51 protein-coding genes (2 of these 51 only partly in view) are annotated in these 56,923 nt (G+C 62.8%); 28 read left to right on the top strand and 23 right to left on the bottom strand.

Annotated elements, in window-relative coordinates:
* The 4 genes from F8N82_RS15830 to gloB form a co-directional block, all read right to left on the bottom strand.
* Window positions 1–1,079, bottom strand: the 5' portion of a protein-coding gene (locus F8N82_RS15830; protein ID WP_095162000.1) for an extracellular solute-binding protein. The gene continues 766 nt to the left of window position 1, outside the view; the window shows 1,079 of its 1,845 coding nt (coding positions 1–1,079); it begins with the start codon at window positions 1,077–1,079; its stop codon lies beyond the left edge, outside the window.
* Entirely contained in the window at window positions 1,076–2,905 is a 1,830-nt protein-coding gene (locus tag F8N82_RS15825) for an extracellular solute-binding protein (protein WP_052251661.1), read from the bottom strand. Before F8N82_RS15825 ends, F8N82_RS15830 begins: the two co-directional genes overlap by 4 nt.
* A gap of 126 nt (window positions 2,906–3,031) precedes the next feature.
* Window positions 3,032–4,453, bottom strand: coding sequence for a transglycosylase SLT domain-containing protein (locus tag F8N82_RS15820; RefSeq protein ID WP_038996159.1), 1,422 nt, complete (start codon window positions 4,451–4,453; stop codon window positions 3,032–3,034).
* A gap of 99 nt (window positions 4,454–4,552) precedes the next feature.
* Window positions 4,553–5,332, bottom strand: a complete 780-nt coding sequence (gene gloB / locus F8N82_RS15815) for a hydroxyacylglutathione hydrolase (RefSeq protein ID WP_038996158.1) — start codon at window positions 5,330–5,332, stop codon at window positions 4,553–4,555.
* Window positions 5,333–5,411: 79 nt separating this feature from the next.
* On the opposite strand from gloB, the gene F8N82_RS15810 reads away from it, so the two are divergent.
* From F8N82_RS15810 to F8N82_RS15795, 4 genes are all read left to right on the top strand, one after another.
* Window positions 5,412–6,170, top strand: coding sequence for a methyltransferase domain-containing protein (locus F8N82_RS15810; RefSeq protein ID WP_038996157.1), 759 nt, complete (start codon window positions 5,412–5,414; stop codon window positions 6,168–6,170).
* 48 nt (window positions 6,171–6,218) lie between these two features.
* Entirely contained in the window at window positions 6,219–6,665 is a 447-nt protein-coding gene (gene rnhA, locus F8N82_RS15805) for a ribonuclease HI (protein ID WP_038996156.1), read from the top strand.
* An 88-nt stretch (window positions 6,666–6,753) separates the two neighbouring features.
* Window positions 6,754–7,500: a DNA polymerase III subunit epsilon gene (dnaQ, locus tag F8N82_RS15800; protein WP_038999500.1), complete on the top strand. Its 747-nt coding sequence runs from the start codon at window positions 6,754–6,756 to the stop codon at window positions 7,498–7,500.
* Window positions 7,501–7,578: 78 nt separating this feature from the next.
* Window positions 7,579–9,834: an Orn/Lys/Arg decarboxylase N-terminal domain-containing protein gene (locus tag F8N82_RS15795; RefSeq protein ID WP_038996155.1), complete on the top strand. Its 2,256-nt coding sequence runs from the start codon at window positions 7,579–7,581 to the stop codon at window positions 9,832–9,834.
* 6 nt (window positions 9,835–9,840) lie between these two features.
* On the opposite strand, the gene F8N82_RS15790 is transcribed toward F8N82_RS15795, so the two are convergent.
* Window positions 9,841–10,059 (bottom strand): hypothetical protein, encoded by a 219-nt coding sequence (locus tag F8N82_RS15790; RefSeq protein ID WP_038996154.1) that lies wholly within the window; start codon window positions 10,057–10,059, stop codon window positions 9,841–9,843.
* A 150-nt stretch (window positions 10,060–10,209) separates the two neighbouring features.
* Between F8N82_RS15790 and F8N82_RS15785 the strand changes: the two genes are divergently transcribed.
* The gene (locus F8N82_RS15785) at window positions 10,210–10,764 is read left to right on the top strand and encodes an NADPH-dependent FMN reductase (RefSeq protein ID WP_038996153.1); all 555 of its coding nucleotides are present in this window, start codon (window positions 10,210–10,212) and stop codon (window positions 10,762–10,764) included.
* 54 nt (window positions 10,765–10,818) lie between these two features.
* Here the strand turns inward: F8N82_RS15785 and phnX are convergent, their stop codons facing one another.
* Both phnX and F8N82_RS15775 read right to left on the bottom strand, forming a co-directional pair.
* Entirely contained in the window at window positions 10,819–11,646 is an 828-nt protein-coding gene (gene phnX, locus F8N82_RS15780) for a phosphonoacetaldehyde hydrolase (RefSeq protein WP_038996152.1), read from the bottom strand.
* Between the two features lie 56 nt (window positions 11,647–11,702).
* Window positions 11,703–12,809: a 2-aminoethylphosphonate--pyruvate transaminase gene (locus F8N82_RS15775; protein ID WP_038996151.1), complete on the bottom strand. Its 1,107-nt coding sequence runs from the start codon at window positions 12,807–12,809 to the stop codon at window positions 11,703–11,705.
* Window positions 12,810–12,921: 112 nt separating this feature from the next.
* Here F8N82_RS15775 and F8N82_RS15770 point away from each other — a divergent pair, with 112 nt between their 5' ends.
* From F8N82_RS15770 to F8N82_RS15735, 8 genes are all read left to right on the top strand, one after another.
* Window positions 12,922–13,785, top strand: coding sequence for a LysR substrate-binding domain-containing protein (locus F8N82_RS15770; RefSeq protein WP_038996150.1), 864 nt, complete (start codon window positions 12,922–12,924; stop codon window positions 13,783–13,785).
* A 73-nt stretch (window positions 13,786–13,858) separates the two neighbouring features.
* Window positions 13,859–14,896, top strand: coding sequence for an AraC family transcriptional regulator (locus F8N82_RS15765; protein WP_038999499.1), 1,038 nt, complete (start codon window positions 13,859–13,861; stop codon window positions 14,894–14,896).
* 45 nt (window positions 14,897–14,941) lie between these two features.
* A complete protein-coding gene (locus F8N82_RS15760; protein ID WP_141231042.1) occupies window positions 14,942–19,465 on the top strand; it encodes an NEL-type E3 ubiquitin ligase domain-containing protein in 4,524 nt (1,507 codons plus the stop codon).
* A 124-nt stretch (window positions 19,466–19,589) separates the two neighbouring features.
* Entirely contained in the window at window positions 19,590–21,242 is a 1,653-nt protein-coding gene (locus F8N82_RS15755) for an AMP-binding protein (RefSeq protein WP_038996149.1), read from the top strand.
* Between the two features lie 12 nt (window positions 21,243–21,254).
* A complete protein-coding gene (locus F8N82_RS15750; protein ID WP_038996148.1) occupies window positions 21,255–22,022 on the top strand; it encodes an SDR family NAD(P)-dependent oxidoreductase in 768 nt (255 codons plus the stop codon).
* Window positions 22,023–22,039: 17 nt separating this feature from the next.
* The gene (locus F8N82_RS15745; protein WP_038996147.1) at window positions 22,040–23,233 is read left to right on the top strand and encodes an acetyl-CoA C-acyltransferase; all 1,194 of its coding nucleotides are present in this window, start codon (window positions 22,040–22,042) and stop codon (window positions 23,231–23,233) included.
* Between the two features lie 8 nt (window positions 23,234–23,241).
* Window positions 23,242–24,369, top strand: a complete 1,128-nt coding sequence (locus F8N82_RS15740) for an acyl-CoA dehydrogenase (RefSeq protein ID WP_038996146.1) — start codon at window positions 23,242–23,244, stop codon at window positions 24,367–24,369.
* Between the two features lie 14 nt (window positions 24,370–24,383).
* Window positions 24,384–25,157, top strand: a complete 774-nt coding sequence (locus tag F8N82_RS15735; RefSeq protein ID WP_038996145.1) for an enoyl-CoA hydratase — start codon at window positions 24,384–24,386, stop codon at window positions 25,155–25,157.
* A 39-nt stretch (window positions 25,158–25,196) separates the two neighbouring features.
* Here the strand turns inward: F8N82_RS15735 and F8N82_RS15730 are convergent, their stop codons facing one another.
* Window positions 25,197–29,792 carry a dermonecrotic toxin domain-containing protein gene (locus F8N82_RS15730; RefSeq protein ID WP_150776982.1) on the bottom strand — a complete coding sequence of 1,532 codons (4,596 nt, stop codon included), beginning with the start codon at window positions 29,790–29,792 and terminating at the stop codon, window positions 25,197–25,199.
* Between the two features lie 201 nt (window positions 29,793–29,993).
* Here F8N82_RS15730 and exaC point away from each other — a divergent pair, with 201 nt between their 5' ends.
* The 7 genes from exaC to F8N82_RS15695 all read left to right on the top strand — a co-directional run bounded on the left by exaC (window position 29,994) and on the right by F8N82_RS15695 (window position 37,412).
* Window positions 29,994–31,514 (top strand): acetaldehyde dehydrogenase ExaC, encoded by a 1,521-nt coding sequence (exaC, locus tag F8N82_RS15725; RefSeq protein WP_038996143.1) that lies wholly within the window; start codon window positions 29,994–29,996, stop codon window positions 31,512–31,514.
* Between the two features lie 104 nt (window positions 31,515–31,618).
* Window positions 31,619–31,690: a pyrroloquinoline quinone precursor peptide PqqA gene (gene pqqA / locus F8N82_RS15720; RefSeq protein WP_009394664.1), complete on the top strand. Its 72-nt coding sequence runs from the start codon at window positions 31,619–31,621 to the stop codon at window positions 31,688–31,690.
* Window positions 31,691–31,814: 124 nt separating this feature from the next.
* Window positions 31,815–32,978, top strand: a complete 1,164-nt coding sequence (gene ercA, locus F8N82_RS15715; RefSeq protein ID WP_038996142.1) for an alcohol dehydrogenase-like regulatory protein ErcA — start codon at window positions 31,815–31,817, stop codon at window positions 32,976–32,978.
* Window positions 32,962–34,629 (top strand): PAS domain-containing hybrid sensor histidine kinase/response regulator, encoded by a 1,668-nt coding sequence (locus F8N82_RS15710; protein ID WP_038996141.1) that lies wholly within the window; start codon window positions 32,962–32,964, stop codon window positions 34,627–34,629. Before ercA ends, F8N82_RS15710 begins: the two co-directional genes overlap by 17 nt.
* 283 nt (window positions 34,630–34,912) lie before the next feature.
* Window positions 34,913–35,317, top strand: a complete 405-nt coding sequence (locus F8N82_RS15705) for a TraR/DksA family transcriptional regulator (protein WP_038996140.1) — start codon at window positions 34,913–34,915, stop codon at window positions 35,315–35,317.
* Between the two features lie 126 nt (window positions 35,318–35,443).
* Window positions 35,444–37,081 (top strand): methyl-accepting chemotaxis protein, encoded by a 1,638-nt coding sequence (locus F8N82_RS15700; RefSeq protein WP_414602467.1) that lies wholly within the window; start codon window positions 35,444–35,446, stop codon window positions 37,079–37,081.
* A gap of 115 nt (window positions 37,082–37,196) precedes the next feature.
* A complete protein-coding gene (locus tag F8N82_RS15695; protein ID WP_038996138.1) occupies window positions 37,197–37,412 on the top strand; it encodes a hypothetical protein in 216 nt (71 codons plus the stop codon).
* Between the two features lie 7 nt (window positions 37,413–37,419).
* On the opposite strand, the gene F8N82_RS15690 is transcribed toward F8N82_RS15695, so the two are convergent.
* Window positions 37,420–37,629 (bottom strand): hypothetical protein, encoded by a 210-nt coding sequence (locus tag F8N82_RS15690; RefSeq protein WP_038996137.1) that lies wholly within the window; start codon window positions 37,627–37,629, stop codon window positions 37,420–37,422.
* A 319-nt stretch (window positions 37,630–37,948) separates the two neighbouring features.
* Between F8N82_RS15690 and F8N82_RS15685 the strand changes: the two genes are divergently transcribed.
* Together F8N82_RS15685 and F8N82_RS15680 are read left to right on the top strand one after the other, a co-directional pair.
* Window positions 37,949–38,419 (top strand): hypothetical protein, encoded by a 471-nt coding sequence (locus F8N82_RS15685; protein WP_038996136.1) that lies wholly within the window; start codon window positions 37,949–37,951, stop codon window positions 38,417–38,419.
* Window positions 38,416–38,622 carry a hypothetical protein gene (locus tag F8N82_RS15680; RefSeq protein ID WP_038996134.1) on the top strand — a complete coding sequence of 69 codons (207 nt, stop codon included), beginning with the start codon at window positions 38,416–38,418 and terminating at the stop codon, window positions 38,620–38,622. The genes F8N82_RS15685 and F8N82_RS15680 overlap by 4 nt, the downstream gene beginning before the upstream one ends.
* A 2-nt stretch (window positions 38,623–38,624) precedes the next feature.
* Here the strand turns inward: F8N82_RS15680 and F8N82_RS15675 are convergent, their stop codons facing one another.
* The 7 genes from F8N82_RS15675 to F8N82_RS15645 form a co-directional block, all read right to left on the bottom strand.
* Window positions 38,625–38,990 (bottom strand): Na+/H+ antiporter subunit G, encoded by a 366-nt coding sequence (locus F8N82_RS15675; RefSeq protein ID WP_038996133.1) that lies wholly within the window; start codon window positions 38,988–38,990, stop codon window positions 38,625–38,627.
* Window positions 38,987–39,265 (bottom strand): K+/H+ antiporter subunit F, encoded by a 279-nt coding sequence (locus F8N82_RS15670; protein ID WP_038996132.1) that lies wholly within the window; start codon window positions 39,263–39,265, stop codon window positions 38,987–38,989. The genes F8N82_RS15675 and F8N82_RS15670 overlap by 4 nt, the downstream gene beginning before the upstream one ends.
* Complete coding sequence (locus F8N82_RS15665) at window positions 39,262–39,750, bottom strand: Na+/H+ antiporter subunit E (RefSeq protein ID WP_038996131.1); 489 nt, start codon at window positions 39,748–39,750, stop codon at window positions 39,262–39,264. Before F8N82_RS15665 ends, F8N82_RS15670 begins: the two co-directional genes overlap by 4 nt.
* Window positions 39,747–41,432: a monovalent cation/H+ antiporter subunit D gene (locus tag F8N82_RS15660; RefSeq protein ID WP_038996130.1), complete on the bottom strand. Its 1,686-nt coding sequence runs from the start codon at window positions 41,430–41,432 to the stop codon at window positions 39,747–39,749. The genes F8N82_RS15665 and F8N82_RS15660 overlap by 4 nt, the downstream gene beginning before the upstream one ends.
* Window positions 41,429–41,773: a Na+/H+ antiporter subunit C gene (locus F8N82_RS15655; protein WP_010224297.1), complete on the bottom strand. Its 345-nt coding sequence runs from the start codon at window positions 41,771–41,773 to the stop codon at window positions 41,429–41,431. The genes F8N82_RS15660 and F8N82_RS15655 overlap by 4 nt, the downstream gene beginning before the upstream one ends.
* Window positions 41,773–44,688, bottom strand: coding sequence for a monovalent cation/H+ antiporter subunit A (locus F8N82_RS15650; protein WP_038996127.1), 2,916 nt, complete (start codon window positions 44,686–44,688; stop codon window positions 41,773–41,775). The genes F8N82_RS15655 and F8N82_RS15650 overlap by 1 nt, the downstream gene beginning before the upstream one ends.
* A 149-nt stretch (window positions 44,689–44,837) precedes the next feature.
* The gene (locus F8N82_RS15645; RefSeq protein WP_038996126.1) at window positions 44,838–45,782 is read right to left on the bottom strand and encodes a DMT family transporter; all 945 of its coding nucleotides are present in this window, start codon (window positions 45,780–45,782) and stop codon (window positions 44,838–44,840) included.
* 84 nt (window positions 45,783–45,866) lie between these two features.
* Here F8N82_RS15645 and F8N82_RS15640 point away from each other — a divergent pair, with 84 nt between their 5' ends.
* Entirely contained in the window at window positions 45,867–46,430 is a 564-nt protein-coding gene (locus tag F8N82_RS15640) for a helix-turn-helix domain-containing protein (RefSeq protein ID WP_038996125.1), read from the top strand.
* Between the two features lie 21 nt (window positions 46,431–46,451).
* On the opposite strand, the gene F8N82_RS15635 is transcribed toward F8N82_RS15640, so the two are convergent.
* The gene (locus F8N82_RS15635; protein ID WP_038996124.1) at window positions 46,452–47,009 is read right to left on the bottom strand and encodes a cysteine hydrolase family protein; all 558 of its coding nucleotides are present in this window, start codon (window positions 47,007–47,009) and stop codon (window positions 46,452–46,454) included.
* A gap of 107 nt (window positions 47,010–47,116) precedes the next feature.
* On the opposite strand from F8N82_RS15635, the gene F8N82_RS15630 reads away from it, so the two are divergent.
* Window positions 47,117–48,097 carry a GlxA family transcriptional regulator gene (locus F8N82_RS15630; protein ID WP_038996123.1) on the top strand — a complete coding sequence of 327 codons (981 nt, stop codon included), beginning with the start codon at window positions 47,117–47,119 and terminating at the stop codon, window positions 48,095–48,097.
* Between the two features lie 78 nt (window positions 48,098–48,175).
* Window positions 48,176–49,600 carry an FAD/NAD(P)-binding protein gene (locus F8N82_RS15625; RefSeq protein ID WP_038996122.1) on the top strand — a complete coding sequence of 475 codons (1,425 nt, stop codon included), beginning with the start codon at window positions 48,176–48,178 and terminating at the stop codon, window positions 49,598–49,600.
* On the opposite strand, the gene soxR is transcribed toward F8N82_RS15625, so the two are convergent.
* The gene (gene soxR, locus F8N82_RS15620) at window positions 49,597–50,061 is read right to left on the bottom strand and encodes a redox-sensitive transcriptional activator SoxR (RefSeq protein ID WP_038996121.1); all 465 of its coding nucleotides are present in this window, start codon (window positions 50,059–50,061) and stop codon (window positions 49,597–49,599) included. The genes F8N82_RS15625 and soxR overlap by 4 nt on opposite strands.
* An 89-nt stretch (window positions 50,062–50,150) precedes the next feature.
* Between soxR and F8N82_RS15615 the strand changes: the two genes are divergently transcribed.
* Window positions 50,151–50,528 carry an antibiotic biosynthesis monooxygenase gene (locus tag F8N82_RS15615; RefSeq protein ID WP_038996119.1) on the top strand — a complete coding sequence of 126 codons (378 nt, stop codon included), beginning with the start codon at window positions 50,151–50,153 and terminating at the stop codon, window positions 50,526–50,528.
* On the opposite strand, the gene F8N82_RS15610 is transcribed toward F8N82_RS15615, so the two are convergent.
* Genes F8N82_RS15610 through F8N82_RS15600 form a run of 3 tightly spaced genes read right to left on the bottom strand, consistent with a single transcriptional unit; the run spans window position 50,511 to window position 52,529 of the window.
* Window positions 50,511–51,281 carry an alpha/beta hydrolase family protein gene (locus tag F8N82_RS15610; RefSeq protein ID WP_038996118.1) on the bottom strand — a complete coding sequence of 257 codons (771 nt, stop codon included), beginning with the start codon at window positions 51,279–51,281 and terminating at the stop codon, window positions 50,511–50,513. The two genes, F8N82_RS15615 and F8N82_RS15610, sit on opposite strands and share 18 nt — an antisense overlap.
* Entirely contained in the window at window positions 51,268–52,377 is a 1,110-nt protein-coding gene (locus tag F8N82_RS15605) for a DUF3182 family protein (RefSeq protein ID WP_080764777.1), read from the bottom strand. The genes F8N82_RS15610 and F8N82_RS15605 overlap by 14 nt, the downstream gene beginning before the upstream one ends.
* 20 nt (window positions 52,378–52,397) lie before the next feature.
* The gene (locus F8N82_RS15600; protein WP_256584484.1) at window positions 52,398–52,529 is read right to left on the bottom strand and encodes a hypothetical protein; all 132 of its coding nucleotides are present in this window, start codon (window positions 52,527–52,529) and stop codon (window positions 52,398–52,400) included.
* A gap of 218 nt (window positions 52,530–52,747) precedes the next feature.
* On the opposite strand from F8N82_RS15600, the gene F8N82_RS15595 reads away from it, so the two are divergent.
* Window positions 52,748–53,908, top strand: a complete 1,161-nt coding sequence (locus F8N82_RS15595; protein ID WP_038996117.1) for an aminotransferase class V-fold PLP-dependent enzyme — start codon at window positions 52,748–52,750, stop codon at window positions 53,906–53,908.
* 56 nt (window positions 53,909–53,964) lie between these two features.
* Window positions 53,965–55,776, top strand: coding sequence for an aminopeptidase P family protein (locus F8N82_RS15590; protein WP_095162020.1), 1,812 nt, complete (start codon window positions 53,965–53,967; stop codon window positions 55,774–55,776).
* 64 nt (window positions 55,777–55,840) lie between these two features.
* Here F8N82_RS15590 and F8N82_RS15585 read toward each other — a convergent pair whose 3' ends face one another.
* Both F8N82_RS15585 and rhtA read right to left on the bottom strand, forming a co-directional pair.
* Entirely contained in the window at window positions 55,841–56,122 is a 282-nt protein-coding gene (locus tag F8N82_RS15585) for a hypothetical protein (protein WP_095162022.1), read from the bottom strand.
* Window positions 56,123–56,307: 185 nt separating this feature from the next.
* Window positions 56,308–56,923, bottom strand: the 3' portion of a protein-coding gene (rhtA, locus tag F8N82_RS15580; RefSeq protein WP_095162024.1) for a threonine/homoserine exporter RhtA. The gene runs 272 nt beyond the window's last position; only the last 616 of its 888 coding nucleotides appear in the window; the start codon falls outside the window, past its right edge — the gene reads right to left on this strand; the stop codon is at window positions 56,308–56,310.

Here is a 56,923-nt window from a genome sequence, read left to right as displayed (position 1 = left end):
TCGAAGTAGCTGCGCGTGCGGGTGTAGGCGCCGTTGAACAGCTGCTTGTTGGTCCATTCGAAGTCCAGCAGCAGGCTCAGCGCTTCACGGACACGCACATCCTGAAACAGCGGGCGGCGGATGTTGTAGACAAAGCCCTGCATGCCGGTTGGGTTGCCGTTGGGCAGCTCTTCGAGGATCAGGCGTTTTTGCCGCACGGCCGGCACGTTATAGGCGGTGGCCCAGCTCTTGGCCGCGGTTTCCAGGCGGTAGTCGAACTGGCCGGCCTTGAGCGCTTCCAGGGTGACGGCGCTGTCGCGGTAGTAGTCGGTGGTCATTTCGTCGAAGTTGTAGAAGCCCCGGTTGACCGCCAGGTCCTTGCCCCAGTAGTCCTTGACCCGCTCGTAGCGGATCGAGCGCCCCGGCTTGACCTCGGCGACCTTGTACGGGCCGCTGCCCAGGGGGATTTCCAGGTTGCCCTTGGTGAACTCGCGGTTTTCCCAGAAGTGCTTGGGCAATACCGGCAACTGGCCGAGGATCAGTGGCAGCTCCCGGTTGTTGCTGTGCTTGAACTTGAACAGCACCCGCTGCGGGTCTTCGGCGATCACCTCGGCAACATCGGCGTAGTACCCGCGGTACAGCGGTGCGCCGTGCTTGATCAGGGTATTGAAGGTGAACACCACGTCTTCGGCCTGCATCGGGTGACCGTCATGAAAACGTGCTTCGGGGCGCAGGTAGAAGCGCACCCAGCTGTTGTCCGGGGCTTTCTCGATCTTGCCGGCGACCAGGCCGTACTCGGTGAAAGGTTCGTCCAGGCTCTGGGTCATCAGGGTGTCGTAGATCAGGCCGATGTCGTCGGCGGAAACGCCCTTGTTGATGAACGGGTTGAGGCTGTCAAAACCGCCGAAGCCGGCCTGGCGGAAAGTGCCGCCCTTGGGCGCATCGGGGTTGACGTAGTCGAAGTGCTTGAAGCCTGTCGGATATTTCGGCGCTTCATCGTAGAGGGTCAGGGCGTGTTGCGGTGCAGCCAGTGCCTGGCCGCCGAGGCAGGCCAGCAGCAGTGCGCAGGCCTTCAGGCGCAGGCGGGACATTGGCATCATTGGGCTTTCTCCGAAGGCTTGATCCACCAGCTGTTGAGCCCCAGGGTGTAGGGCGGCGTGGCCACAAAGGCAAAGCGATTGCGGTAGGCCAGGCGGTGGTTGTCGAGATACCAGTTGGGAATCATGTAGTACTGCCACAGCAGCACCCGGTCCAGGGCGCGGGCCGCGGCCACTTGGTCTTCACGGCTCTGGGCGGCCAGCAGGGTGTCGAGCAGGTGATCGACCACCGGGTCTTTCACGCCAGCATAGTTCTTGCTGCCCTTGGTCGAGGCCTGGCTTGAGTGAAAGTACAGCCATTGTTCAAGGCCCGGGCTCAGGGTCTGGTTCAGGGTCATCAGAATCATGTCGAAATCGAACTGGTCCAGACGTTGTTTGTACTGGGCCCGGTCTACCGTGCGCAAGCGTGCTTCGATGCCAATGCTGGCGAGATTTTCGACATAAGGTTGCAGGATCCGTTCAAGGTTCGGATTGACCAGCAGCAGTTCCAGCTTCAAGGGTCGCCCGGCGCTGTTGAGCAGGCGCTGGCCGTTGAGCTTCCAGCCGGCCTGGCTGAGCAGGTCGAGGGCCTGGCGCAGGGTCTGGCGGTTGATGCCACGGCCATCGGTGTGGCTGACCTTGTAGGGCTCGCTGAACAGCGCCGCAGGCAGTTGCTTGCGGTAGGGGGCCAGCAACAGCCACTCCTTGCCCACTGGCAGGCCGCTGGCAGCGAACTCGCTGTTGGGGTAGTAGCTGCTGGCACGCTGGTAGGCGCTGCTGAACAGGGCGCGGTTGGTCCATTCGAAGTCGAACATCAACCCCAGTGCCTGACGCACCCGCGCATCGTTGAAGGTAGCGCGGCGGCTGTTCATGAACAGGCCCTGGGTCTGGGTCGGGATCTTGTGCGGGATCTGCGCCTTGATCACATCGCCGCGGTGCACCGCCGGGAAGTTGTAGCCGTTTGCCCAGTTCTTCGCCTGGTGCTCGATGTAGATGTCGAATTCGCCGGCCTTGAAGGCTTCGAAGGCCACCGCGCTGTCGCGATAGAACTCGTACTCGACGCGGTCGACGTTGTACTTGCCGCGGTTGACCGCCAGGTCCTTGCCCCAGTAGTTCTTCACCCGCTCGAACACCAGGCGTCGCCCAGGCTGAACCTGGGTGATGCGGTACGGGCCGCTGCCCAGCGGCGGCTCGAAGGTGGTGGCCTTGAAGTCGCGGCCTTTCCAGTAGTGTGCCGGCAGCACCGGCATTTCGCCCAGGCGCAGGATCAGCAGTGGATTGCCGGCGCGCTTGAAGACGAAGCGGATACGTCGCGGGTTGAGGATATCGACGCGCTTCACTTCCTGCAGGTTGGTCCGGTAGATCGGATGGCCTTCCTTGAGCAGGGTGCGATAGGAGAACGCCACGTCGCTGGCGGTGATCGGCTTGCCGTCGTGAAAGCGCGCCTCGGGCCGCAGATTGAACACCACCCAGCTGCGGTCGTCGCTGTACTCGACCGAACCTGCGATCAGGCCGTAGCTGGAGGTGGGCTCATCACCGGACGGGTCGTACTGGCCGGTGCCGACCATCAGGGTTTCATTGAGCTCGCTCACCCCGTACTGCAAGAAGTTCGGTGTGGTAACCGGGCTTGAACCCTTGAAGGTATAGGGGTTGAGGGTGTCGAAGGTGCCAAATGCCATGGCGCGCAAGGTACCGCCCTTGGGCGCTTGCGGATTGACCCAGTCGAAGTGGGTGAATTTGGCTGGATACTTGAGCGTGCCGAACTGGGCGTAACCGTGGCTTTCGCTGATTGTCGCGCCCGCGGGAAAGCTCAAGGCCAGGCTGAGTGACAGCAACAGGAGGGGACGTATCAAGTCGAGATCCGATCCAGGCGGCTTGGGCTTTATTCCAGCTACAGTAACAGCTTGTATCGACTGGAAAAAGAGTGCCGCATGGGGCGGGGCAGGCGGCTCCGGTCAGTGACCGGAGCGCGGACCTCAATGGTTGAGGTAGACGGTCAGGGTCTGGCCCGGCTTGAGGGCGTGGCCGCTACGTGGATTCCAGCGCTTGAGGTGCTGCATCTCGACGTTGAAGCGCTTGGCCACCAGGTACAGCGAGTCGCCTTTGCGGACCTTGTACTGGGTGGATTTCTTCTGGTTTTTCGCGCCAGCCGCCTGGGTGCTTTGCATCACCAGGGTCTGGCCGGCCTTCAGGTTTTTGCCCGAGAGTTTGTTCCAGCGTTGCAGGTCCTTGACGCTGACCTTGTTGGCCTTGGCAATGCTTGCCAGGTTGTCGCCACGCTTGACCCGGTAACGGCTGTTGCGGGTCGTGGTGGTGCGCGGTGCGGCTTCGGCCAGGGCGGCTTCGAATACGGCTTTTTTCGGCTGCAGGGTCAGCAGCTCTTCAGGTTTCATGTTCGACAGCGAAGCGGTCAGCAGTTGCGCCTTGGCGGTCGGCACCAGCAGTTGCTGCGGGCCGTCGACGGTCATGCGCTTTTTGAATGCCGGGTTGAGCTGGAACAGTTCGTCTTCGTCGATCTCGGCCAGGGCGGCGACTCGCGACAGGTCGAGGCGATCCTTGATCGCCACGGCCTCGAAGTAGGGTTCGTTGGCAATCGGGTTGAGGTTGACGCCATAGGCCTGCGGCGTCATTACCACCTGCGACAGGGCCAGCAACTTGGGTACGTAGTCGCGGGTCTCCTTCGGCAGCGGCAGGTTCCAGTAGTCGGTTGGCAGGCCGAGCTTCTCGTTGCGCTCGATGGCGCGGCTGACGGTGCCTTCACCGGCGTTGTAGGCCGCCAGGGCCAGCAGCCAGTCACCGTTGAACATGTCGTGCAGGCGGTTCAGGTAGTCCAGCGCGGCGTTGGTCGAGGCGGTGATGTCCCGACGGCCATCGTAGAAGCGGGTCTGGCGCAGGTTGAAGTAACGCCCGGTGGAGGGGATGAACTGCCACAGCCCGACCGCATGGGCCCGGGAATAGGCCATGGGGTTGTAGGCGCTCTCGATCGCCGGCAGCAAGGCCAGCTCCAGCGGCATGTTGCGCTCTTCAAGGCGTTCGACGATGTAATGAATGTACAGACTGCCGCGGTCGCCGGCGTTCTCGAGGAACGAGGGATTGCTGGCGAACCACAGGCGCTGCTGCTCGATACGCGGGTTGACCGCAACACCGTCCTGCAGCACGAAGCCTTGGCGCATGCGTTCCCAGACGTCCTGGGGTGCCTGCTCGACCGGCTTGACCGGTACGATAAGCGGCTTCTGCTTGGCCCGAGCCTGGTAGTTGTGCGCGCGAACGCTGTCGGATTCGTCGACTTGACGGGTGCTCTGGCAGCCCACGAGAGTGGCGGCCAGGGCCAGCGCACTGGCTTGGGCCAGGCGCGTCAGGGCGACGGAATTGAAGGTTCTGCGGCTAGTGGACGACATTGGCTGGGACGAAGTTCCGGGCAAAAATGTCGGGCGATTCTAGAAAGCAGCCCCCCAACGGTCAACCTTTCAGAACTTTCCGTCACCAGCAGCGGCCGTTTAGAACCGATCTTTCCAAGCCCGTAACCCAGCAAAAACAGCACTTGGCGTGGGGTTTATCGGGCCATTCCGTTCGTCTAGTTTTTCTTTAACGGATGTTTCGGTGGTGCGCAAAAAGGGGTTGGTGAGCTTCTCCAGAGCCAGGGTTGATGGCAACGTGATGCGATCTTGCGCCCTTAGCTGGGTAACGTCGGCGAAGCGTTGGGCAATGTGCGGGTTCTCAGGCTCGACGGCCTGGGCGAAGCGCAGGTTGCTCAAGGTGTATTCGTGGGTGCAATACACCAGGGTCGCGGCGGGCAGGGCGACCAGGCGCTGCAGGGAGTGGTGCATCTGCTCCGGCGTGCCTTCGAACAGACGCCCACAACCGGCGGCGAACAGGGTGTCGCCACAGAACAGGATGGGGGTGGCCGTCTGCTGGCAGTAATAGGCAATGTGTCCCAGGGTGTGTCCGGGCACGGCGATGATCTGGAAATCCAGGCCTAGAACGCGCACGCTGGCGTTGTCGTCCAGACCCAGGTCGCGGCCGGGGATGCGCTCGTGGGCGGGGCCGTAAACGGTCGCGCCGGTGCGCGCCTTGAGCTGCTCGACGCCACCGACATGGTCGTGATGGTGATGGGTAATGAGGATGTCGCTCAATTGCCAGCCAGGGTGGCGTTCAAGCCAGGCCAGTACCGGTGCGGCATCGCCCGGATCGACCACCGCGCAACGCTGGTTGGCAGAATCTTGTAACAACCAGATGTAGTTATCGTTGAAAGCGGGCAGGGCATCGATCTGTATCATGGTGCGATTCGCCAAACGGTGGACATGGGTGCATCTTAGTAGCTATGCGCGCTGTCGAGAACCTTCAAGGGAGACTGCAATGACCGATCAAGCCTTCGCCCAGGCCGATCCGCAGTGGCTGGAGCTGATCAGCCTGGCCCGCGACTGGTTCGCCGGCCCCCTTGGGCAATTGATGCTCAAGGAGGAACAACGCCTGCTCGAAGAAGAGCTGGGGCGTTACTTCGGTGGTTACCTGGTGCACTACGGCCCCTGCGCCGAAGCACCGCCCAAGGCCCCGCAGGTACAACGCAACGTGCGCCTCGGGGCGCCGCTGCCCGGGGTCGAGATCGTCTGTGAAGAACAGGCCTGGCCTCTGAGCGAGCACGCGGCCGACGTCGTCGTGCTGCAACATGGCCTGGACTTCAGCCTGTCGCCCCATGGCCTGCTGCGCGAGGCCGCCAGCAGTGTGCGTCCGGGCGGCCATCTGTTGATTATCGGCATCAACCCCTGGAGCAGTTGGGGCGTGCGCCGGGTGTTTGCCCACGATGCCCTGCGCAAGGCGCGCTGCATTTCCCCTTCAAGGGTCGGCGACTGGCTCAACCTGCTGGGCTTTGCGCTGGAGAAACGCCGCTTCGGGTGCTATCGTCCGCCGCTCGCATCCCCCGCCTGGCAACAGCGCCTGGCCGGCTGGGAGCGGGTTGCCGGTGGCTGGCAGAGCGCCGGTGGCGGCGTCTACCTGCTGGTGGCGCGCAAGATGGTGGTGGGTTTGCGCCCCCTGCGTCTGGAGCGCCGCGAGCCAATGGGCAAGCTGCTGCCGCTGCCGATGGCCAAGGTCAACCGGCGCCATTCCGAACCTTAAGTTCCGGGCCCAAGGGTGCGGGGCAAATCATTGATGAAAAGGCTGTAAATGAGCGATAGCGTCGAGATCTTTACCGATGGCGCCTGCAAGGGTAACCCTGGCCCGGGTGGCTGGGGTGTGCTGATGGTGTGCAAGGGCGTCGAGAAGGAGCTGTGGGGCGGCGAGCGCGACACCACCAACAACCGCATGGAACTGATGGCTGCGATCAAGGGCCTGGAAGCGCTCAAGCGTGAATGTGAAGTGCTGCTGGTGACCGACTCCCAGTACGTGATGAAAGGCATCACCGAGTGGATGGTCAACTGGAAAAAGCGTGGCTGGAAGACCGCCGCCAAGGAGCCGGTAAAGAACGCCGACCTCTGGCAATTGCTCGATGAGCAGGTGGGCCGGCACAAGGTCACCTGGAAGTGGGTACGCGGGCATATTGGCCATGACGGCAACGAGCGTGCCGACCAGTTGGCCAACCGCGGGGTTGATGAGGTCCGCGGCCTGCGTTGAGCACGGCGGCCGCCACTCGTCCCTGAGCTGAGGTAGAATGGCCGACTTTTCACCAGACTGTACGTAGCAGGAGCCCCTCGGCGTGGAGATGCAGAACAACAGGTCGGTCGTCCTCGACACCGAAACCACCGGTATGCCGGTCACCGACGGCCACCGTATCATCGAGATCGGGGGTGTCGAGTTGATGGGCCGACGTCTGACCGGGCGGCACTTCCACGTCTACCTGCAACCTGATCGCGAGAGCGATGAAGGCGCCATCGGCGTTCACGGCATCACTGATTCCTTCCTGCTCGACAAGCCACGTTTTGCCGAGGTTGCCGATGAGTTCTTCGAATTCATCCAGGGCGCCCAGCTGATCATCCATAACGCGGCGTTCGACGTTGGCTTCATCAACAACGAGTTCGCCTTGCTCGGTCAACACGACCGCGCCGATATCGCCCAGCACTGCACCATTCTCGATACCCTGATGCTGGCCCGCTCCCGGCACCCGGGCCAGCGCAATAGCCTCGACGCCCTGTGCAAGCGCTACGGGGTCGACAACTCCGGCCGTGAGCTGCACGGCGCGTTGCTCGACTCGGAGCTGCTGGCCGACGTCTACCTGAACATGACCGGTGGCCAGACCAGCCTGTCGTTGGCCGGTCACGGTGCTGATGGCGAAGATAAGGATAGCGACAACCGCGGCAGCGAGATCCGCCGCCTGCCCGCCAGCCGTCAGCCAGGGCGGATCATCCGCGCCACCGAGCAAGAGCTTGAGCTGCACATGGCCCGCCTGGAGGCGATTGCCAAATCCGCCGGTGGCCCGGCGTTGTGGCAGCAACTGGCCGAAGCAAACTGAGGCAATTTGCCGCGCAGGGGCGCTGGCAACCTTCTACCCTGAGTGGACAGAGCTGTCTCTCGGAGGAAGCGCCCGCCCATGTACAAGGACCTGAAGTTTCCCGTCCTGATCGTGCATCGCGACATCAAGGCCGATACGGTCGCCGGCGAGCGTGTTCGCGGTATTGCCCAGGAGCTGGCCCAGGACGGACTCACTATCCTGCCGGCTACCGATTACGCTGAAGGCCGCCTGGTCGCCGCGACCCATCATGGCCTGGCCTGCATGCTGATTGCCGCCGAAGGCGCTGGTGAAAACACCCATCTGCTACAGAACATGGTCGAGCTGATTCGCCTGGCCAGGGTGCGTGCACCGCACCTGCCGATCTTCGCCCTGGGCGAGCAGGTGACCCTGGAAAACGCCCCCGCCGATGTCATGAGCGAGCTGAACCAGCTGCGCGGCATTCTTTACCTGTTCGAAGACACTGTGCCGTTTCTCGCTCGCCAGATCGCGCGGGCAGCGCACAGTTACCTGGATGGCTTGCTGCCACCGTTCTTCAAGGCGCTGGTGCAGCACACCGCGCAATCGAACTATTCGTGGCACACCCCAGGCCACGGCGGTGGCGTGGCCTATCGAAAAAGCCCGGTTGGTCAGGCCTTTCATCAATTTTTTGGGGAAAACACCCTGCGCTCGGACTTGTCGGTGTCAGTGCCCGAGCTCGGTTCGCTGCTCGACCACACCGGGCCCCTGGCCGCCGCCGAGGCGCGGGCAGCAAAGAATTTCGGCGCCGACCATACCTTTTTCGTGATCAACGGCACGTCGACGGCCAACAAGATCGTCTGGCACTCGATGGTCGGCCGTGATGACCTGGTGCTGGTCGACCGCAACTGCCACAAGTCGGTAGTCCACGCGATCATCATGACCGGTGCGATACCCTTGTACCTGTGCCCGGAGCGCAATGAGCTGGGCATCATCGGGCCGATTCCGCTGAGCGAGTTCAGCCCGGCGTCGATCCAGGCCAAGATCCAGGCCAACCCCCTGACCCAGGGGCGCCCGGCCAAGGTCAAGCTGGCGGTGGTGACCAACTCCACCTACGACGGGCTGTGCTACAACGCCGAGCTGATCAAGCAGGAGCTGGGCAGTAGCGTCGAGGTGCTGCATTTTGACGAGGCCTGGTACGCCTATGCGGCCTTTCATGAGTTCTTCCGCGGGCGCTACGCCATGGGCACTTCGCGCAGCGCCGACAGCCCGCTGGTGTTCAGCACCCACTCGACCCACAAGCTGCTGGCGGCCTTCAGCCAGGCGTCGATGATTCATGTGCAGGACGGCGGCGCCCGCCAGCTGGATCGTGATCGCTTCAACGAAGCCTTCATGATGCATATTTCCACCTCGCCGCAGTACAGCATCCTCGCCTCGCTGGATGTGTCCTCGGCGATGATGGAAGGCCCGGCCGGGTGCTCCCTGCTGCAGGAAATGTTCGATGAGGCGCTGAGCTTTCGCCGGGCCATGGCCAATCTGCGCGAGCACATGGCCGCAGACGACTGGTGGTTCAGTATCTGGCAGCCGCCGCTGGGAGAGGGCGTACGCCGGGTTGCCACTGAAGACTGGCTGCTGCAGCCTGAGGATGACTGGCACGGCTTTGGTCATGTCAGCGACGATTACGTATTGCTCGACCCGATCAAGGTTACCCTGGTGATGCCGGGCCTGAGCGCCGGCGGCGCCTTGAGCGAACACGGGATTCCCGCGGCGGTAGTCAGCAAGTTTCTCTGGGAGCGTGGCCTGGTGGTAGAAAAGACCGGGCTGTACACCTTCCTGGTGCTGTTCTCGATGGGCATCACCAAGGGCAAATGGAGTACGCTGTTGACCGAGCTGCTCGAGTTCAAACGCAACTATGACGCCAACACCCGCCTGCTCGAATGCCTGCCCTGTGTCGCCCAGATCGATCCGCTGCGCTATCAGGGCCTGGGCTTGCGGGACTTGTGTGACCAACTGCACGCCTGTTACCGCAGCAATGCCACCGCCAAGCAACTCAAGCGCCTGTTCACGCGCTTGCCGGAAGTGGTGATGAAACCCGCCGATGCCTATGACCGGATGGTGCGCGGGGAAGTCGAGGCGGTACCGATCGAGCAGTTGCTCGGGCGTATCGCTGCGGTAATGCTGGTGCCCTATCCGCCGGGAATCGCGTTGATCATGCCGGGGGAACGCTTTACCGAGTCGACCCGTTCGATCATCGACTACCTGGCCTTTGCCGCCGCCTTCGACAGCGGTTTTCCCGGATTTGTCGCCGATGTCCATGGGCTGCAGCACGAAACCACAGCGCAGGGGCGGGTGTATACCGTCGATTGCATCAAGGTGTGAGCCGGGTCAGGGGATGCGGATGATTTCCACGCCACTCTGGACCAGCTCGAAGCGGTCTTCACCCAGATGGTTGACCCGGTCACCGATTGCCAGCTTGTAGGTAGTGATTGGCAGGGATGCGGCACTACCGTCGGCCTGCAGGGTGGCTTCCTGGAACTCATGAACGGGATAGATGCGGCCTTCTGCGTCCCGTGCATGAAACTGTCCGACCAGTACTGCTGTCATTTACCGTGCAACCTCTGAAGAAATAAGTATCTGTCAGGCATAGACCACTGTTTTGCCTGGTAAGTTTTGCCCGGATGGAAAAAAACTTCAGACCCGTACGCGATCATCTATACCTACAACTCCCTTAGTTCTCCACGTCAGGAAATTGCCATGAGCCAGGTGTATTCAGTCGCCGTCGTCGTCGGCAGCTTGCGCAAGGAATCCCTCAATCGCAAGGTTGCCCGCGCGCTGGCCGAGCTTGCGCCGTCCAACCTCAAGCTGCACATCGTCGAAATCGGCGAGCTGGCCTTGTACAACGAGGATATCGACGCCAACCCACCGCCAACCTACAAGACCTTCCGTGAGCAGATTCGCAGCAGTGATGCCGTGCTGTTCGTCACCCCGGAATACAACCGCTCGGTACCGGGGGTATTGAAGAACGCGATTGACGTGGGTTCCCGGCCCTATGGCCAGAGTGCCTGGAATGGCAAGCCGGGGGCGGTGATCAGTGTTTCGCCGGGGGCGGTGGGCGGCTTTGGCGCCAACCATCACCTGCGCCAGTCGCTGGTGTTCCTGGATGTGCCGTGTATGCAGCAGCCGGAGGCCTATATCGGTGGGGCGGGAACCTTGTTCGATGGCAACGGCAGATTGTCGGAGAAGACCCGACCGTTCCTGCAGACCTTCATCGACAAGTTTGCCGTGTGGGTCGAGCGCCATCAAAAATGAGCTCGCGGGGCAAGCCCGTTCCTGTAGGAGCGGGCTTGCCCCGCGATGGCGGCCTCAGAACGCCTGCGGCATCTCCCCTCGCGCCAGACGCTTGTTGATATCGGCAATCACTTGCGGCAGTTCATTGATGGTGTCGATCAGGTAGTGTGGGCGCGAGCCTTCGAACAGCGCATGAATGCGCTTGCGCTCGCTGTCGAGCGTATCCGAGGCCAGGGCGCGATAGCCTTCGTAGGTCAGGCCCAGGGCGTTGCCCGAGCACACCAGGGCAACGGTCCACATGCCGGCACGGCGGCCTTCGAGGATGCCTGGTACGGTGTCATCGACCTTGACGCAGGCGGCGACATCATCGATCCCCAGGGCAATCACGTTGGCCAGAGCCTGGGCCGGCCATGGGCGGCCGTTCGGGGTTTCGTCGGTGGCCACCACATGATCGGCGACGTAGCCGTTCTGCGCCGCCAGCGCCACCACCTTGTCCATCACCACTTTCGGATAGCCCGAGCACGAGCCGATCTTCAGGCCTTCCTCGCGCAGCCCGGTCAGGGTGTCGAGGGCGCCGGGGATCAGCGCCGAGTGCACGGCGATCTTCTCGATCTGCAGCGGCATGAAGCGCTCGTAGATGGCGGTGACGTCGGCATCGGTCGGGGTGCGACCGAATACCTTGCGATAGCGCTCGGCGATCTGCGGCTGGTCACACAGGGTACGGATGTGGTCCCACTTGCCCATGCCCATCGGGCCGCGGGCTTCTTCGATGGACACCTCGACGTCGAATTCGGCGAAGGCCTCGACGAAGATCTGGGTCGGAGCGAAGGAGCCAAAGTCGACCACGGTGCCGGCCCAGTCGAGGATCGCGGCTTGCAAGTGCGTCGGGTTGCTGTAGTTCATGTTCAGGGTTCCTTGAGCGGGTGGTAGCGCTGATCAGGTAAAAAGAGTTCGGGGTGTCAGATGTCCAGGACTTCCATTTCCCGCAGAACTTCGGCCACGGCATTGACCGCGGCCTGCATGCCGTCCGGGCCGACGCAGCCGATGCAGCCGACGCGGAAGGTTTCGACCTGGGTCAACTTGCCCGGGTAAAGGATGAAACCCTTGGCCTTGACCCGCTCGTAGAAGTCCTTGAACTGGTAGCGTGGATCGTTCGGCGCGTGGAAGGTGACGATGATCGGTGCCTGGATCTCGGCGGGCAGGAAGCTGCGCAGGCCAATGGCGGCCATGCCGTCGAGCAGAGTCTTGCAGTTGCTGGCGTAGCGCTGATGGCGGGCAGGCAGGCCGCCTTCTTCGTTGTACTGCAGCAGTGCTTCATGCAGCGCCGCGACCACGTGGGTCGGCGGGGTGAAGCGCCACTGGCCGGTCTTGGCCATGTAGGCGTGCTGGTCCTGCAGGTCCATGGCCAGCGAGGGCGAATTGCCTTCGGCGGCGGCCAGCGACTGTTTATTGGCAAAGACGAAGCCCATGCCGGGCACACCTTCCAGGCATTTGCCGGAGGCGGCGATGAGGGCATCGAACGGTACCTTGCGGGCATCTATCGGCAAGGCGCCGAACGAGCTCATGGCATCGATGATCAGGCGCTTGCCGTGGTTGGCAATAACCTCGGCGATCTCGGCCAGCGGGTTGAGAATGCCGGTACTGGTTTCGCAGTGAATCAGCGCCACGTGGCTGATGCTGCTGTCGGCGGCCAGCAGGCGGTCGACGTCGGCGGCGGTGGTGGGTTGGTCTTCAGCGGTTTCGAAGGTGCTGTAGGCGCGGCCCAGCACCTTGCAGATCTTCGCCAGGCGCTGGCCGTAGGCGCCATTGATCAGTACCAGGACCTTGCCGTCACGAGGCACCAGGGTGCCGATGGCGGCTTCCACGGCAAACGTACCGCTGCCTTGCAGGGGCACGCAGTGGTGGCTGTCGGCACCGTTGACGATGGCCAGCAGTTGTTCGCAGAGGCTGGCGGTCAGCTGGTTGAAGTCGCGGTCCCACGAGCCCCAGTCGATCATCATCGCTTGGCGGGTACGGGCTGAGGTGGTCAGGGGGCCGGGGGTCAGCAGGATAGGGGCGTTACTCATTCCGGTAATCCTCACAAGCGGTGGGCTGAATCTACGGGGCCTAAGTTGCAATTCCGCGCGTCATCAATCAAATTGTTTGTTGTTATGCCAGCCATAAGTCAGGCCGATAGATATGAACCTGTTCCAGCTCCGCGCCTTCGATGCCGTGGCCCGTGAGGGCAGCTTTACCCGCGCCGCCAATCGCCTGTTCATCAGCCAGCCGGCGGTGACCGGGCATATCAAGGCGCTGGAGGAGCACTACCAGATCACCTTGCTGCGTCGCACCGCCCGGCGGGTCGAGCTGACCGAGGAGGGCATTCGCCTGGCGGCGATCACCCGCGCGATGTTCGGCCTGGCCGAAGAAGCCCAGGTCATGCTCGAAGCCAACCGGCAGTTGCTCACCGGGCGCCTGGAAGTGGCCGCTGATGGTCCGCACCGGGTCATGCCGATGCTGGCGCAGTTGCGCGCGCGTTACCCGGGCATCACCGTCAATCTGCGCCTGGGCAATGCTCAGGAAACCCTCGCAGCGCTGCTTTCCGAGCATGCTGATGTAGCGGTGCTGACCGAGGTCGAACCGCGCAAGGGCCTGCACCTGCAGGGCCTGGGGGATTCACGAATCTGCGCTTTGCTGCCGGCCGGGCATGCCTGGACCGGCTGTGCCGATGAGCTGCAGCTCGCTGAGCTGGACCGGCAGATCATGGTGCTGCGTGAGCCCAGCTCGATCACCCGGCGCACCTTCGATCAGGCGTGCCGGGATGCCGGGGTGCAGCCGCGGGTATTGCTGGAACTCGACAGCCGCGAAGCGGTGACCGAAGCGGTGGCGGCGGAGCTGGGCATCGGCATCGTGTCTTCGGTGGAAGTCAGCCATGACCCACGGGTGGTAGCGCGGCCCATTGCCGGAGCCGGGCTGATCAACCAGCACATGATTGGCTGTCTGGAGCGGCGTCGCGAATTGCGCCTGATCCAGGCCTTTCTCAGCCTGGCGCCGGTAGTATGAAGCAGGGCTGGATTTTTCCGGGCAGGCCCCTAAGATGGCCGTCAAACCACACAGGCAAGGCGAACGACTGCTGATGGCGGAGAAAGACACCATCTCCATGCAACTGGTGCGCGAGGCGCTGATGCAGAGCTGTGCTCCGGGCGCACCGAGCCAGGCCATGCTCAGCCGTGTGGGGATCGACCCCGGGCAGTTGCAGCAAGCCGATGCGCGGGTGGCCGCCAGCGCCTACGCGCAGCTCTGGCGCTTGCTCGCTCGCCGCTGCCACGATGAGTTCTTCTGCATGGATCCGCGTGGCCTGCGCACCGGCAGCCTGGCCTTCGTCTGCCGCTCGTCCATGGTCCAGCCAACCTTGGGCGCGGCGCTGGAGAGTGCCCTGGCGTTCCTCGGGTTGATGCTCGAACACCTGCAACCGGTTTTGGTGCGCCAGCAGAGCCTGGCTGAAATCGTCATTGGCGAGCCCCAGGACGAGCCGCGCCGGGCCTTCACCTACTTCACCTTCTGGATGATCGTGCATGGTGTCGCCTGCTGGCTGGCCGGGCGGCGCATACCGATCCTGGCTATCGAGCTGCGCTGTGCCGAGCCGCCGTTCTGCGACGACTACCGGGTGATGTTCTCGGAGAACCTGCAGTTCGACCGCCCGCGCACGCGGATGATCTTTGCCGCCGATTGCCTGGACCTGCCGCTCAAACGCACGCCGCAAGAGCTGCAACGCTTTCTGGCCGAGGCGCCGGCCAACATCCTGGTCAAGTACCGGGATCCAGCGAGCCTGGCCCGGCGGATCAAGGAATCGCTGCGCCAGTTGCCGGCAGGCGAGTGGCCGGAAACCGAGGCCCAGGCCCAGCAATTGTGCATTTCCGCCTCGACCTTGCGCCGACGCCTGGCCGAGGAGGGCACAACCTATCAGGGGCTCAAGGACAGCGTGCGCAAAGAGCTGGCGATCGCCTGGCTGACAGAGGCACAGGTGAGTTTCGCCGAGATTGCCGAGCGCCTGGGGTTTGCTGACAGCAGTTCGTTCTACAAGGCATTTCGCAAATGGTATGGCTGCAACCCGGGCCATTACCGGGCACTGATTGGCCAGGGTGAAAGCGATCCCGCTGCAGCGGGAGTTTGAGCATTTTTATCCTGGGGGGGTTGCCATTTCCTCAGGATCCCAAGCGTGTCTATCCCAACCTCTCCCCCGCAAACGCCTTTACCTGCCATTACCCAGCCCGGGGTGACTGATGAGTTCATCGGCCATATTCTCCCGCGTTGGCTCAAGACCGCTTCCGTTGCGCAGATCAACGCCCTGCGTGAGGACTTCTCCCGCCACCGACAAAGCCTGCAGGCGGTTCATGCAACCCTGGATGAACTGAGCGCAATCGACGGGTTTGCCAAGCACTTGTTTGCCCAGGCCTTGCAGGACAGGTTTCAGTTCGCGGCGTCCATTGACCATAGCCTGTGGCGCGAGCTGCGGCGCGACTTCAAGCCGAGCCAGGGCATCGGCCTGCCCGATGACGAACCGATTGTTGTCAGGCAACCGCTGTTGCAACGTCTGCTCCAGGGTTTTAGCGCGCGCGAAGCAACGGCGGGCAGTTTTTATCTGGGTACCGGCATTATCGCCGACACTCAGCCAGAGACGCTGCTCATCGACGCGCCGGACCAGGTCGCCAGCGTGTGCCGGACGCTGGATGTGGGCAAGCAGTTCCAGGATCATCTCGATCAGGTATTCACTCCAGCCCAGGAGGATCTGGCTGAGGAAAAGCGCCAGGGCCTGATGCTGGCGGCGCGGCTTGCGCTGTTGCAGGCACAGATCGATTCAGCCACCTACGACATGTTCGCTCAATTGGCATCGTCTGCTTCACAGGTAACCCTCGATGGCCTTGAGGTGCGTCCGTGCCATCTGTTTGCACTGGGCTGCCAGGTCGACACTGCAGTGGTCTTCGAACTGCGTGGCAAGCCACCGGAAGGTGCGCTGCGCTGGACCGATGCCAGCCTGATTCGGGCACTGATCGTCTACTTGCCCAACGATCCGTTGCAAGCGTTGCGGCGTTACAGCTCCTGGTTCGCCTTCAATCGGGCGCTGGTGCAGTTGCTCAAGGACGAACCTGGCTACCAGCGCTATTTCAGCAAGCTGATCGGCTTGCAGCAGCGCCCGGATTTTGCCTCGTTGCTGACGACCCGCCTTGCCGACAGCAGTGTTGACCTGGTCTTGCACGGCACGATATTGCGGGGCGAGCTGTTCAGCGCCTTGTGCCAGTTGCAACTGGTACGCATCAAGGCCGACGCGCGGTTACTGGCGGTACCGACTGCCGATGTCGACAGCGCTGCTGTATTAGCCTGGCGAGCCGGGCTGAGGTCGACCGCTTGGGCGGGACTCAACCTGGTAGGCTTGTTTGTTCCCGCTGTGGGTGGTTTGTTGTTGGGGCATCTGCTGGTGCAGGCGCTGGGTGAGGTGTTCGAAGGGGCTGAGGACTGGCTGCGCGGGCATCAGGGCGAAGCACTTGAGCATATGCTCGGGGTCGCCGAAACCGTCGCTGTGACCGTGGCCCTGGGGGCAGGTATTCACGTGCTGGCTAGAGGCTTCAGGCGCAGTGATTTTATCCAGTCGCTGCTGCCGGTAACCCTCGCCAATGGCCAACCACGACTGTGGCAAAACGAGCTGCGCCCGTATCGACTGCCCCAAATCCCCGACGCTGCCGGGCTTGCTGATAATGGCTTGCAAGTAGCCGGAGAACACCGTTACCTGGCGCTGCGAAACAAGGTCTACGAAGTGCGCCAGGAACCGAAACAGGGCGGTTGGCGCCTGGTGCATCAGCGCCGGCCGCACGCCTATGGGCCGGCGGTCGAATTCAATGGCGAGCGTGCCTGGCGTTTACGCGATGAACGCCCCCTGGAATGGCAAGGTGAGCCGCACCTGCTGGAGCGCTTGTGGCCAGCGGCCAGGCTGTTTGACACCAACGAGGTCAGCGCCATTCTCCATGTCGCGGCAATCGATGAAGCTGAACTGCGTGGCTTGCTGGTAGAAAACCGTCGGATGCCGGTAGGCCTGCGCGATACCCTGGAGCGCTTTGCCGAGGATCGGCGGATTACTCGATTTATCGAGCAGTTGAATGGCACCGCGCCGCTGGCTCAGCTGGATGCCGAGCTGTACCAGTACGCGCTGACGCACCTGGGCCTGGCAGGACCTGCCGACGCCCGAGCGCAATTGCAGGTGTCGGCCCCCTGGCTGCGGGTGGCGTTGTTCGAGCATTTTTCTACCCGTTACTTACCTTCCGAACCTCTGGTGGCGGTTATCCAGCGTGATTTCCCCAGCCTGCCGACGGCCTATTGCCTGGCCTTGCTCGAACAGGCTGACGATGACCAGCGGGCGCTGCTGGCGAACGAGGCGCGTATGCCCCTGGCTCTGGCTGAGCAGGCTCGAGCGCTGACCAGGGCTGCGCGCCTGATTCGTGCCCGTGAGGGACTGTATCTGGGCAGTGCGGGCTCACTGGACAGTGCTCACCTGGTGTTTTATGCACTGAGGCATCTACCCACCTGGCCACAGGAATTGAATCTGGCGCTGCACGATGGTTTGCCCTATAGCCGCCTGGTCGATCATTTGCAGGCGCAGGACAGTCCCGCCGAGCTTCGCACCCTCGTTCATCAGCAAGGTGTTTACCGTTTGTACGGCAACCAGGGTGGAGCACTTGGGCACGTGCAATTCAGTGGCAACTTGCTGGAGGCCATTGCCGAAGCACTGAGTCAGGCCCAGCGCGAGCGCTTGGGCTGGTACGGACTGGCGGGGGCCATGCGCATGGGCGCGGATGTGCGCGCGCAGCTGTCGGCCAGTAACCGCGATCTGGAAAGCATCATTGGTCTGGCACCCACCAAGCCGTGGTTCAACCCGGGCTATCGGCTGTCCGATGGACGTGTGGGCTATCTGCTCAGTGGACGTGAGGCAGGGCAGGCGCTGGCGCAGAATGTCACCGACCGTCTGTGCGCCTTATTCCCAGGCTTTGATGCCCAGCAGCGCAGTGATTTTGTTGCGAGCCTGCGTGCCAGCGGCGTGCCGGTGCTGTTCGAACTGCTCAGGCTAGAGCAGGAGTACCAAGTGCTGGATCAGGCCCTGCAAGACTGGGAGGCCGGGGCGCCTGCCCAGGCAAGTAGCAGCGGCGTCACCCTGTACTCGGCGCATAATCGTGTGGCCAATGCCTTGCGACGTTGCTGGCGGCGTCAGAGTGAACTGCTCCTGGATGCCCATGGAGCATTTCGCGGCTACCGCCTGAGTCTTGTTGGCCTGCATATCCCGACCTTTCCCAACCTGCCCAATGAGGTCAGCTTCAGCCATGTGGTTGATGTGGTGATGGTCGGCATGCGCATGAGGAGGCTCCCTGCCTCGTTCTTTCGCGCCTTTGCCGCCACCCGCTGGTTGAATTTGAGTAACAACCTGTTCGACGAATTGCCGTCGGGCCTTGGACAGATGTCGGGGCTGCGGATCCTGCGGCTTGGGCACAATTACATTCGCCTCCAGCCCGCGGATGTCGACGCGCTCGGCACGCTCAACCAACTGCGCATGCTGGTACTGGACGAAAATCCGCTACGGCGCAACCTGAACCTGCGCCCCTTGCATCGCCTACGCGAAGTGAGCCTGCGTAATACCGGCCTGCAAGCCTTGCCGCACGGTTTGTTGAGCCGTGCGTTCCTGGAGCAGGCCGACCTGCGCAACAATCGAATCAGCACCTTGCCCGAGCGCTTTTTCAGTGCTCCGGGTGCCCTGCGTGATTGCATTTACTTGCAGGGCAATCCTCTGCCGCAGGCCACCTGGCAGCGCTTGACCGAACTTGAAGGGGTGCAGGCTGCAGGGCAGGTGCTGGGTGAGCACGTCGATGCCCGTGCGCTCTGGCTGGCCGGCTGGGATGAGCGCGAATATGAAACGCGGGCCGCGCAGTGGGACGCCCTCTTGCAAGAAACCGACAGCGCAGGCTTCTTTCTACTGCTGCGGGACCTGACTGGCACCGCCGATTATCGCTTGACCCGCGAGGATCTGAACCTGCGAGTGTGGCAACTGCTTGAGGCGGCGCAAGGCGATACGGCATTGCGCGAGGAGTTGTTCGCTTTCGCTTCGGCACCCAGGACCTGCGTCGACAGTGTCGCCGATTGCTTCAGTGCCCTGGAGGTTCGCTACCTGCTGTGGCATGCCCGACATCAGCAAAGCGAGTTGCCCGAAGCCAGTCGCTTGCTGGCCATGGCCAGACGATTGTTTCGCCTTGAGCGCGTCGAGCAGATCGCCCGGCAAGACATGCGCGCCCGCGACGACCTGGGTGTGGATGAAGTGGAAGTCAGTCTGGCCTACCGCGTCGGCCTTGCCCTGGAGCTGGAACTACCCGGACAACCCCGCGCCCTGCAGTTCGCTGAGGTGGCACAGGTAAGTCGCCAGCAGCTCGAGGCCGCGGCCAGAGCGGTGCGTGTTGCCGAAGCCAGCGAGCAGTTGCTTGACTTCGTTGTGACCCGGGACTTCTGGCTTGGCTATCTGCGCGATACGCATTCCCAGGCGTTTGCCGATGTAGAGGAGCCGTTCGTTGACCAGGTGCAAGCCCTGGCTGATCTGCCACAAGTCAATGAAGACGCGCTGGATGCCCTGGCCGTCGAGCGTGCGATCAAGGTGCGGGAGCTGGTGCTGGAGTTAACCGGTCCTTTGCTGGCTGCACTGCCTGGCGAGTAACCGCTGCAGCGGCCAAACCAGTCATCCAGATTGACAGCTTTGGCCATTGTCCCGCGGCGGCTCTGGCGCGACTATCTTCAGATCAATCGTTTTATTCCAACAATAAAAAACGAGGAGTCTGGCGATGCGTGATTACCGTGCCGCGGCGCAGGGATTCAACTACCGACAAACCGCTGACAGCGTTCTGCAGGGCAGCCTGGAGGCGCTCAATGCCTGTGTCGAATGCTGTGACCGGCATGTCGGCGGCAACCGTATTGCCCTGAACTGGGAAGGCCGCGACGGCAGCAGCGCGCAGTACAGTTTCGAGCAACTGCAGCATGCTGCCGGACGCCTGGCCAATGTGCTCAAGGCCCAGGGGGTAGGCGTTGGCGACCGGGTGGCCGGTTTGATGCCGCGTACCGCCGAATTGCTCATCACCGTGCTGGCCACCTGGCGCCTGGGGGCGGTGTATCAACCACTGTTTACCGCTTTCGGGCCCAAAGCCATTGAGCACCGCCTGGAGCAGTCCGGGGCCAAGGTGATAGTCACCGAACCGCTCAATCGCAGCAAGCTCGACGAGGTCCATGACTGCCCGACGATCATCTGCGTCGGCGCTGCGCACGACTCAAGCGATATCGACTTTCACACCGCGCTGACGGCGGCCAGTGAACATTGCGAGCCGGTGCTGCTGGATGCCGAGGCACCGTTCCTGTTGATGTTCACCTCCGGCACCACCGGCCCTGCCAAGCCGCTGGAAGTGCCGTTGCGGGCCATCGTCGCCTTCCAGGGCTACATGCGTGACGCTATCGATCTGCGCCCTGAAGACAACTTCTGGAACCTTGCCGACCCTGGCTGGGCCTACGGGCTTTACTACGCCGTGACCGGGCCACTGGCCCTGGGCCATGCCACGACTTTTTTCGATGGGCCGTTCAGTGTCCAAAGCACCTGCCAGGTCATCAACAAGTATGCCATCACCAACCTGGCCGGCTCGCCAACCGCCTACCGCCTGCTCATCGCCGCCGGCAGCGAATTCAGCGCGCCGATCAAGGGGCGCCTGCGGGTGGTCAGCAGTGCTGGCGAGCCACTCAACCCAGAAGTGATCCGCTGGTTTGCCGACGAGCTGGATGTGACCATCCACGATCACTACGGGCAGACCGAACTGGGCATGGTGTTGTGCAACCATCATGGCCTGCAGCACCCGGTACACCTGGGCTCGGCCGGTTTCGCCATTCCCGGCCACCGCATCGTCGTGCTCGATGAGCAGCACAATGAGCTGCCGGCCGGGCAGCCAGGCATTCTCGCCGTCGATCGCGAGCAGTCGCCGCTGTGCTGGTTTGCCGGCTATCACGGTTTGCCAACCAAGTCTTTCGTTGGCAAGTACTACCTCAGTGGTGACACCGTCGAGCTCAACGACGACGGCAGCATCAGCTTCGTCGGACGCAGCGACGACGTGATCACCACCTCCGGCTACCGGGTCGGCCCGTTCGATGTCGAGAGCGCGCTGATCGAGCACCCGGCGGTGATCGAAGCGGCAGTGGTCGGCAAGCCGGACCCGGAGCGCACCGAGCTGATCAAGGCGTTCGTGGTACTGGCCAGTGGTCAGCAAGCCAGCGAGGAGCTGGCCGAAGCCTTGAAACAGCACGTGCGCCAACGCCTTTACGCCCATGCCTACCCACGGGAAATCGAATTTGTCAGTGAGTTGCCGAAAACGCCGAGCGGCAAGCTCCAGCGCTTCATCCTGCGCAACCAGGAAATAGCCAAACAACAAGCCGCGCTGGCATCCACCGCCAGCGCCTGAGGAACGACCATCATGCAGATTGCCAACAAGAACTTTATCGTCAGCGGCGCAGCTTCGGGCTTGGGCGCCGCCACCGCACAGATGCTCATCGAGGCCGGAGCCCAGGTAATGCTGGTCGACCTCAATGCCGAGGCGGTCGCCGCCAAAGCCCGGGAGCTGGGGGGCAAGGCGCACTTTGCAGTGGCCGATATCAGCCAGGAAGCCGCCGCCAAGGCCGCAGTCGATGCTGCCGTTGCTGCTTTTGGCAGCCTCCACGGCCTGATCAATTGCGCCGGTATCGTCGGCGCCGAAAAGGTCCTGGGCAAGAACGGCCCACATGGCCTGGAAAGTTTCAGCCGGGTGATCAACGTCAACCTGATCGGCAGTTTCAACCTGCTGCGCCTGGCTGCAGCGGCCATGGCCGAAGGCGAGGCGGGCGCTGACGGTGAGCGCGGGGTGATCATCAATACGGCCTCGATCGCCGCCTACGACGGCCAGATCGGCCAGGCCGCCTACGCCGCTTCCAAGGGCGCGATCGCCAGCCTGACCTTGCCGGCGGCCCGTGAACTGGCGCGCTTCGGCATCCGTGTGATGACCATCGCCCCAGGCATTTTTGAAACCCCGATGATGGCCGGCATGACCCAGGAAGTGCGTGACTCGCTGGCCGCCGGCGTACCGTTTCCACCTCGCCTGGGCCGCCCGCAGGAATACGCCGCGCTGGCCCGCCACATCATTGAAAACAGCATGCTCAACGGTGAGGTGATCCGTCTCGACGGTGCCTTGCGCATGGCTGCCAAGTAATTTTCGGAGTACAGAACATGACCCTCGCCAATGATCCGATCGTAATCGTCAGCGCCGTGCGCACGCCCATGGGCGGCCTGCAGGGCGACCTGAAAAGCCTGACCGCACCACAACTGGGCGCTGCTGCCATCCGTGCGGCAGTCGAGCGTGCCGGTGTTGCCCCGGACAGCGTCGAACAAGTGCTGTTCGGCTGCGTATTGCCCGCGGGCCTCGGCCAGGCGCCAGCGCGCCAGGCGGCCCTGGGTGCCGGCCTGAACAAGGGCACCACCTGCACCACCCTGAACAAGATGTGCGGCTCAGGGATGCAGGCGGCGATCATGGCCCATGACCTGCTGCTGGCCGGCAGCGCCGATGTGGTGGTGGCCGGCGGCATGGAGAGCATGTCCAACGCCCCATACCTGCTGGACAAGGCCCGCAGCGGCTATCGCATGGGCCACGGCAAGATTATCGACCACATGTTCTTCGACGGCCTGGAAGACGCCTACGACAAGGGCCGCCTGATGGGCACCTTTGCCGAAGACTGCGCCGAGCACAACGGTTTTACTCGCCAGCAGCAGGACGACTTCGCCATTGCTTCGCTGACCCGCGCCCAGCAGGCGATCAAGGATGGCAGCTTTGCCAGCGAGATCGTTCCGGTCGAAGTCACCGAAGGCAAGACCCAGCGCCTGATCAGCGACGACGAGCAGCCGCCCAAGGCGCGCCTGGACAAGATTGCGCAGCTCAAGCCGGCGTTCCGCGATGGCGGTACGGTGACCGCAGCCAACTCCAGCTCGATTTCCGATGGCGCTGCAGCGCTGGTGCTGATGCGTCGCTCGCAGGCCGAAAAGCAAGGCCTGAAGCCGTTGGCGGTGATTCATGGCCATGCCGCGTTCGCCGATACCCCGGCGCTGTTCCCCAGCGCGCCGATCGGCGCCATCGACAAGCTGATCAAACGCACCGGCTGGAACCTGGCCGAAGTCGATCTGTTCGAGATCAACGAAGCCTTTGCCGTGGTCACCCTGGCGGCGATGAAGCACCTGGACCTGCCGCACGACAAGGTCAACGTGCATGGCGGCGCCTGCGCCCTGGGCCACCCGATCGGTGCGTCGGGCGCGCGGATCCTGGTCACCTTGCTCGCGGCCCTGCGCCAGAAAGGCTTGCATCGCGGTATTGCGGCCATCTGCATCGGCGGCGGTGAAGCCACGGCCATGGCCGTCGAGTGTCTGTACTGAGGTGCACCATGCTAATCAATGACGAACAACAGCAAATCAGCGACGCCGTCCGCCAGTTCGCCCAGGAGCGCCTGCGCCCGTTTGCCGAGCAGTGGGACCGTGAACACCGCTTCCCCAAGGAGGCCATCCAGGAGATGGCCGAACTGGGCCTGTTCGGTATGCTGGTGCCGGAGCAGTGGGGCGGCAGCGATACCGGTTATGTCGCCTACGCCATGGCCCTGGAAGAAATCGCCGCCGGCGATGGCGCCTGCTCGACCATCATGAGTGTGCACAACTCGGTAGGCTGCGTACCGATCCTCAAGTTCGGCACCGAGCAACAAAAGCAGCAATTTCTCACGCCCCTGGCCAGCGGCGCGATGCTCGGCGCCTTTGCCCTGACCGAGCCACAGGCTGGCTCCGATGCCAGCAGCCTGAAGACCCGCGCCCGGCGTGATGGTGATCACTACGTGCTCAATGGTTGCAAACAGTTCATTACTTCCGGGCAGAACGCCGGCGTGGTGATCGTGTTTGCCGTGACCGACCCCGAGGCTGGCAAGCGTGGCATCAGTGCCTTTATCGTGCCGACCGACTCACCGGGATATCAGGTGGCGCGGGTCGAGGACAAGCTCGGCCAGCACGCCTCCGACACCTGCCAGATCGTCTTCGAAAATGTTCGCGTTCCGGTAGCCAACCGCCTGGGCGAGGAGGGCGAAGGCTACAAGATCGCCTTGGCCAACCTCGAAGGCGGGCGCATCGGCATCGCCTCGCAATCGGTGGGTATGGCTCGCGCCGCCTTTGAGGTAGCACGCGACTATGCCCGCGAGCGCGAAAGCTTTGGTAAACCGCTGATCGAACACCAGGCCGTGGCCTTCCGCCTGGCCGACATGGCCACCCGCGTTGCCGTGGCCCGGCAGATGGTGCTGCATGCCGCGGCGCTGCGCGATGCCGGGCGTCCGGCGTTGGTCGAAGCATCGATGGCCAAGCTTTTTGCCTCGGAAATGGCCGAAAAGGTCTGTTCGGATGCCTTGCAGACCCTCGGCGGTTATGGCTATCTGAGCGACTTTCCGCTGGAGCGCATCTATCGCGATGTGCGGGTCTGCCAGATCTACGAAGGCACCAGCGATATTCAGCGCATGGTCATTGCGCGCAATCTTTGAAGGGAGCAGCTTGCATGTCATTTGAAACCATCCTGTTGGACATCCACGGCAAGGTCGGCCTGATCACCCTCAACCGCCCCCAGGCGCTCAACGCGCTTAACGCGCAGATCGTCGGCGAGATCAACCAGGCCCTGGACCAGCTCGAAGCCGACCCGAACATCGGTTGCGTGGTGCTGACAGGTTCGGCCAAGGCCTTCGCCGCCGGTGCCGACATCAAGGAAATGGCTGACCTGCGCTACCCGCAGATCTACGTCGACGACCTGTTCAGCGACGCCGATCGCATTGCCAATCGACGCAAGCCGATCATCGCCGCAGTCTCGGGCTTTGCCTTGGGCGGTGGTTGCGAGCTGGCAATGATGTGCGACTTCATCCTCGCCGCCGACAACGCCAAGTTCGGCCAGCCGGAAATCAACCTCGGCGTGCTGCCGGGCATGGGCGGCACCCAGCGCCTGACCCGCGCCGTGGGCAAGGCCAAGGCCATGGAACTGTGCCTTAGCGGCCGCCTGATGGGTGCCGAGGAGGCCGAACGCTCTGGCCTGGTGGCACGGGTGGTACCGCAGGCCGAGCTGATTGAAGAAGCGTTGAAAGTAGCTGCGACCATCGCCAGCAAATCGATCCCGATGACCATGATGGTCAAGGAGAGCGTCAACCGCGCCTTCGAGGTCAACCTGGCCGAAGGCGTGCGTTTCGAACGCCGGGTGTTCCACGCCGCCTTCGCCACCGAAGACCAGAAGGAGGGCATGGCGGCGTTCATCGCCAAGCGCGAGGCGCAGTTCAAGAACCGCTGAGAGTTGCCGGGCGCAGCGTGCTGCGCCCGGACGCGGCATTTACAACGTCAGGAACCAGCACCGTGCCTGGGCCAGGGTGATAGGCCCGCGCTGAACGACGGTGCGTGAGCCGTTCGCCTCGACACGGTAGGGGCCGCGCTCGTAGCGTTGGCTGGCCAGCTTCAGGTGCCCGGCAGTGAAACTGTCCTTGGGCGTATCGGCAGCACTGTAGTGAAAGTGGGCATACCACAGTGGCCGGTTGTCATGCAGGATGACGTACTCGTCAAGGTAATCCCGGGGCCATTTGCGATTTTTCGCCAACAGTTTGCGCCGACCCAGGGCCTGGATCCTGACCTGTTGTTTGCCTAGCAGGTAGATCAGTTCATCCATGCTTGGCGACTGTACCAGTGCCGCCTGGGTCCGCAGCTTCGCCGCCGCCTGGTCAAGGTCGCCGGCCAGTTCATCCAGCTGACGAATCTGCAGCGCTGCATCGGCACCGTCCTCGGCCTGGTCCGTCAGGTTCAGACGGCTTAGCGCCTGCTCGATGGCTTGACCTTGAGCCTCGACAGGTCGCTTGCGCCGTTGCAGGATTTCCTCGAACTCGATCGGCAGATAGGTATCGGTGCGCAGCGCGCTCAACCGGCTGATTTCTTCCCTGGCCTGGGCCGCCAGACGGGCACCGTGGCTGATCAATGTACCCAACGATGCGGTCGTCGGCGCACTCTCGGCTACGGGCTGTGCGGGCAGTCCCGGTTCCACCGGTAACCAGGCGTCGCTGTTGGCATCTCTCTGGTAGGACGCCGACGTGGTTTGATCTTGCGGGTTGCGCACATCGACGATGTCGGCGTTGTCGGCCCGCGGCGTGCCGAGGACCAGCCCCTGATCCGCCGTCTCGATCAGGCCGGGTACCTGGTTGTGCAATTGGCGCACACTACTGTGTTCGAGCAGTGATTGTGGATACTCGTCAAGATCGGACTGGGTTTCGCGCAGCAACAATGCGGCATCGGAATTCAGCCGCTCCAGCACGCCTTGCGCTGCGGCTTCGGTCAGCAATGGCTTGAGGTTGCCAAGCTGGCGCAGGGCGGCACGGAAATGGTTGGCGATGGTGTCGAGCAGGCGTGCGCGTACTTCCGCCGGAGGCTCGGCGAGGTGATGCAGGCTCATGCGTTGAACCAGACCGTGTTCCAGGTTGCCCCAGCTGCGTTCGAGCCAGTAGTCGGCATCTTCGCTGGTGTCATCGTCCAGGCTCAGCCGCAGGCGGTTGTTCAGCAGTTCGCAGCGCAGGGTATGCCAGTAAAGCTTTGACCAGGGTTGGGGTTCGAACTGCTTGACCGAAAGCTCCAGCAGTTGAATCTCCGGATGCTGGGCGCTGGCCAGTTTGTGCAGCTCAAGCTGCACGCTGCTGAGTGTCAGGGTGTTGTCGATCATCTTGGCGATCAACGGTTCCATCTCGTCCATCAGGCGAATGTGTTCAGGTGGCGCACTCGCTTCCTGCTCTGGCGGGAGCTTGCCGTGGGTGCTGCGGACCAGCGCCTTGAAACGCTGGCGCAGTGGTTTGTGCAGGTTGTTGACCGTGGCAAGGATCGATTGAACGCAGCGTGCCCGGCCGCGCAACGCCTTGGCCCGAGCCAGCTTGTAACCCTTGAGTACGCGAATCTCATTGCGCTGCTCGAGCGTGTTCAGATGGTCCTCCCAGAATGTGGCGAACTGCTCCAGCTTGGTTACGTAGGCGTACAGGGTGAGGGCTGGAGTCTGGTCGTTGATGTGGTTGGTGACGAAGGTCTGGAAGTTGCGTTCCCGGGTTATCGCGCTGGCTTGCTGCTCCCGGAGGTTGTTGTCCAGTTCGAGGACCCTTTGCGGATCGTTGACCGACTTGAGCCGCTGGCGCAGAGGCATGCCTCCTTGCAGGCGCAAGCGCAGGTCGAGCGTCCAGCGCCCCGCCTCGTCCTTGCGCAGCCACGGGCCAAAACGCTCCGTACCGTCTGCGGCGACGATACGCGGCTGCTCCGTGAGTGGGTCGAGTACAACCTTGAATACCTGGCCAGTGGTCACGAACCACAGTGATTCATTGTGCAGGTGCAGCCCCATGAGCGCGCCATGAGGAATGGCACTCCCCAGGGTCGAGGCGTTCAGCGTTGAGGCCAACCCTTGCAAGTCGGCTTTCTGGGCGCTGGACAGGTGAAGACCTGGGCGCGACCAAGTGAAATCCAGATCGATATCCGCCAGTGGCGTAAATGGGGCAAGTGGCGTTGCTTGACCGGGCGACTGGGCCGGTTGGAGGGGCAGGCCCTTGCCCAACTGCGTGGTGATATCGTCGCGGCGCACGACATGTACCAGGATGATCATGGCGATGGTCAGGAGCAAATCGACAAATGCCAGTTGATGGTCCAGAGGGTCCTTGCCAGCATCGGTGGCGAGCAGATGCTGGGTACTTTCGACGGTCTGGATCAACCAGCCGATCCTGGCCACATTGCCCTGGAACAGTGGCAGTACGGTATTGAACAACAGCCAGCCGAGGGTCTTCCAACGGTTCCAGCGGGTTTGCGAGGTTGTCGTTGATTGACGCTGCGCCTGTTCGATCAGCTCACGGGCGCAGGCCTGGTAGATCAACGTGCCAGGTGCCTCTGCGGCCAGGGTGAAGGCCAGTGTGGCCGGCGCCGGGATCGTCTGGGGAGCGAAATCGGAACCCTGTCCAAAGCGCTGGATATGTGGCTGTAGGAAGCCACCCTTGGCATAGAGCGGGCGAACTTCCGGTGCCAGGCGATCGAGAATATCGTCTTGCAACGGCCCTTCGCTGCAGATCGCGTCGAACAGCGCAGTACGATTGTCAAACTCCTGCAGCGTCTGCGGGTGCAGTGGACGGTAGAGCATGCAGGGCCCTTGCCAGGGCTCGCGGGGTTCGATCAGCCAGGCATTGAGTACCGGGTCGGCAATAGCGCCGGGGCTGCGTATCAGCGCCAGCGGCCTGAGGACAGCGGCGTTGTGGTTGTCGGGGCTAAGGTCGGCATGATTGGCAAACACCCATTCCACGGCCTTGTAGCCGGCTTCGCTGATGGCCTTGTCCTGCAGCAGCAACTCCAGCGCGTGCATCGGCAATTGCACTTGCAACTGCGCAGTGAACAGGGCCTGGCGCCGCTGCTGCTGCCCGGGCTCGAGCAGCAGCTGGCGCAGTGTTTGCGGATAGCGGCTGCCAATGTCCAGTTCGCCTACCAGCGTGCGAATGTAGGTTTCGTTCATCCATTCAGGCAATCTGGCGCCACCGCTGTGCTCAACCATTACCCGACCCGGGGCTAGCAGACCAAGGTTGTCGATGGCCAGCTGCGCCAGTGAAAAGTGCACTACCGTGACAGTGCCATCGGTAATCACCGTGCCCTGGTTGCCGATGGCGGTTGCATCCACCCGATGGTTGATGATTTCAATTTCGCCAGCCTTGAAATCGACGTCTGCATGGTCGAGCGCCAATCGCTGGTCCAGCAGGCGGCACGCGTAAACCTCAACCGCTTCGATCCCTTCGCGCCAGGAAGTGCCCCGGCCGTCCAGGTTCAATTCAGCCAGCTTGCTCAGCAGCAGGCTGTAGCGCAGGGCGAGGTCCGAGCCGAGCAACCAGTCGGGCAACAAGGCTTTGATTTTTGCCTGGCGTACCAGCTCCTGGGCCGTGCACAGGTCGAGCATCGAGGTGACCTGGTCCAGCACGGTGCTCAGCGCCGTGGCATGTTGCTCTGTCCGGGCGTTGGCTGCGATGGTATCGATCAACCGCAATTGCTGTTGCAGGTAGCCGCGGGCCTGGGCTGCAAAAGCGCAACCGGGCGAGGGGCTGATGATCACCCGGGCGGGTGTGTGTTGCAGGTGTGCTGGCCAGTTCTGGCCAAGAAAGTCGAGAAACTGCCCATGGGATTTGAACGGCACCAGCGCACCGACCAGGGTGAAGAGGATCGCGGCGGTTTGTTGCGGGTCATTGTTGTACTGATCTTCGATCAGCAGGGCACTGGACAGGTCGGCATCCAGGACCAACACGCAGGACAGGTCGACCGCCACGCTCTGCACGCGTAGATGCGACAGGTTGCCGAAAGCAGCGCGGTCCTGCTGACAGGGGAATGCATCGACGATCCTGCTAGTGGCCGCCTGGCGGGTATCCAGGGTACCGGCCCGCAGGCCGAGATCGATCGAGTCTTTCATCAGTTTGTGCAGGTAGTTGCCATACCACTGCCAGGGTGTCTCACCGTGGGCGTTGCTTTCGCCCCAGAACGCAACCAGTGCTTGTTGGTACTGATCGAGGATCCACGGAGCGCATTCGTTGATCAGTTGCTCGACTGTGTGCAGGTCCAGGTCGAGTTGGCTGCTGCGATCCGCAAGAGGCAGGGGGCTGAGGTAGTCCTCGCCTTCGGTCAGGTTCAAGGTACGGCGCAGGCAGAACCGCTCGATCAGCACCTGCGGCACGCTGCGAATGTGTGCGTGGCGGCTCGTAGCCGGGCTGATCAGGTAGAGGCGCAGCGGGCTGTGGGCGATATCAAGGCCCCGGGCAACCCATTGCTCTATCAGCACTTCGCTGACGATTTCCAGCAGCGAGGGGCGACTGACAAAGCGTTTGGCGACGGCGCAACTCAAGGGGGCGCGGGAGGCTATCTGTTGATGCAGGGTCGGTGTGGTGTGGGTCATGGGAAGCGGCCAGCGAGTGAGAAACCGCCATCTAACGCTGCCGTGAACGATTCATGGCACTAATCGGATACCACCTGTTCGGGCTTGTACCAAAAGATGAGAACGCACCTGCCAAGGACGGATTCGCGCAACCGCCATGGCTGGCTAGCATCGCGCCATCTGTCTGTCGCTCCGACAGCTGTACAGCCACAAGAGGTCGCCATGATCTATTCACCCCCAGGCTCCGCGGATGCCCTGATCAGTTTCAAATCCCGCTACGGCAACTTTATCGGCGGCGAGTTTGTCGCCCCTGAGCAAGGCCAGTACTTCAGCAATAGCTCGCCGGTCAACGGTCAGCTGATTGCCGAGTTTCCGCGCTCCACGGCGCTGGACATCGACCGGGCCCTGGATGCGGCCCATGCCGCTGCCGACGCCTGGGGCCGCACTTCGGTACAGGCGCGTGCCTTGATCCTGTTGAAAATTGCCGATCGTATCGAACACAACCTCGAACGGCTGGCCATCAGCGAAACCTGGGACAACGGCAAGGCCATCCGCGAAACCCTCAACGCCGACGTGCCCCTGGCGGCCGACCACTTTCGTTACTTCGCCGGCTGCATCCGCGCCCAGGAAGGCAGCACCGCAGAGATCGACGAGAACACTGCCGCTTATCACTTTCATGAGCCGCTGGGCGTGGTCGGGCAGATCATTCCGTGGAATTTCCCGTTGTTGATGGCCGCGTGGAAGTTGGCCCCGGCACTGGCCGCAGGCAACTGCGTGGTGCTCAAACCGGCGGAGCAGACCCCGCTGTCGATTACCATCTTCGCCGAGCTGGTCGCAGACTTGCTGCCACCTGGCGTGCTGAACATCGTCCACGGTTTTGGCCGCGAAGCCGGTGAGGCCCTGGCCACCAGCAAGCGCATCGCCAAGATCGCCTTCACCGGCTCCACGCCGGTGGGTTCGCATATCATGAAATGCGCCGCCGAGAACATCATCCCGTCCACCGTGGAACTGGGCGGCAAGTCGCCGAACATCTTCTTCGAAGACATCATGCAGGCTGAGCCCGCCTTCATCGAAAAAGCTGCCGAAGGCCTGGTGCTGGCGTTCTTCAACCAAGGCGAGGTGTGCACCTGCCCGTCGCGGGCATTGATCCAGGAGTCGATCTACGAGCCGTTCATGGCCCAGGTCATGAAAAAGATCGCCCAGATCAAGCGTGGCAATCCGCTGGACACCGAGACCATGGTCGGTGCCCAGGCCTCTGAGCAGCAATTCGACAAGATCCTTTCCTACCTGCAGATCGCTCGCGAAGAGGGCGCCCAGGTGCTGGCCGGCGGTGACTGTGAGCGTCTGGGCGGGGACCTTGCCAGTGGCTATTACATCCAGCCGACCCTGCTCAAGGGCCATAACCAGATGCGTGTGTTCCAGGAAGAAATCTTCGGCCCGGTGGTCGGCGTGACCACCTTCAAGGACGAAGCCGAGGCCCTGGCGATTGCCAACGACACCGAGTTTGGCCTTGGTGCCGGGGTCTGGACCCGTGACATCAACCGCGCCTACCGCATGGGCCGTGGCATCAAGGCCGGGCGTGTGTGGACCAACTGCTATCACCTGTACCCGGCCCATGCCGCGTTCGGTGGCTACAAGAAATCCGGGGTCGGCCGCGAGACCCACAAGATGATGCTCGACCACTACCAGCAGACCAAGAACCTGCTGGTGAGTTACGACGTCAACCCGCTGGGGTTCTTCTGACGGCCTGCTGCAAGAACCGCTCCCAAAGTAGCATTCGAACCGCACCGGCAACGGTGTATTAATAGAGGCACCGCAATCCTGTGGTGCCAGAAGAGGATGGACCTATGTGGAAAAAGCCTGCGTTCACTGATCTGCGTATCGGTTTTGAAGTGACCATGTACTTCGCCAACCGCTGATCCCTCTTGCGCCGGTCGCTGCTTGCAGCGCTCGGCGCTTGTGTTTCTGCCCGCCGATGGTCTGATTGCAATCGAAGCGGGATGCTTTAGGCTGGCGCTATTACAACAAGAACAGAGGCGTCCCATGAGCCCGAAGTTGAGCCAGTTGCGCAAGTTCGTCTCCCCGGAAATCATCTTTGGCGCCGGTTGCCGCCACCATGTCGCCAACTACGCCAAGACCTTTGGTGCGCGCAAGGTGCTGCTGGTCAGCGACCCCGGCGTGATCGCTGCCGGCTGGGTCGGCGACATCGAAGCGAGCCTGCAAGGCCAGGGTATCGATTACTGCCTGTACACCGAGGTGTCGCCCAACCCTCGGGTTGAAGAGGTCATGGCCGGCGCCGAGCGCTACCGCAGCGAACAGTGCGATGTGATCGTCGCCGTTGGCGGTGGCAGCCCCATGGATTGCGCCAAGGGTATCGGCATCGTGGTTGCCCATGGCCGGCACATTCTCGAGTTCGAAGGGGTCGATACCATCCGCGTGCCGAGCCCGCCGCTGATCCTGATCCCGACTACCGCCGGCACCTCCGCCGACGTGTCCCAGTTCGTGATCATCTCCAACCAGCAGGAGCGCATGAAATTTTCCATCGTCAGCAAGGCGGTAGTGCCGGATGTGTCGCTGATCGACCCGCAAACCACCCTGAGCATGGACCCGTTCCTCTCCGCCTGTACCGGCATCGATGCCCTGGTGCATGCCATCGAGGCGTTCGTCTCCACCGGCCATGGGCCGCTGACCGATCCCCATGCGCTGGAGGCCATGCGCCTGATCAATGGCAACCTGGTGCAGATGATCGCCAACCCGGCCGACATCGTCCTGCGCGAGAAGATCATGCTCGGCAGCATGCAGGCAGGCCTGGCGTTCTCCAACGCGATTCTCGGTGCCGTGCACGCCATGTCCCACAGCCTCGGGGGCTTTCTCGACTTGCCCCACGGGCTGTGCAACGCAGTGCTGGTCGAGCATGTCGTGGCGTTCAATTACAGCGCCGCGCCCGAGCGCTTCAAGATGATTGCGCAAACCCTGGGTATCGATTGCCGGGGCCTGAGCCACAAACAGATCAGCCAGCGCCTGGTCGAGCACCTGATCGACCTCAAGCGTGCCGTGGGCTTTCACGAAACCCTCGGCCTGCATGGCGTCGGCATGACCGACATCCCGTTTTTGTCCCAGCACGCCATGGATGACCCGTGCATCCTGACCAACCCGCGCAGCTCCAGCCAGCGCGACGTCGAGGTGGTGTATGGCGAGGCCCTCTGAGCCGGCGGGTGACGCCCTGGCCGGGTTGCTGGGGCTGAGCAACCACACCGTACGCAAGAGTCATTACCCGGAACTGGCGGTGCGCCTCGAAGAGCTGGAGGCCGAGCGCAATCGTTACAAGTGGCTGTTCGAGCATGCGGTACATGGCATCTTTCAGGCCAGCCTCGAGGATGGCATGCGTGCGGCCAACCCGGCACTGGCGCGCATGCTGGGTTACCCGGACGCCCAGGCTCTGGTGTTGTCGCGCAACGACCTGGCCAGCCATCTGTTCGCCGGCGGCCAGGACGAGCTGCTGGCCATCGCCCAGGTGCTGCAGCGCGAGCAGGCGCTGATCGGCTACGAGACCCAGTTGCGCCGGCGTGACGGCAGCCATATCGACGTGCTGATGAACCTGTTGCTGCGTCCCGACGAAGAAGGCGTTGTCGAGGGTTTTGTCGCCGATATCACCGAACGCAAGCTGGCCCAGGCGCGTCTGCAGCAACTCAACGATCAGCTCGAACAGCGGGTTGCCGAACGCACCAATGAGCTGATCGAAGCGCGCGACGCCGCCCAGGCGGCCAACCGCAGCAAGGACAAGTACCTGGCAGCGGCCAGCCATGATCTGTTGCAGCCGCTCAACGCTGCGCGACTGCTGATCTCGACCCTGCGCGAGCGGCAATTGCCCGCGGGTGAGCAGCAACTGGTCGAGCGCGCGCACCAGGCCCTGGAGGGCGCCGAGGATCTGCTCACCGACCTGCTGGATATTTCGCGGCTGGATCAGGCTGCGATCAAGCCAGACCTTGACCTGTACCGCCTGGATGAGGTGCTGGCGCCGTTGGCCTCGGAATTCCAGCCGGTAGCCGAAGCGGCCGGGCTGAGCCTGCGGGTGCGCAGCGGTCGCCTGGCGGTACGCACCGACCTGCGCCTGCTTACGCGAATTCTGCGTAACTTCCTCAGCAATGCCTGCCGCTACACCGGGCACGGGCGCATTTTACTCGGCGCGCGGCGCCGTGGTGACAGTGTGCGCCTGGAAGTCTGGGACAGCGGCCGGGGGATTGCCGAAGACCGTCTTGAGTCGATCTTTCTTGAATTCAACCAGTTGGACGTTGGCCGCGCCGCTGACCGCAAAGGCGTCGGGCTGGGGTTGGCGATTGTCGAGCGGATTGCCCGCATCCTTGATTACCCGGTGCAGGTCCGCTCATGGCCGGGGCGCGGCTCGGTGTTCAGCATCGACGTGCCGCTGTCGAATGAGCGGCCCAGTGAGATGCCGCTGTCGACGCTGGCGCTGCCCAGTGTCGGTGATCCGTTGCCCGGGCGCCGCTTGTTGGTGCTGGACAATGAACTGAGCATCCAGCACAGCATGGCGGCGTTGCTGCAGCAGTGGGGCTGTGAAGTGCTGACCGCCTGTGACTATGCCGACGCCCTGGTGGTGCTTGAGGGGCAGGCGCCGGAGCTGATTCTTGCCGACTACCACCTTGATCATGGGGTAACTGGTTGTGAGGTGGTGCGGGATTTACGCCGGCATTTCGCCCAGAGCATCTTTGCCGTGATGATCACTGCCGATCGCAGCGACCAGAGCCGCCGGGCCATGCAGCGCCTGGGCGCACCCTTGCTGAACAAACCGGTGAAGCCCGGAAAGTTGCGCGCGGTGTTGAGCCAATTGCTCGGTTGAGAGGATCTTTGTTACAAGGTTTTTGTCGGAGAATGACCGTTTGTCCCCGGGAAAGCGCCTGCGCCGTGGTTTTTTTGTTATAAACCAGCGCCGGGGGAGGGCCTGTAGGGCCTTTTCGGTCAATTCCACCGTCATTTCTGTTGCCCAGTGTGAATCTCGGCCGTAGACTGCCGCCCCCTGTAAATTGAGTGCCGGATGGTGCTTGAAGAATTCCGCTGCTGGCGAGCTGTTCGCCAGGAGCACCCGATTCGCCTTAATGCACGTATTTTTTATAGAGAAATCAATGACAAAGGAAAAGTTGCTGGCCATGCCGGCCGATGACTACATGAACGCTGAGCAATTGGCTTTCTTCACCGAGCTGCTGCAGTCGATGAAGGTCGAGATCCATGAGCGCATCGAGCAAAGCCGTGTAACCATCGAAAGCCTGGACACGCCTGCCGATCCTGCCGACGCCGCCTCGGTCGAAGAAGAGCGCCACTGGTTGGTCAACACCATCGACCGTGATCAGCGTCTGCTGCCTCAGCTGGAAATGGCCCTGGGCCGGATTGCAGACGAAAGCTTCGGCTGGTGCGACGACAGCGGCGAGCCGATCGGCCTCAAGCGTCTGCTGATCAGCCCGACCACCAAGTACTGCATCGAAGCCCAAGAGCGTCACGAGCAGATCGACAAGCACCAGCGCCAGGCTTAACCCGCGCAGGTGTCACAGCAACCCCCCGAAGAGCGATCTTCGGGGGTTTTGTTTTTCTTGCCCTGTATCAAAGGCACCGGTCTTACACCCAAGGAAGCATGGCTAATGGCCTAATAGTGGCGTTTAATGGCCGCACAACAAGACGTGCTGCGATGGAGCCAAAACATGATGCGAGAAGGATCTCTGCCTGGCGCCGTGGTCGAAGGGCAAGCTACGCCGTTCGCCGTTGCGCCGTGGTCAGACACGGTTTTGCAGAGCCTGGTACTGGCAGGGTTGCTGGCGGCCATGGCGTTTGCCGGGCTGTCGTTTTACCTCGGCCTGCCGCTGGCCCTGCTGGCGTTGTGGTTGCCGCGCCTGCGCAAGGTCGCGGTTGCCGCGCAGGAAACCCGTGAGCCGCTGGCCGAGCTGACTCGCGACCTGTCGCGCACCACCAGCCACAATGCCCTGTCGGCCGCCGGGGTGGCGTTCTCGGTGCAACAGCTGGCAGACAAGCTGCAGTCGCAACTGGACTGCGCAGCGCAAATCGTCAGCAGCGCCGAAGTGATGATCGGCACCGAGAAGGCCACCTCGCAGTTGAGCCAGCAGGCCCTGGTCGCTGCCCGCAGCGCCCATCAAAGCAGCGCCGCCGGGCGCACGGTACTGGCCGAGTCGATCCAGCGCATGCATCACCTGAGTGCGCGGGCTACCGCTAGCCGCGAACTGATCGAGGCGCTGCACCTGCGCAGCGAGGATATCGCCAGGGTCACCCTGGTGATTCAGACCATCGCCAGCCAGACCAACCTGCTGGCCCTCAACGCGGCGATCGAAGCAGCCAGGGCGGGTGATCACGGGCGCGGCTTTGCCGTGGTTGCCGATGAGGTGCGGGGCCTGGCCGGGCGTACCGCCAGCGCCACCGAGGAAGTCGGGCAGATGGTCGCCGATATCCAGCAGCGTACGGCGCAGGTGGTCGGGCAGATCCGCGAGCTGTCAGATGACCTGCACAGCGGCGTGGACCAGGTCGAACACACGGGCGAGCAACTGGACAGCATTGCCGGGCTGGCCGCCGGGGTCGAGCAGCAGATCGGCGAGATCGCCGAGGGTACCGAAACCAATCGATTGCAACTGGACAGCCTGTTCGAGGCGGTGGCGCGCATGCGCAGCGACCTGCAGGTCAGCGACCAGCAAACCCGGCGACTGGCCCAGGCCGCCGTACAACTGGAAGGGCAGGCCGAAAGCATCAGTGAGCGCCTGGCGGAGGTTGGCCTGGACGACTATCACCAGCGCGTTTATGACCTGGCCCGTCAAGGCGCACAGCAGATTGCCGAACAGTTCGAGAACGATATCGCCCAGGGGCGCATCAGCCTTGAGGACTTGTTCGACCGCCACTACCAGCAACTGCCGGGTACTTCGCCAGCACGTTTTCGCACCCGTTTCGACCCGTACACCGACCAGGTCCTGCCGCCGATCCAGGAGCCGCTGCTCAAGCAGCATGAAGGCCTGGTGTTCGCCATTGCCTGCACCCAGCAAGGTTATGTCCCTACCCACAACAATGCCTTCAATCAGCCGTTGACCGGTGACCAGGCCATCGATACTGCGCACAACCGCAGCAAGCGCAAGTTCGACGACCGTACTGGTATTCGCTGCGGCAGCCATCAACAGGCGGTGTTGTTGCAAACCTATACCCGCGATACGGGCGAGCTGATGCACGACCTGTCAGTGCCGATCCATGTGCAGGGCAGGCATTGGGGTGGTTTGCGTCTGGGCTACCGACCGCAGCAGGATTGACCGGGCTTTGTTACCGGCAATGTAAAACAGCTATGCCGGGGATAGCTTTTTCCGTAGGCGGTCAGGACTTATCATACGCATATCGTTAGGTTGCTAATAAATTCCGGAGGGAATGATGAATAGCCAAGTCGATGTAGCGGTGATGATTGGTAGCGGCGTGCCTGCCTCGCTGCAGGTGCTGGGCAAGCGCGTGTGCTGGGTGGTACTGGACAACGGCGAGCGGCGTGGCACAGCCTTCGCCACCCGTACTGAAGCCCAGGAGTGTCAGGCTGCCTGGCTGGAACAGTTGCACGGGGTTGACCGGCCCGCCGTTGCGCGTCGGGCCGGTTAAGCCCGGGTCAATTCTCCAGGTAACGGGCCAGGGCGCAGGCTTCGGTATGCTCGCAGCGAAAGCCCTTCACCCGCCCGGTAGCTTGCTCGGTGATATGAAAGAAACCGATACCAGCTGGCACTACCACAAAGCGCGGCATGCTGTTGAGCGAGTGAGCGGCATATTCTATGTAGGAAATGCCTTTAGGCTCTCGACGGAATTCGGTGTTTTCGTGCATATTCGCTTCCCTGTGTGCAGTGGATGATTTCCAGGAGCCCGTCCTGCTGAAGGGCTTGCTTTCATCTATCGCACTTTTGTTGCGATAGTGCTGTCAGAAAAGGCTTCTCCGTTTTAGGAAATCTGCTGAAAATCTGCAAACTGATAAAAGCTTGCAGCAATGGGTAAACATTCCTGCGGGTTGCTTTGCCAGTCTGCACAGACTTTTCGTGCACAAATCCACTAGTCTTTCAGACTTCGAATTGAAGTACCGCTGCCTTGCGGCTGCCTCGCGGCCCGCTGGGGGAGCGGCGTGTAATCGGTTTTTGAGGAATTCTTCTTTGGCAGTCAGCAATCTGGATACCCATGCCCTGTTTGTTCTGGGCGACCTCAGGGCAAAACTGGTCAAACAGTTTCAATCGCGTTTTGTTTATGTCACCGAACAGAACGCGGAAGGCCTGTACATGGCCGAGATCGATACTGAAACCGCATTGGTGGTGGACGACAAACAGCGTCTGGAACTCAAGGTCGGCGATCATTTTCGTGCCGCAGTATTGCCCAGTCGCGAAGGTGGCAAGCTGGAAATCCGATTTCGCGAAATCAAGCTGACTGTTTATGGCCTGGGTGACTACGCCTTCGTTTCGGTGGCTGAAGGCGAAGGCATTGTCTTCAAGGAAGGCCAGGGCGTGGTGCTGGTGTTCGCCGCCCACGAGCAGTTGCAGGAAGGTCTGAGCAAGACTCTCAAGGCCGTGACCCGCAAGGTTGCCAAATGGCAGAAGGGTGAACTGACCACCTTCAAGGCCAGCGAGTGAGCGTAGCCGCCGAGCGCGTTGGCCGCGCTGACTTTCATGCCCGGCACCAGGCGCAGGCTCGCGCCTTGGCCGAGGAGTGGCTTGCCGAGCGCCCACGCCTGCAGGCGGCGTGGTTCGACTGGGTCGCCACCCAGCTCTACACCCTCAGCCCGCCCGAGTACGCGGCTATGGTCCGCCGTGAGCTGCAGCAGCTCAGCGGCTGATTTCAGTTGCCGCGATCGCGGCCACTGCTGACTTCTTCAGGTACGTCATCACCGGCCATGCGCTTGCGAAACAATGCAGCACGGGCCAGCAGCAGGGTGGTGACCGGCACGGTGATCGACAGCAGGATCGGGATCAGCCAGGCATGCAGCACCGGCGACTCCTTGAGCATCGAGAAGTACAGGATCGAGGCCAGGGCGACGCACCAGGCACCCAGTGTCGATGCCAGGGCCGGCGGGTGCATGCGCTGAAAGAAGTCCTTCAGGCGAATCAGGCCGACAGCGCCGCTCAGGGCGAACAGGCTGCTCAGCAGCAGCAACACGGCCACCAGCAGTTCTACCCAGAACGGCAGTTCATTGGCATTGATCATTCGATCACCTCGCCACGCAGGAGGAATTTGGCCAGGGCGAAGGAGCCGACAAAGCCGAACAGCGCGATCAGCAGTGCGCCTTCGAAATAGGTGTCACTGGCGTAACGGATACCCAGCACCAGCATCATCAGCATGGCCAGGATGTACAGGTAATCCAGCGCCAGTACCCGGTCCTGCGCCGAAGGGCCGCGAAACAGCCGCCACAGGGTCAGGGCCATGGCCAGGGCAAAGATGAACAGGCTGGCGAGAATGGCATTGGCAAGCAGGCCAGTCATTCGAAGATCTCCATCAGCGGGCGTTCATAGGTGTGCTTGAAGTGCTCGATGAATCCGGCCTCGTCGTCCAGGTCGAACACGTGCAGCAGGAGGACGCTGCGGTCCAGCGCCAGTTCCGACCAGATGGTCCCGGGGACCACCGTGGTGATCATCGACAGGGCCGCCAGGCCATGGGCGTCACGCAGCTCCAGGGGAATATGCACGAAGCGTGAGCGCGGCGCACGGCGCTTGGCCGACCACACGCCACGGGCGACCTGCAGGTTGGACACCAGCACGTCGACGCCAACCCTCAGAATCAAGCGAACGATGGTGCCCGGGCGGCGAATGCGCACCGCCAGCGGTCGCAACGGTGCCATCAGTAGCGGCGCGACGATGCCCAGCAAGGCGCCCAGCAGCAGGTTGCCGGGGCTGACCGACAGGTTCAGCAGCAGCCACAGCAGCCACAGCGACAGGGACAGCAACGGGGCGGGGAACAAGCGCTTCATGGCTGCACCTCGGTGCCGGCAGCCAGGCTGGTGGGCCCAGGCACTGGGCGGGTGCCGAGCACGGCACTGACGTATTGCTCTGGGTCCTGCAGGCTGGCAGCGGTGTCCTGGGTGTAGCGCAGCAGCGGCTCGGCGCGCAGGCTGAGCACTACGCACAAGCCCAGCAGCACCACGATGGGGATGCATTCAAAACGGCGCAGCAGTGGCGATGGGCGCTCCTGCGGGGTCCAGAAGCGCTGGATGCCGACGCGGGTCAGGGCGATCAGCGAGGCCATGCCGGAGAGCACCAGCAACGCCACCAATATCCAGCCCGAGACGCTCAGCGGCTGCTCCGGCGCCACACCCAGCCCTTGCGGGTTGAACAGCGCGCTGATCAGGCTGAGCTTGCCGATAAAGCCCGACAGCGGCGGCATGCCGATGATCAGCAGGGCACAGGCGATAAAGCTCAAGCCGAGGAAGGCCATGGTCCAGGGGATGACCTGGCCGATCACCGCCTTCTGTTCGTCATCGAGGTTGATGCCTTTGGGCGGGTGCAGCGACTCCAAGGGCGAGGGCAGGCCGTCACCTTCATCGTCCAGGGGGATTTCGTTGGCCGAGCGCGAGCGCTCGATCAGTTCGGCCAGCAGGAACAGTGCACACAGCGCCAGGGTCGAGCTGACCAGGTAGAACAGCGCGGCGGCGGTCAGGGTGGCCTGACCGAAGCCGATGGCCGCCAGCAGGGTGCCTGCCGAGACCAGGATGCTCAGGCTGGCCATGCGCTCCAGGCGCTGCGCGGCGAGTATCGACACGGCCGCGCAGCCCAGGGTGGCCAGGCCGCCGTAGATCAGCCATTCGCCGCCAAAGAACGCCGAAGCGCCAGCCTGGCCGGAGAACAGCAAGGTCCACAAACGCAGCACGGTATAGAAACCGACCTTGGTCATGATCGCGAACAGCGCGGCCACCGGTGCGCTGGCCGAGGAGTAGGCCGGCACCAGCCAGAAGTTCAGTGGCCAGATCCCGGCCTTGGCCAGGAACGCCGTGGCCAGGATCGCCGCACCGGCGTGCAGCAGGCCGCGATCGGCCTCCGGTACCAGCGGGATCTTCAGCGCAAGGTCGGCCATGTTCAGGGTGCCGGTGACACCGTAGAGCATCGCCGCGCCAATCAGGAACAGTGACGAGGCCAGCAGGTTGATGGCGATGTAATGCAGGCCGGCCTTGACCCGTGCGCGCCCTGAGCCATGCAGGATCAGGCCGTAGGAGGCGGCCAGCAGGACTTCGAAGAACACGAACAGGTTGAACAGGTCGGCGGTGAGGAAGGCGCCATACAGGCCCATCAGCTGGATCTGGAACAGCGCGTGGAAGCTGGCGCCGGCGCGGTCCCAGCGGGCCATGGCGAACACCAGGGCGCTGACCCCGACGATGCCGGTCAGCACCAACATCAAGGCCGAAAGGCGGTCGACCACCAGCACGATACCGAAGGGCGCTGGCCAGTTGCCGGGCAGGTACACGCCAATCGAGCTGGCTTGCCCCTGGCCCTGCACCCACAGCAGCAGGGTGATGGCGATGCCCAGCCCGAGCAGGCTGGAGATCAGGTTGATCCGCGCCTTGAGCGGCCGGCGTTTTTCCCCGAGCAGCAACATCAGCGCTGCGGTCAGCAGCGGCAACAGGATGGGTGCGACAATCAGTTGGTTCATCGCACTCATTCGTTAGGCTCCCGGCCATCGACATGGTCGGTCCCGGTCAGGCCGCGGGAAGCCAGCAGCACCACCAGGAACAGTGCGGTCATGGCGAAACTGATGACGATCGCGGTGAGCACCAGGGCCTGGGGCAGTGGGTCGGTGTAGTTGAGCAGGTCCTGGGGCACGCCGTCCTTGATGATCGGCTCCTTGCCGATGAACAGGCTGCCCATGCTGAAGATGAACAGGTTGACCCCGTACGACAGCAAGCACAGGCCCATCACCACCTGGAAGGTCCGTGGCCGCAGGATCAGCCAGACCCCGGAGGCGGCGAGCACGCCAATGGCGATTGCAATGACTTCTTCCATCAGGCGGCTCCTGCTTGAGTGGGTTTCGCTTGGCTGCCCGGGCGATGACCGCGCACCGACTGGTGAGCCAGCGCGGTGAGGATCAGCAGGGTCGATCCGACCACCACGGTGAACACGCCGATATCAAAGAACAGCGCACTGGCCAGGTGGGTGTCGCCCAGCAACGGCAAATGCAGGTGCGCGGTATGGGTGGTAAGGAACGGGTAGCCCAGCAGCATCGCACCGACTCCGGTCAGGGTCGCGCAGAGCAGGCCGGTGCCCATCCAGCGCAGCGGTCGCAGGCTCATCTGGGCCTCGACCCATTGGGTGCCGGCCACCATGTACTGGAGGATGAACGCCACCGACATCACCAGGCCGGCAACGAAGCCGCCGCCTGGTTGGTTGTGACCGCGCATGAACAGGTACATCGACACCACCAGGGCAATCGGCAGCAGCAGGCGCACCAGCGCCGCCGGCACCATCATGAAGCCCAGCGCGGTGTCGGCCGCGTGGCGCGGGTTGACCAGGTCGGTGACCACGTCCGGCGCCAGCAGGCGCTGCTGGGCCGGCAACTGCATGCTCTCCTTGGGCGGGCGGAAGCGCCGCAGCAGGGCGAACACTGCCAGGGCCACGGCCACCAGCACGGTGATCTCGCCCAGGGTGTCGAAGCCGCGGAAGTCCACCAGCATGACGTTGACCACGTTGCTGCCGCCGCCTTCGGGCAGGGCCCGGCTCAGGTAGAACGAAGAGATGTCGTTGGGAGTCGGGCGGGTGAGCATGGCATAGGACAGCAGCGCCATGCCGCCACCCACGCCGACCGCCAGCAGCAGGTCGCGCAGGCGGCGCAGGCGCGCGCGCTCCTGAGTGCCTGGCAGCGGCGAGACGCCCTCGATCCGCCGTGGCAGCCAGCGCAGGCCAAGCAGGATCAGAACCGTGGTGACCACCTCGACTACCAGTTGGGTCAGGGCCAGGTCCGGTGCCGAGAACCAGACGAACGTAATGCAGGTCATCAGCCCGCAGACACTGACCATGGTCAGCGCCGCCAGACGGTGATATTTGGCCTGCCAGGCGGCGCCCAGGGCGCAGGCAATGGCGATCAGCCAGAGCATCACAAACACCCCGGAACCCGGAATCTTCGGCCGGTCACCCCAGCTCAGACCGCTGTGCAGCATGGGCAGCAGGCCGGCCAGAAGGGCGATCAGCACCAACATGAACAGCTGCTTCTGCAGGCGCCGGGTGGTGAACACTCGCTCGAAGCGCCGGGCCGTGCGCATGATCAGCACCTGGCCGTGTTCGAACAGGCGCTTGCCATTGAAGCGCTCGATCAGTGGCGGCGACGGGAAGCGCCCGAGCTTGAGCTGATTGCGCAGCAGCAGGTAAAGGATGATGCCGCCACTCATGGCGATCAGGCTCATGATCAACGGGGCGTTCCAGCCGTGCCAGATCGCCAGGCTGTATTCGGGCAGGGTGCCGCCCACCACGGGCAATGCGGCGGCGGCCAGCAGCGGGCCGACCGACTGCGCCGGGAAGATACCGACCACCAGGCAGGTCATCACCAGCAACTCGACTGGTGCACGCATCCAGCGTGGCGGCTCGTGGGGGGGGTGCGGCAAATCGGTGGCCGGTGGGCCGAAGAACACGTCGACGGTAAAGCGCAAGGCATAGGCGACACTGAAGGTGCCGGCAAGGGTGGCAATCACCGGCAGGGCCGCTTCGACCCAGGCGGTGGAGCTGATGAACACGGTTTCGGCGAAGAACATCTCTTTGGACAGGAAGCCGTTCATCAACGGTACCCCGGCCATCGATGCGCTGGCCACCATGGCCAGGGTCGCAGTGAAGGGGATGAGCCGGAACAACCCGCTGAGACGGCGAATGTCACGGGTGCCGCTTTCGTGGTCGATGATCCCCGCGGCCATGAACAGCGAGGCCTTGAAGGTAGCATGGTTGAGGATGTGAAACACCGCCGCGACCGCCGCCAACGGGCTGTTCAGGCCCAGCAGCAGGGTAATCAGGCCCAGGTGGCTGATGGTCGAGTAGGCCAGCAGACCCTTGAGGTCGTTCTGGAACATGGCTGCAAAGGCGCCGAGCAGCAGGGTGGCGGCGCCGGCGCCGCTGACGATCCAGAACCATTCCTCGGTGCCGGAAAGCGATGGCCAGAGCCGCGCCAGCAGAAACACCCCGGCCTTGACCATGGTTGCCGAGTGCAGGTAAGCCGAGACTGGGGTCGGCGCCGCCATGGCATGGGGCAGCCAGAAGTGGAAGGGGAATTGCGCGCTTTTGCTCAGCGCGCCAAGCAGGATCAGGGGTAGCAGGATGGGATAGAGGGCATGGTTGCGAATCTGCTCACCGGCAGCGAGGACCTTGTCCAGGTCGTAGCTGCCGACCACATGGCCGAGCAGCAGTACCCCCGCCAGCAGGCATAGCCCGCCCGCTCCGGTGACCATCAGGGCCATGTAGGCGCCGCGACGGGCATCGGCACGGTGATGCCAGTAGCCGATCAGCAGGAACGAGAACAGGCTGGTCAGTTCCCAGAAGAACACGATCTGGATCAGGTTGCCGGAAATCACCAGGCCGAGCATGGCGCCCATGAACGCCAGGAAGAAGGCAAAGAAGCGCGGCACCGGGTCTTGCGGTGACATGTAGTAGCGCGCGTAAAGCGACACCAGGGTACCGATGCCCAGCACCAGCAAGGAGAACAGCCAGGCGAAGCCGTCCATGCGCAGGACCAGGTTCAGGCCCAGGCTTGGCAGCCACAGGAATTCTTCACGGATCACACCGCCATGGGCGATCTGCGGGTACATCAAAGCGACCTGGACAGTGCCCACCAGGGCGACCAGTCCGGCCAGCAGCGATTCGCTGTTGCGTGCGTTGTGCGGCAAGACAGCCGCCAGGCAGCTGCCGACAAACGGCAGAAGCAGTAGCACTATCAAGGACATAGATTTCTAATCTGCAGGAGTTTGTAAGGGATCATACGTGGCGACTGGTCGATCACCAACCCGCAAGCTGTCGCAGAATCCTACAAGAGCGCTGTATCAATCCTTTTTTTTATAACAGTTTTTTTCAAAGGATAGACGGCATTTGCCGATCAGAGACCCGCCTCACGTTCTTCGCCGTCAACCTCCAGCGACTGCTCTTCGCCACGGCGACGAATCTTCAGTTCACTGACCACCACGGCGACGACGATCAGCACGGCACCGAGCAAGGCCACGCCCGGCAGGCGTTCGCCAGCGATGCGTCCGACGATGCCGGCCCACACCGGTTCACCGGCGTAGATCAGGGTAGCGCGGGTTGGCGAGACCGATTTCTGCGCCCAGTTCATCGCCACCTGGATCACCGCGCTCATCGCCCCCAGGCCCAAGGCGCTGAGCAGCAACAGCCAGGAAAAGTCCGGCAGGCGTTCTTGAGTGGGCACCACCATCATGAACGACAGTGCCGAGGCGGTGGCCAGTTGCACCACGGTCACGCGGCGCACGTCCACTTGGCCGGCATAGCGGCTGATCAGGATAATTTCTGCGGCGATGGCCACGGCGCTGACCAGGGTGGCGATTTCGCCGGGGCTGAACTGCAACGAACCACCACCGGGGCCTGCCAGCAGCATCAGCCCGGCAAACGCCAGGCAAATTCCCAGGCTCGGCATCAGGCCCGGGCGACGGCCCAGCACCAGCCATTGCAGCAACGGCACGAAGGGCACATACAGGGCGGTGATAAACGCCGACTGGCTGCTGCTGATGGTTTGCAGGCCAACCGTTTGCAGGCCGTAGCCGAGCATGATCGACACGCCGATCAACACCCCGGCCTTGAGTTCGGTGGCGGTCAGCCCCGGCAGCGAACGGGCTGTGACCAGGCCGACGAACAATGCTGCGGCGGCGAAGCGCAGGCCGACGAAAAACATCGGCCCACTGACCTTCATCACGTTATGCACCAGCAAAAAGGTGCCGCCCCAGAGCATGGTGATAAACACCAGCACCAGTTCAGCCTTGCTCAGCCGGAAGGAAACGGGGGGGCGGTCAGCAGCGTTGGTTGGAGTCATGGCCTTGCACACGGAAGAGGGTCGACGCACAATTGCGGCGAAAGTGGGCAGTATACTGCGCAACCCCTATTGATGAGCAATATAGTGCACAAAGATTCCAGTCAACGCGCGTCGGTGCTTCAGCACGTCAGCCAGAACATTCGCCGCCTGCGCCATGCCGCCGAATTGAGCCAGAGTGCCTTGGCAGAAAAGTCCGGAGTCAGCCGGCGCATGCTGGTGGCCATCGAGGCCGGCGAAAAGAATGTCAGCCTGACCACCCTCGACCTGATCGCCGAAGCCCTGGAAGTGGCCTTCAGCGATCTGATCAAAGCGCCAGACAACCGCGACCCGAGCCGGATCAACGAACTGGCCTGGACCGGTGTGCATCCCGGCAGCAAGGCGGTACTGCTGGCAAGCTCCGCCGCCACCCGTGAAGTCGAGCTCTGGGAATGGCGCCTGGAGCCGGGTGAAGTCTACCCCTGCGAGCCCGATGCCGATGGCTGGAGCGAGCAGTTGTTCGTGTTCAAAGGCTGCCTGACCCTGGAGGTCGAGGGGCACCGACACCTGCTCAACGCCGGCGAGTTCTTCACCTTTGCCAGCAACCGCCGCTACGCCTATCGCAACGACGGCCAAGTGGCGACCCGCTTCGTGCGCAATGTGGTGATTTGAGCACGTGGCGGGTCACTGCATTTAACGCAGGGCGGCGGTCAGATAGTCCTCGGTGCAAATCACCTGGGCGTAAGCGAAGGCCAGCGACGCCATATAGGCTGCATGCACCTGCGCCGCCGGTACCGTAACACCGTTGAACTCCAGGGCGCGGGTCGCGCAGGCATCGTGAATCACCGTCACGCCATATCCGTAATCGGCAGCTGCGCGGCTGACGGCATCGATGCACATGTGGCTCATGCTGCCGATCACTGTGATGTCGCTGATTTGCCCGTCATCCAGCAGTTGCTTGAGCTCGGTTCCCAAAAATGCATTGACCTTGTGCTTGAGGACCACTGGCTCACCGGCGTGGTTGGCCGCCTTGGGGTGAATCTGCGCACCTGGCGAGCCTGGGGTGAAGAACGGTGCATCGCTGGACTCGAACTCATGGCGCACATGCACCACCAGGTCGCCGCGGCCGCGGGCGGCTTCAAGGATGCTGGCGGCGTTGTCGGCCGCCGCATCGGCGCCGTCCAGGGTCCATTTACCGCCGGGGAAGTAATCGTTCTGGATGTCGATGACGATCAGTGCCTGCTTGTTCATCGCAAAAGCCTCATGTGGGGGAGTGGTTGTGACGTGGTGATAGTTATAGGCTTGGGCGATGCGCTTGCGGATTGGCGCGAACGACAAATTGGCGGGAAAAACTGACAATGGCATTGGCGCAGGACACTCTGGAAATTGGCGTGCTGGTCTACCCCGGCGCGCAACTGGCCGCCGTGCATGGCCTGACCGATCTGTTTGCCGTGGCCAACCGTCTGCGCTCAGAACTCGGTGCGCTGGAGCGGCCGCAGTTGCGCGTCTGCCATTGGAGCGAGACGCCTGAGCAGCAACTGCAGGTAACCTTCGACACGCACCCCGGCATGCACCATCAAGTGCGCGCGATGATCATCCCGCCGAGCCTGACCCAGGCCCCTTCGCCCGAATTGCTCGAGCGCTACTGCGCGAACCTGCGCCAATGGCATGCCGACGGTGCGTTGCTGGTGTCGGTCTGCGTCGGGGTGTTTTTCATTGCCGCCAGTGGCCTGCTCGATGGGCGCCCGGCGACCACCCACTGGAACTTTGCGCAATCACTGGTCGAGCGTTTTCCGCGGGTTCAGGTCGAAGCCAACCTGCCGTTGCTCGATGATGGCGACATCATTACCTCGGCCGGGTTGATGGCCTGGACGGACCTGGGCCTGACACTGATCGCGCGTTACCTGGGCGAGACCCTGGCGGCGGAGACCGCGCGCTTTCTGGCGGTCGAGCGGGTCAGCGGCGGGCAACACCCCGGCAGCGTCTTCAGCCCCAGGCTGGACCACGGCGACGAGGCGGTGCTCAAGGTTCAGCACTGGTTGCAGGGCAGCGGCGCGCGTGAGGTTTCGCTCGCCGCCATGGCCACTTGCGCCGGCCTCGAGCAGCGCACTTTCCTGCGCCGCTTTCGCAGCGCCACGGGCCTCAAACCCACCGAGTATTGCCAGCAGGTCAGGGTTGGCCGGGCTTGCCGCATGCTCGAATTCACCAACCGCTCCATCGACCAGATTGCCTGGGGCGTCGGCTATCAGGACCCGGGGGCCTTTCGCAAAGTGTTCTTCAAGGTCACCGGGCTTGCCCCCAGCGACTACCGGCGCCGCCTCGCGACCCCGCTAGGCTGATCCTACTTTGGTACCGGTCGGGCTGAGCTTTTGCCGTTTTGCTGCTTATTATCCAGCGCAAACAAGATGGAGAACGCCATGAGCGCCCCTGAACAATCCGAGAACCCGCTGGCTGATGTACTGATAATCGGCGGTGGCTTGAGCGGTGCCCTGCTGGCAGCGCAGCTGTTGCGCCAGGCGGGCCGCCGCCGTGTGCTGATCATCGAGCCGCGCAATGAGCTGGGGCGCGGCGAAGCCTATAGCACCACGCACCTGCTGCACACGCTCAACGGCAACGCCGCACGCATGAGTGTTGACCCGGACAACGTCGACGATCTGAGCCAATGGCTAGGTCAGCATATTGCAGTCGGGGGCTGGCCAGAGTCGGCTGAGCAGCAGGTGAGCGTTGCCGAGTTGTTTCCGCCACGCGGGTTGTTCGGCGTCTATGCGCGCCAGCGTCTGGCCGAAGCGCAAGCGGCGGGCGCGCAACAGGGCTCGCGGCTTGAGCATGTGCAGGCCGAAGCCGTTGATCTGGCAGTGGACGAACAGGGCGTCAGTGTCAGCCTCGCCGATGGTCGTACCTTGCGCGCAGCCCGGGCAGTTCTGGCCACCGGCATGTTTGCCGCCGCGCGTACCACCCAGGTCAGCGACAATACGTTCAACAATGCCTGCGTAGATCCCTGGAATGTTCAAGCCATGGGCCCGGTCGACCCAGACGGGCGGGTGGTCATCATCGGTTCCGGTCTGACCATGGTTGATGCCGTGGTCTCGCTGCAGGCAGCCGGGCATCGCGGGCCGATCGAAGTGTTCTCCCGCCACGGCCTGTTGCCGCATGTTCGCCGTCAACCGCCCGCGTGGGAGGATTTTCTCGCCGCCGACCTGTCCCTTCGCAGCCCATTGCAACTGATGCGGGCTTTGCGCAATCAGTGCCGGTTGGCCCAGCAGCAGGGCATCGACTGGCAGGCGCCGCTGGACACCGTACGCGTGCATATCGGCCGGCTCTGGAGCCAGGCCAGTGAGCGGCACAAGCGCCAGTTCGTGCGCCACGTCCGGCCCTGGTGGGAGAGCCATCATCATCGTTCTCCGCCGCCGGGTGCGGCAGTGCTGGCGCGGCTGCTCGACGAAGGACGATTGCGTATCCATGCGGCGTCGTTGCAGGGAGTTGAAACCAGCGCCGATGGCCATCCGGTGGTAAAGCTGCGCTTTCGCGGGCAAACCCAGGTCGAGCGGCTCGACGCCGCAGCCCTGATCAACTCCACCGGTATTGAATACGACTGGCGTCGGGTTGCCCGTCCGCTACCGCAGAACCTGCTGCAACGCCGGCTGATCCAGCCGGGCCCTCTGGCCCTGGGCATCGCTGCCGATGCGCAAGGAGCGGTGCAGGATGCCGAGGGCCGCTACAGCCGGCGTCTGTTCGCCATGGGCCCGCCTTTGCGCGGCCTGTGGTGGGAGAGCACGGCGGTGACCGATGTTGCCTTGCAGGCCAAGGCGCTGGCCCAGCACCTGGCCGGGCCGGGTCGCTAGTCGTCGTGTTCGGGGCCGGGCTCCAGCAGTTGCGGGCCCGGGCCTTGTTCGCTGAGTTGGTCGTCACAGTTGCGCAGCGGGCAGCTTTGCAGCGACATGCAACCGCAACCGATGCAGCTGTCCAATTGGTCGCGCAGCACCATCAGCTTGTCGATGCGCCGGGTCAGGTCCTGGCGCCACTGCTCTGACAGCCGCTGCCAATCCTTCACACTCGGCGCCCGGCCCACCGGCAACGTCTGCAGCGCGGCATGAATGGTCGCCAAGGGGATCCCCAGGCGCTGGGCCATCTTGATCACCGCCACCCGGCGCAAGGTATCGCGCGGATAGCGGCGCTGGTTGCCGGCGCTGCGGGTGCTGTGGATCAGGCCCTTGCTCTCGTAGAAGTGCAGGGCGGTGACGGCAACGCCACTGCGCGCCGAGAGCTGGCCAACGCTGAGTACGCCCTGGGCCGAATCAGGCATGTAAAGAATATCTCTTGACCTCTAGTTAACTCGAGGTTTTACCCTGCCTGCCATTATCGCGCAAGCACATTGGCAGAGGGAGAAGGTTCATGCGGGTTTCAGACAACAGCCTGTGTTTTACCCAGATGATCGAGTTCGAGGTGCCGCCGGCCCGGCAACACGCCCTGGCCCAGGCGCTGGTGCTGCGCAGCGAGCACTTGGCTCAGCAGCACAACGGTTTGCTCGCTGCCAGCATCCAGGCCAGCGACGATGGCAGCCGGGTGCTGCAGTACCTGCAATGGCAATCGCGCTCGGCTTGGCAGACCGCTGTCAGCAGCTTCGAGCAGGAACCGTTCCTGCAGTTGATGCGCCAGCATCAGGCCAAGGGCGTCAACTTCAATGCCTTCCAGACCCTCAGCAGCCTGGCCCGCACGGCGGAGCACGGGCTGCACTGCCAACTGCCGATGGGCTCAGGAATACCAGGGTGAATGGTGAGGGTAGCGATCGAGCCGCGCGCCAATGACCATTTCGCTGATCCAGGCGCTGAGGATCGAGCTGTAGGCTTTCTGGCTGCGGTCGCTGGACAGCGCGTGGTCGGCGCCGTCGACGATCCGGTGGGTCAGGGAATGGGCGCTGACGAAGGCCGAGCGGTAGCTCATCAAGGTGCTGTGCGGCACGAAGTCATCCTGTTCCGACTCCACCAGCAGTACATCGCCGGCAAATTCGGCACAGGCGCCCAGCGCCCGATTGTCGCCCGGGCCCAGGGGGCGCTGGCGGTAGTCGGTGAGGCGTTGGCGGTTGAGCGCTTGCTTGGGCAGGTTCCATTCATCGTCCCAGTACAGCGCCGGGACCCTTAACGCCAACCATTTGACCGGGCGCGAGGCGGTCAGCAAGGTCGCCAGGTAACCGCCGTAGCTGCTGCCGATCAGAGCGATGGCGCTGGTGTCGACTGCCGGGTGGCTGACCAGTCGATCATAGGCGGCAACCAGGTCGGCCAGGTTCTGCTCGCGGGTAACGCTCAGGCGCTGGCTTTCGGTCTTCTCGTGGCCACGCAGGTCGAAGGTCATGCACACGCAGCCAAGGCCGGTGATCTGCTTGGCCCGGGCCAGGTCGCGTTGCTGGCTGCCGCCCCAGCCGTGCACAAACAGGATTCCAGGCACTTTGGACCCGGGGCTGACAATGGTCCCGGCGATGTTTTCACCATCAACCGGGATCTCGATCGGCTCGCTATGGATGGTCATAGTCGCGGATCCGTGCGTATTTGCAGACTCGTCCGATTTCACTATCGTCCCCCTGATAAAAAATCGTGGCATCGGCGGGCAGCGCTGGTGCGTCGAAGGTTTCGTGGGTGGAGGCGCGCACGCGTTTGAGCGCCGGGTCGGCAGCGAAGGCTTGCAGCGCCAGGACCTCGGCGCTGCTGGCGCCACCGATGCGCCACGATTGTTCGAGCACGCCGCTGCGCAGCTTGCCCTGGCTGTTCAGGCCTCGCGCGACATCATAGTTGCGCCGTGAGGCGATAAAGCCGGGGAAGGCCTGCAGCGCTGCCTGTTCGTAGGCCCTGGCCTGGGTAATGGCCAGGCGCAGGTGATCTTCCAGGTCCAGTTGCAGCAGGACGTCGTAGTCGCCGCGCACCAGCACCAGATCGGAACCGCCGTAGATTTCCTCGCCTTGGTGGTCGCGGGTCAGTTGCTGGGTGCCGTAGTAGCTGCAGAGGATGCCGGCGACCAGGGCCTGGCCGACACTGAAGGTCTGCACCTGGCTCAGGTTTTCTTCCAGGGTCAGGCCCCAGAGGCCGATCTCCTGTTCATCCATGCCGCCCAGCGCTTGCTCCAGGCCTTTCATGCTGTCGATCACGGTTTGCCCGCGACCTGCGGTCGCGCGCACCGGTTTCAGGCGCAGAGGGCCCTCGCGCAATAGCAGTTCTGCGGCGCGGATCGCATCGTCCAGGCTGAAAACGCTATAGCCGCGCAACAGTGCATTGTGGGCCAGTCGGGCAAAGTCATCGGTCCAGCCCAGCGGGAAACGCGCATCGGCGGGCAGCGGATGGGAAATCGCCTTGGTGGCCATGTAGGGTTGGCTGACCAAGCCGCCAAACAGATCCGTTGGCGCGCCAATGCCCATGGCCCGATAGCGCTCGGTGCCAATCAGGGTTTCGGTGGGCAGGTAATAGAAATTCTCCCTGGCCGTCGGCGGCTGGGCGGGGCTGACCACTTCGGTATGGAACAATTGGGCCAGGCGTTCGGCGAGCTTCAAGTGCACGCTGTGTTCATGCTCGGGGGTGCTCTGACGCGTATCCAGCAGTACCACACCTTGCTTGCGGTCGGTCGATCGGAGCATGGGCAGATCCTCTGCGCAGTTCAGGAGGCTTGCTTGAGTGCATCGATCAGCTCCTGCTTTTGCATGTTCGAGCCGGCGTCGATGCCTTTGCTGGTGGCCGCAGCGCGTTTGGCCGAATCGCTGTGAACCTTGGCTTTGCTTCCCTGTGACATGGCAATTTTTCCTGCGCAGGACTGTACTGATTGTGAAGTCCATAAGCGGCAGAAGTTCAGCAGGAGTGACTGACGGATAACATTTTGGTTATATAAATATATAAATTTATAATTTATTGTTCTATATGTGGCTGGTGCACTATTGCGTTGCACTTTGCCTACACGGATTTAGGAAACGCCTGCTTTGCAAGGCGACGACAACCAGAGAGCCTGCTGTCATGAACGATCTTCCGCTGTATTTCGACTACGCCGCCACGACACCGGTCGACGAGCGAGTCATCCAGGCCATGGTCAGGTGTCTGGGCGCTTCGGGCAACTTCGGCAACCCGGCCTCCAGTTCCCACTGCTACGGGCAGAGCGCCCGGGCGGCCGTGGAACGCGCTCGTGAGCAGGTTGCCAGGCTTGTGGGTACCCAGGCCGAGCAGGTCGTCTGGACCTCGGGGGCTACCGAGTCGAACAACCTGGCGCTCAAGGGCCTCGCCCAAGGCCGTCAGGGTGGTCACATCATTACCAGCCAGATCGAACACAAGGCGGTGCTCGATACCGTTCGCCAGCTTGAGAAAAACGGTTTCAGCGTGACCTTGCTCGCGCCGGACGACCAGGGCCTGATCACTGCCGAGGCGCTGCGCGCAGCCCTGCGAGACGATACCTTCCTGGTTTCGCTGATGCTGGTGAACAACGAATTGGGGACCTTCAACGATATCCCGGCGTTGGCTGAGGTGGTTCGTCAGCAGGGCGCATTGCTGCATGTGGATGCGGCGCAAGGGGCGGGCAAGCTGCCAATCGACCTGGCCCGCTGGCCGGTGGATCTGATGTCTTTTTCCGCACACAAGGTGTATGGGCCAAAAGGCATCGGCGCCTTGTATGTCGGTGAGCGTGCCAGGCCCTTGTTGCAGGCTCAGATACATGGCGGCGGGCATGAGGGCGGGCTGCGCTCCGGGACGCTGGCGACTCATCAGATCGTCGGCATGGGCGAGGCGTTTGCCGTGGCCCATGCAGAGCTTGAAGAAGAAACTGCACGCATCCGCCAGTTGCAGCAGCGCCTGCTCGATCAATTGCTGCCGTTGCCGGGCGTGCGCCTCAATGGCAGTGCCGGGCAGCGGATCGCGCACACGCTCAGCCTCACGTTCAGCGCCGAATGCCCTGACTTTTCTCAACTTGCCCAGTCCCTGGCATTCTCTTCTACCTCCGCTTGCAACTCCGCAGCCAACGCCGCTTCGCACGTGCTGCTGGCGCTTGGGCTTGAGCCACAGGCCGCGCGCCAGACCATTCGCCTGAGCCTGGGCCGTTACACCCAGGCCCAGGATATCGACCAGGCAGTCCGGGCAATCAAGACCTCGTTACAGTCGCAACCCTTCTGGGCAGTTGCCCATGGCTGAAGCCTGTTCCATTATCTGCGCCAACAACAATGGATGCCGTGGTAGCAGGAGTCAGTATGAACAGTCAGTCTTCAACGCAGGAAGCGGTGAATACGCGCCTGGCCCGTATTCGTGAAGTGATGCAGCGCGAAGGTGTCGACGCCCTTTTGGTGCCGTCGGCCGACCCGCACCTCTCCGAATACCTGCCTGGGTATTGGCAGGCCAGGCAATGGTTGTCCGGGTTTCACGGATCGGTCGGTACCTTGATCGTTACCGCCGATTTCGCCGGCCTGTGGGCTGACAGCCGCTATTGGGAGCAGGCGGAAAAGGAACTGGCGGGCAGCACCATCGAGCTGGTGAAGTTGCAGCCAGGCAAGCCCGGGCCCTTGGACTGGTTGGCCGAGCAGGCGCCTGAAGGCGGCGTGGTTGCGGTAGACGGTGCGGTAATGGCCCTGGCATCCGCCCGCCAGTTGGGCGAGCGGCTGAAGACGCGCAACGTGCGTTTGCTTACTGAAAAGGATTTGCTGGATCAGGTATGGGCTGATCGGCCCGCACTGCCCGACAATCCGGTGTACCAGCACCTGCCGCCCGAGGCCACGGTCAGCCGCGCCGAAAAGCTGGCCAACCTGCGCCAGACCCTGCGTGAGCGCGGCGCCGACTGGCACTTCATCGCTACCCTGGACGACATTGCCTGGCTGTTCAATTTGCGCGGTAGTGACGTTTCCTATAACCCGGTGTTCGTCTCCTTTGCCCTGATAAGCCAGCGTCAGGCCACCCTGTTCGTCGCCATGAGCAAGATCGACGAACACTTGCGTCATGTGCTGGAAGTCGATGGCATCAGCTTGCGCGACTATGCCGAGGTTGCCTCGGTGCTGGCCGCCATTCCCGCTAGCGATAGCCTGTTGGTCGATCCGGCTCGGGTCACCAGCGGCCTGTTGGCCAATACCGCTAATGGGGTTCGCCTGATCGAAGGGCTGAACCCGACCACGCTGGCCAAATCGCAGAAAAGCCAAGCCGACCTTCAACACATCCGCAAGGCCATGGAGCAGGATGGCGCGGCGCTGTGTGAATTCTTCGCCTGGTTCGAGGCAGCGCAGGGGCGTGGCGAGCCGATCACCGAGCTGACAGTGGATGAACAGCTCAGTGCGGCGCGTGCACGTCGCCCGGGGTTCGTTTCTTTGAGTTTTTCGACCATCGCCGCTTTCAATGCCAATGGCGCCATGCCGCATTACCGGGCGACTGACGAATCCCACGCGCGCATCGAAGGCGATGGCCTGCTGCTGATCGATTCCGGCGGACAGTACCTGGGCGGGACCACCGACATTACCCGCATGGTGCCGATTGGCACCCCCACTGCCGAACAGAAGCAGGACTGCACCCGGGTACTCAAGGGCGTCATCGCGTTGTCCCGGGCGCGCTTTCCACGGGGCATCCTCTCGCCACTACTCGATGCCATCGCCCGTGCGCCAATCTGGGCGGAGCAGGTCGACTATGGTCATGGCACAGGGCATGGTGTCGGCTACTTCATGAATGTGCATGAAGGGCCGCAGGTCATTGCCTATCAGGCGGCAGCTGCGCCACACACAGCGATGCAGGCGGGGATGATCACCTCGATCGAGCCGGGTACCTACCGCCCAGGCGAGTGGGGTGTACGTATCGAAAACCTGGTGTTCAACCGTGAGGCAGGCAACAGTGCGTTTGGCGACTTTCTCGAGTTTGAAACCCTCACGTTATGCCCTATCGACACCCGCTGCCTGCTGGTGCAACGGCTGAGTATCGAGGAGCGTGACTGGCTCAATGGCTATCATGCCCAGGTGCGCGAGCGCCTGGCGCCTTTGCTGGAAGGCGCTGCGTTGCAGTGGCTGCAGGTTCGTACCGAGCCGATCTGAGCCAAGCGGGTGAGGTACTGACAACAAGGGCAGCCCGTGGGCTGCCCTTGTTTTTTGGAGGAGGTTACTTGCAGATGACGATCATGCTGCGGCTGGTGTAGCCGGCTGGGTTGAGGCCGAACGGATAGTCACCGGGTTCGGCATCGCCATCACCTGAACGGGCAATGACTTTGTAGCCTTTGCTGCCGCAGGAGGCTTCGGCCTTGGTGTAGCACTTGTCCCAGGAAGATGACAGGCCAGAGCAATTGATATGCAGGCCCTTCTTGCCGCGTTTGACTTCAGTCTTCGCCGTCGCCGCACATCCAGCGATGGCCAAAATGGCTAGGATGAGCAAAATTCGTTTCATTCCTGTCCTTAATGCGTACCGGGTCTGTCGCCCGTGTCTAATTTCCTTTGCGCCTTCCTGGTGCTTGCTTGCGTCCCTGTCTTGTCAAATTAGATATCTTCAAGGTTGACGTTGGGTTACAGCTTAAAGATGGTGGATGCGCGGCACAATGACCAGTGTCTATTTAAATGCAAATATTTCTCAAATCAGTCGGCGGCAACCAGCGCCGGGCGCTCTTTGCGCAGTGACAGGGTGGCCCCTACTGAAGCTGTAATAATTGCAGCGATAGCCAGCCATTGCGCTACGGTCAGCACCTCACCCAGGAACAACAAGCCACAGAGCGCGCCAAATGCAGGTTCGATGCTCATCAAGGTACCAAAGGTCCGGGCAGGCATGCGCGTGAGGGCAACCATTTCCAGGCTGTAGGGCAGGGCTGTGGAAAGTATCGCTACGCCCAGCGCGACAGGCAGCAGCGCCGGGGTAAGCAATGCGCTACCGGCATGAATGATGCCGATGGGGGCAACAAATAGCGCGGCAATCATCACGCCCAGGGCTGCGGTCTGGATGCCGTTCTCGGCGCCGGCCTTTTGCCCATATAGAATGTACAGCGCCCAGCACACGCCCGCGCCCAGTGCATAGCTGGCGCCAATCAGGTCGATGCCGGCGCCGGTCTGGCCGATCGGTATCAATAGCAGCAAACCAATGACCGCCAGGCCAATCCAGAGAAAATCCACGGCCCGTCGTGAGGCATACAGGGCCACGGCCAGCGGGCCGGTGAACTCCAGGGCGACGGCAATACCCAGCGGCACGGTGCGCAGCGAC

It is taken from the genome of Pseudomonas fluorescens, from assembly GCF_902497775.2.
GTDB lineage: Bacteria > Pseudomonadota > Gammaproteobacteria > Pseudomonadales > Pseudomonadaceae > Aquipseudomonas > Aquipseudomonas putida_F.
Note: the sequence above shows the minus strand (reverse complement) of the source record. Positions and strands in the feature narration are given on the sequence as shown.

Coding starts and splice junctions, on each gene's coding strand:
- F8N82_RS15660 (WP_038996130.1), bottom strand. CDS start 41,432: ATGAGTGCGATGAACCAACTGATTGTCGCACCCATCCTGTTGCCGCTG.
- F8N82_RS15740 (WP_038996146.1), top strand. CDS start 23,242: ATGCTAATCAATGACGAACAACAGCAAATCAGCGACGCCGTCCGCCAG.
- F8N82_RS15695 (WP_038996138.1), top strand. CDS start 37,197: ATGAATAGCCAAGTCGATGTAGCGGTGATGATTGGTAGCGGCGTGCCT.
- F8N82_RS15595 (WP_038996117.1), top strand. CDS start 52,748: ATGAACGATCTTCCGCTGTATTTCGACTACGCCGCCACGACACCGGTC.
- F8N82_RS15795 (WP_038996155.1), top strand. CDS start 7,579: ATGTACAAGGACCTGAAGTTTCCCGTCCTGATCGTGCATCGCGACATC.
- F8N82_RS15605 (WP_080764777.1), bottom strand. CDS start 52,377: ATGCTCCGATCGACCGACCGCAAGCAAGGTGTGGTACTGCTGGATACG.
- F8N82_RS15700 (WP_414602467.1), top strand. CDS start 35,444: ATGGCCGCACAACAAGACGTGCTGCGATGGAGCCAAAACATGATGCGA.
- gloB (WP_038996158.1), bottom strand. CDS start 5,332: ATGATACAGATCGATGCCCTGCCCGCTTTCAACGATAACTACATCTGG.
- F8N82_RS15675 (WP_038996133.1), bottom strand. CDS start 38,990: ATGATCAATGCCAATGAACTGCCGTTCTGGGTAGAACTGCTGGTGGCC.
- F8N82_RS15590 (WP_095162020.1), top strand. CDS start 53,965: ATGAACAGTCAGTCTTCAACGCAGGAAGCGGTGAATACGCGCCTGGCC.
- F8N82_RS15655 (WP_010224297.1), bottom strand. CDS start 41,773: ATGGAAGAAGTCATTGCAATCGCCATTGGCGTGCTCGCCGCCTCCGGG.
- rnhA (WP_038996156.1), top strand. CDS start 6,219: ATGAGCGATAGCGTCGAGATCTTTACCGATGGCGCCTGCAAGGGTAAC.
- F8N82_RS15770 (WP_038996150.1), top strand. CDS start 12,922: ATGAACCTGTTCCAGCTCCGCGCCTTCGATGCCGTGGCCCGTGAGGGC.
- exaC (WP_038996143.1), top strand. CDS start 29,994: ATGATCTATTCACCCCCAGGCTCCGCGGATGCCCTGATCAGTTTCAAA.
- F8N82_RS15670 (WP_038996132.1), bottom strand. CDS start 39,265: ATGACTGGCCTGCTTGCCAATGCCATTCTCGCCAGCCTGTTCATCTTT.
- F8N82_RS15705 (WP_038996140.1), top strand. CDS start 34,913: ATGACAAAGGAAAAGTTGCTGGCCATGCCGGCCGATGACTACATGAAC.
- F8N82_RS15645 (WP_038996126.1), bottom strand. CDS start 45,782: ATGACTCCAACCAACGCTGCTGACCGCCCCCCCGTTTCCTTCCGGCTG.
- F8N82_RS15755 (WP_038996149.1), top strand. CDS start 19,590: ATGCGTGATTACCGTGCCGCGGCGCAGGGATTCAACTACCGACAAACC.
- dnaQ (WP_038999500.1), top strand. CDS start 6,754: ATGCAGAACAACAGGTCGGTCGTCCTCGACACCGAAACCACCGGTATG.
- F8N82_RS15665 (WP_038996131.1), bottom strand. CDS start 39,750: ATGAAGCGCTTGTTCCCCGCCCCGTTGCTGTCCCTGTCGCTGTGGCTG.
- F8N82_RS15745 (WP_038996147.1), top strand. CDS start 22,040: ATGACCCTCGCCAATGATCCGATCGTAATCGTCAGCGCCGTGCGCACG.
- F8N82_RS15625 (WP_038996122.1), top strand. CDS start 48,176: ATGAGCGCCCCTGAACAATCCGAGAACCCGCTGGCTGATGTACTGATA.
- F8N82_RS15785 (WP_038996153.1), top strand. CDS start 10,210: ATGAGCCAGGTGTATTCAGTCGCCGTCGTCGTCGGCAGCTTGCGCAAG.
- F8N82_RS15750 (WP_038996148.1), top strand. CDS start 21,255: ATGCAGATTGCCAACAAGAACTTTATCGTCAGCGGCGCAGCTTCGGGC.
- ercA (WP_038996142.1), top strand. CDS start 31,815: ATGAGCCCGAAGTTGAGCCAGTTGCGCAAGTTCGTCTCCCCGGAAATC.
- F8N82_RS15635 (WP_038996124.1), bottom strand. CDS start 47,009: ATGAACAAGCAGGCACTGATCGTCATCGACATCCAGAACGATTACTTC.
- F8N82_RS15585 (WP_095162022.1), bottom strand. CDS start 56,122: ATGAAACGAATTTTGCTCATCCTAGCCATTTTGGCCATCGCTGGATGT.
- F8N82_RS15820 (WP_038996159.1), bottom strand. CDS start 4,453: ATGTCGTCCACTAGCCGCAGAACCTTCAATTCCGTCGCCCTGACGCGC.
- phnX (WP_038996152.1), bottom strand. CDS start 11,646: ATGAACTACAGCAACCCGACGCACTTGCAAGCCGCGATCCTCGACTGG.
- F8N82_RS15630 (WP_038996123.1), top strand. CDS start 47,117: ATGGCATTGGCGCAGGACACTCTGGAAATTGGCGTGCTGGTCTACCCC.
- F8N82_RS15810 (WP_038996157.1), top strand. CDS start 5,412: ATGACCGATCAAGCCTTCGCCCAGGCCGATCCGCAGTGGCTGGAGCTG.
- F8N82_RS15765 (WP_038999499.1), top strand. CDS start 13,859: ATGGCGGAGAAAGACACCATCTCCATGCAACTGGTGCGCGAGGCGCTG.
- F8N82_RS15775 (WP_038996151.1), bottom strand. CDS start 12,809: ATGAGTAACGCCCCTATCCTGCTGACCCCCGGCCCCCTGACCACCTCA.
- F8N82_RS15790 (WP_038996154.1), bottom strand. CDS start 10,059: ATGACAGCAGTACTGGTCGGACAGTTTCATGCACGGGACGCAGAAGGC.
- F8N82_RS15735 (WP_038996145.1), top strand. CDS start 24,384: ATGTCATTTGAAACCATCCTGTTGGACATCCACGGCAAGGTCGGCCTG.
- F8N82_RS15600 (WP_256584484.1), bottom strand. CDS start 52,529: ATGTCACAGGGAAGCAAAGCCAAGGTTCACAGCGATTCGGCCAAACGC.
- F8N82_RS15710 (WP_038996141.1), top strand. CDS start 32,962: ATGGCGAGGCCCTCTGAGCCGGCGGGTGACGCCCTGGCCGGGTTGCTG.
- F8N82_RS15615 (WP_038996119.1), top strand. CDS start 50,151: ATGCGGGTTTCAGACAACAGCCTGTGTTTTACCCAGATGATCGAGTTC.
- F8N82_RS15610 (WP_038996118.1), bottom strand. CDS start 51,281: ATGACCATCCATAGCGAGCCGATCGAGATCCCGGTTGATGGTGAAAAC.
- F8N82_RS15690 (WP_038996137.1), bottom strand. CDS start 37,629: ATGCACGAAAACACCGAATTCCGTCGAGAGCCTAAAGGCATTTCCTAC.
- F8N82_RS15730 (WP_150776982.1), bottom strand. CDS start 29,792: ATGACCCACACCACACCGACCCTGCATCAACAGATAGCCTCCCGCGCC.
- F8N82_RS15650 (WP_038996127.1), bottom strand. CDS start 44,688: ATGTCCTTGATAGTGCTACTGCTTCTGCCGTTTGTCGGCAGCTGCCTG.
- soxR (WP_038996121.1), bottom strand. CDS start 50,061: ATGCCTGATTCGGCCCAGGGCGTACTCAGCGTTGGCCAGCTCTCGGCG.